The 50,274-nt window shown below is 65.7% G+C and carries 44 protein-coding genes and 1 tRNA gene (1 of these 45 running past the window's edge); 19 read left to right on the top strand and 26 right to left on the bottom strand.

All coding sequences use genetic code 11. The annotated features are described in order from the left end of the window. Positions 1–45: 45 nt before the first annotated feature. From SMA01S_RS08275 to ftsE, 4 genes are read right to left on the bottom strand one after another with little or no spacing between them, the layout of a single operon-like run. On the bottom strand, positions 46–741 hold the full coding sequence (locus SMA01S_RS08275) for a lysophospholipid acyltransferase family protein (RefSeq protein ID WP_066820217.1): 696 nt from the start codon (positions 739–741) through the stop codon (positions 46–48). Between the two features lie 10 nt (positions 742–751). Beyond that, positions 752–1,288 carry a YdcF family protein gene (locus SMA01S_RS08270; protein WP_066820215.1) on the bottom strand — a complete coding sequence of 179 codons (537 nt, stop codon included), beginning with the start codon at positions 1,286–1,288 and terminating at the stop codon, positions 752–754. Next, positions 1,285–2,178, bottom strand: a complete 894-nt coding sequence (locus SMA01S_RS08265; protein WP_066820213.1) for a cell division protein FtsX — start codon at positions 2,176–2,178, stop codon at positions 1,285–1,287. Before SMA01S_RS08265 ends, SMA01S_RS08270 begins: the two co-directional genes overlap by 4 nt. Beyond that, the gene (gene ftsE / locus SMA01S_RS08260; protein ID WP_066820212.1) at positions 2,175–2,885 is read right to left on the bottom strand and encodes a cell division ATP-binding protein FtsE; all 711 of its coding nucleotides are present in this window, start codon (positions 2,883–2,885) and stop codon (positions 2,175–2,177) included. Before ftsE ends, SMA01S_RS08265 begins: the two co-directional genes overlap by 4 nt. A 164-nt stretch (positions 2,886–3,049) precedes the next feature. Here ftsE and SMA01S_RS08255 point away from each other — a divergent pair, with 164 nt between their 5' ends. The 3 genes from SMA01S_RS08255 to SMA01S_RS08245 all read left to right on the top strand — a co-directional run bounded on the left by SMA01S_RS08255 (position 3,050) and on the right by SMA01S_RS08245 (position 5,195). Then, positions 3,050–3,766 carry an MJ0042-type zinc finger domain-containing protein gene (locus tag SMA01S_RS08255; RefSeq protein WP_066820211.1) on the top strand — a complete coding sequence of 239 codons (717 nt, stop codon included), beginning with the start codon at positions 3,050–3,052 and terminating at the stop codon, positions 3,764–3,766. 278 nt (positions 3,767–4,044) lie between these two features. Further along, positions 4,045–4,131: transfer RNA gene (locus tag SMA01S_RS08250), tRNA-Leu, on the top strand. Positions 4,132–4,271: 140 nt separating this feature from the next. Further along, positions 4,272–5,195, top strand: a complete 924-nt coding sequence (locus SMA01S_RS08245; protein WP_066820209.1) for a LysR family transcriptional regulator — start codon at positions 4,272–4,274, stop codon at positions 5,193–5,195. Here SMA01S_RS08245 and SMA01S_RS08240 read toward each other — a convergent pair. The 4 genes from SMA01S_RS08240 to SMA01S_RS08225 all read right to left on the bottom strand — a co-directional run bounded on the left by SMA01S_RS08240 (position 5,192) and on the right by SMA01S_RS08225 (position 10,673). Next, positions 5,192–6,601 carry an efflux transporter outer membrane subunit gene (locus SMA01S_RS08240; protein ID WP_245649203.1) on the bottom strand — a complete coding sequence of 470 codons (1,410 nt, stop codon included), beginning with the start codon at positions 6,599–6,601 and terminating at the stop codon, positions 5,192–5,194. The genes SMA01S_RS08245 and SMA01S_RS08240 overlap by 4 nt on opposite strands. Continuing rightward, positions 6,598–7,794 carry an HlyD family secretion protein gene (locus tag SMA01S_RS08235; protein ID WP_066820208.1) on the bottom strand — a complete coding sequence of 399 codons (1,197 nt, stop codon included), beginning with the start codon at positions 7,792–7,794 and terminating at the stop codon, positions 6,598–6,600. Before SMA01S_RS08235 ends, SMA01S_RS08240 begins: the two co-directional genes overlap by 4 nt. After that, positions 7,791–9,362 (bottom strand): MFS transporter, encoded by a 1,572-nt coding sequence (locus SMA01S_RS08230; RefSeq protein WP_066820206.1) that lies wholly within the window; start codon positions 9,360–9,362, stop codon positions 7,791–7,793. Before SMA01S_RS08230 ends, SMA01S_RS08235 begins: the two co-directional genes overlap by 4 nt. A gap of 225 nt (positions 9,363–9,587) precedes the next feature. Then, on the bottom strand, positions 9,588–10,673 hold the full coding sequence (locus tag SMA01S_RS08225; RefSeq protein ID WP_084250181.1) for an MBL fold metallo-hydrolase: 1,086 nt from the start codon (positions 10,671–10,673) through the stop codon (positions 9,588–9,590). Between the two features lie 268 nt (positions 10,674–10,941). Here SMA01S_RS08225 and SMA01S_RS08220 point away from each other — a divergent pair, with 268 nt between their 5' ends. Further along, the gene (locus tag SMA01S_RS08220; protein WP_245649202.1) at positions 10,942–12,345 is read left to right on the top strand and encodes an epoxide hydrolase family protein; all 1,404 of its coding nucleotides are present in this window, start codon (positions 10,942–10,944) and stop codon (positions 12,343–12,345) included. 218 nt (positions 12,346–12,563) lie between these two features. Here the strand turns inward: SMA01S_RS08220 and SMA01S_RS08215 are convergent, their stop codons facing one another. Genes SMA01S_RS08215 through SMA01S_RS08200 form a run of 4 tightly spaced genes read right to left on the bottom strand, consistent with a single transcriptional unit; the run spans position 12,564 to position 14,956 of the window. After that, positions 12,564–13,052 (bottom strand): DUF3237 domain-containing protein, encoded by a 489-nt coding sequence (locus SMA01S_RS08215; protein ID WP_066820204.1) that lies wholly within the window; start codon positions 13,050–13,052, stop codon positions 12,564–12,566. Between the two features lies 1 nt (position 13,053). Next, positions 13,054–13,944 carry an alpha/beta fold hydrolase gene (locus SMA01S_RS08210; protein ID WP_066820202.1) on the bottom strand — a complete coding sequence of 297 codons (891 nt, stop codon included), beginning with the start codon at positions 13,942–13,944 and terminating at the stop codon, positions 13,054–13,056. A gap of 48 nt (positions 13,945–13,992) precedes the next feature. Beyond that, complete coding sequence (locus SMA01S_RS08205; protein ID WP_066820261.1) at positions 13,993–14,229, bottom strand: tautomerase family protein; 237 nt, start codon at positions 14,227–14,229, stop codon at positions 13,993–13,995. Between the two features lie 16 nt (positions 14,230–14,245). Further along, positions 14,246–14,956 (bottom strand): SDR family NAD(P)-dependent oxidoreductase, encoded by a 711-nt coding sequence (locus SMA01S_RS08200; protein ID WP_066820200.1) that lies wholly within the window; start codon positions 14,954–14,956, stop codon positions 14,246–14,248. 304 nt (positions 14,957–15,260) lie between these two features. On the opposite strand from SMA01S_RS08200, the gene SMA01S_RS08195 reads away from it, so the two are divergent. The 4 genes from SMA01S_RS08195 to SMA01S_RS08180 all read left to right on the top strand — a co-directional run bounded on the left by SMA01S_RS08195 (position 15,261) and on the right by SMA01S_RS08180 (position 18,540). Beyond that, positions 15,261–15,932 carry a sensor histidine kinase gene (locus SMA01S_RS08195; RefSeq protein ID WP_169804212.1) on the top strand — a complete coding sequence of 224 codons (672 nt, stop codon included), beginning with the start codon at positions 15,261–15,263 and terminating at the stop codon, positions 15,930–15,932. 144 nt (positions 15,933–16,076) lie between these two features. After that, positions 16,077–16,835, top strand: coding sequence for a hypothetical protein (locus SMA01S_RS08190; RefSeq protein ID WP_218016856.1), 759 nt, complete (start codon positions 16,077–16,079; stop codon positions 16,833–16,835). 48 nt (positions 16,836–16,883) lie between these two features. Further along, positions 16,884–17,480 (top strand): NADPH-dependent FMN reductase, encoded by a 597-nt coding sequence (locus SMA01S_RS08185; RefSeq protein ID WP_066820257.1) that lies wholly within the window; start codon positions 16,884–16,886, stop codon positions 17,478–17,480. Positions 17,481–17,496: 16 nt separating this feature from the next. Then, positions 17,497–18,540, top strand: coding sequence for an alpha/beta fold hydrolase (locus SMA01S_RS08180; RefSeq protein WP_066820255.1), 1,044 nt, complete (start codon positions 17,497–17,499; stop codon positions 18,538–18,540). A gap of 33 nt (positions 18,541–18,573) precedes the next feature. Here the strand turns inward: SMA01S_RS08180 and SMA01S_RS08175 are convergent, their stop codons facing one another. Next, a complete protein-coding gene (locus SMA01S_RS08175) occupies positions 18,574–21,333 on the bottom strand; it encodes a PAS domain-containing protein (protein ID WP_066820196.1) in 2,760 nt (919 codons plus the stop codon). Between the two features lie 301 nt (positions 21,334–21,634). Between SMA01S_RS08175 and SMA01S_RS08170 the strand changes: the two genes are divergently transcribed. From SMA01S_RS08170 to SMA01S_RS08160, 3 genes are read left to right on the top strand one after another with little or no spacing between them, the layout of a single operon-like run. Further along, positions 21,635–23,956 carry a TonB-dependent receptor gene (locus SMA01S_RS08170; RefSeq protein WP_169804211.1) on the top strand — a complete coding sequence of 774 codons (2,322 nt, stop codon included), beginning with the start codon at positions 21,635–21,637 and terminating at the stop codon, positions 23,954–23,956. 44 nt (positions 23,957–24,000) lie between these two features. Then, positions 24,001–24,573 (top strand): response regulator transcription factor, encoded by a 573-nt coding sequence (locus SMA01S_RS24995; protein ID WP_218016855.1) that lies wholly within the window; start codon positions 24,001–24,003, stop codon positions 24,571–24,573. Positions 24,574–24,577: 4 nt separating this feature from the next. Further along, the gene (locus tag SMA01S_RS08160; RefSeq protein ID WP_245649201.1) at positions 24,578–25,276 is read left to right on the top strand and encodes a response regulator transcription factor; all 699 of its coding nucleotides are present in this window, start codon (positions 24,578–24,580) and stop codon (positions 25,274–25,276) included. Positions 25,277–25,383: 107 nt separating this feature from the next. Here the strand turns inward: SMA01S_RS08160 and SMA01S_RS08155 are convergent, their stop codons facing one another. Together SMA01S_RS08155 and SMA01S_RS08150 are read right to left on the bottom strand one after the other, a co-directional pair. Continuing rightward, positions 25,384–25,782, bottom strand: a complete 399-nt coding sequence (locus SMA01S_RS08155; protein WP_066820251.1) for a GlcG/HbpS family heme-binding protein — start codon at positions 25,780–25,782, stop codon at positions 25,384–25,386. Between the two features lie 41 nt (positions 25,783–25,823). Then, on the bottom strand, positions 25,824–26,663 hold the full coding sequence (locus SMA01S_RS08150; RefSeq protein ID WP_066820249.1) for an enoyl-CoA hydratase/isomerase family protein: 840 nt from the start codon (positions 26,661–26,663) through the stop codon (positions 25,824–25,826). Between the two features lie 187 nt (positions 26,664–26,850). Between SMA01S_RS08150 and SMA01S_RS08145 the strand changes: the two genes are divergently transcribed. Continuing rightward, positions 26,851–27,306: a VOC family protein gene (locus SMA01S_RS08145; protein ID WP_066820191.1), complete on the top strand. Its 456-nt coding sequence runs from the start codon at positions 26,851–26,853 to the stop codon at positions 27,304–27,306. A gap of 453 nt (positions 27,307–27,759) precedes the next feature. Here the strand turns inward: SMA01S_RS08145 and SMA01S_RS08135 are convergent, their stop codons facing one another. The 4 genes from SMA01S_RS08135 to SMA01S_RS08120 all read right to left on the bottom strand — a co-directional run bounded on the left by SMA01S_RS08135 (position 27,760) and on the right by SMA01S_RS08120 (position 32,898). Continuing rightward, positions 27,760–29,082 carry an MFS transporter gene (locus SMA01S_RS08135; protein WP_066820187.1) on the bottom strand — a complete coding sequence of 441 codons (1,323 nt, stop codon included), beginning with the start codon at positions 29,080–29,082 and terminating at the stop codon, positions 27,760–27,762. Positions 29,083–29,110: 28 nt separating this feature from the next. After that, positions 29,111–29,905 (bottom strand): 2-keto-4-pentenoate hydratase, encoded by a 795-nt coding sequence (locus tag SMA01S_RS08130; RefSeq protein WP_066820185.1) that lies wholly within the window; start codon positions 29,903–29,905, stop codon positions 29,111–29,113. Between the two features lie 84 nt (positions 29,906–29,989). Further along, on the bottom strand, positions 29,990–31,423 hold the full coding sequence (locus SMA01S_RS08125) for a mannitol dehydrogenase family protein (protein WP_245649200.1): 1,434 nt from the start codon (positions 31,421–31,423) through the stop codon (positions 29,990–29,992). Next, a complete protein-coding gene (locus SMA01S_RS08120; RefSeq protein ID WP_066820182.1) occupies positions 31,420–32,898 on the bottom strand; it encodes a UxaA family hydrolase in 1,479 nt (492 codons plus the stop codon). Before SMA01S_RS08120 ends, SMA01S_RS08125 begins: the two co-directional genes overlap by 4 nt. 96 nt (positions 32,899–32,994) lie before the next feature. Here SMA01S_RS08120 and SMA01S_RS08115 point away from each other — a divergent pair, with 96 nt between their 5' ends. The 7 genes from SMA01S_RS08115 (at position 32,995) to SMA01S_RS08085 (ending at position 40,989) form a co-directional block, all read left to right on the top strand. Next, positions 32,995–34,029: a LacI family DNA-binding transcriptional regulator gene (locus SMA01S_RS08115; protein ID WP_066820180.1), complete on the top strand. Its 1,035-nt coding sequence runs from the start codon at positions 32,995–32,997 to the stop codon at positions 34,027–34,029. 84 nt (positions 34,030–34,113) lie between these two features. Continuing rightward, on the top strand, positions 34,114–35,556 hold the full coding sequence (uxaC, locus tag SMA01S_RS08110; protein ID WP_066820178.1) for a glucuronate isomerase: 1,443 nt from the start codon (positions 34,114–34,116) through the stop codon (positions 35,554–35,556). Positions 35,557–35,574: 18 nt separating this feature from the next. Further along, positions 35,575–36,417, top strand: coding sequence for a 5-dehydro-4-deoxy-D-glucuronate isomerase (kduI, locus tag SMA01S_RS08105; protein WP_066820176.1), 843 nt, complete (start codon positions 35,575–35,577; stop codon positions 36,415–36,417). Positions 36,418–36,561: 144 nt separating this feature from the next. Continuing rightward, complete coding sequence (gene kduD, locus SMA01S_RS08100) at positions 36,562–37,317, top strand: 2-dehydro-3-deoxy-D-gluconate 5-dehydrogenase KduD (RefSeq protein WP_066820174.1); 756 nt, start codon at positions 36,562–36,564, stop codon at positions 37,315–37,317. Positions 37,318–37,408: 91 nt separating this feature from the next. After that, positions 37,409–38,416, top strand: a complete 1,008-nt coding sequence (locus tag SMA01S_RS08095; protein ID WP_066820172.1) for a sugar kinase — start codon at positions 37,409–37,411, stop codon at positions 38,414–38,416. After that, positions 38,403–39,974 (top strand): carboxylesterase/lipase family protein, encoded by a 1,572-nt coding sequence (locus SMA01S_RS08090; protein WP_066820170.1) that lies wholly within the window; start codon positions 38,403–38,405, stop codon positions 39,972–39,974. Before SMA01S_RS08095 ends, SMA01S_RS08090 begins: the two co-directional genes overlap by 14 nt. 1 nt (position 39,975) lies before the next feature. Continuing rightward, on the top strand, positions 39,976–40,989 hold the full coding sequence (locus tag SMA01S_RS08085) for an alpha/beta hydrolase (protein ID WP_066820168.1): 1,014 nt from the start codon (positions 39,976–39,978) through the stop codon (positions 40,987–40,989). Between the two features lie 72 nt (positions 40,990–41,061). Here SMA01S_RS08085 and SMA01S_RS08080 read toward each other — a convergent pair whose 3' ends face one another. From SMA01S_RS08080 to SMA01S_RS08050, 7 genes are all read right to left on the bottom strand, one after another. Further along, positions 41,062–41,415: a cupin domain-containing protein gene (locus SMA01S_RS08080; protein WP_066820245.1), complete on the bottom strand. Its 354-nt coding sequence runs from the start codon at positions 41,413–41,415 to the stop codon at positions 41,062–41,064. 67 nt (positions 41,416–41,482) lie between these two features. Then, a complete protein-coding gene (locus tag SMA01S_RS08075) occupies positions 41,483–43,069 on the bottom strand; it encodes a pectate lyase (protein WP_066820166.1) in 1,587 nt (528 codons plus the stop codon). Between the two features lie 64 nt (positions 43,070–43,133). Beyond that, positions 43,134–46,073: a TonB-dependent receptor gene (locus SMA01S_RS08070; RefSeq protein ID WP_066820159.1), complete on the bottom strand. Its 2,940-nt coding sequence runs from the start codon at positions 46,071–46,073 to the stop codon at positions 43,134–43,136. A 52-nt stretch (positions 46,074–46,125) separates the two neighbouring features. Continuing rightward, entirely contained in the window at positions 46,126–47,655 is a 1,530-nt protein-coding gene (locus SMA01S_RS08065; RefSeq protein ID WP_066820158.1) for a DUF885 family protein, read from the bottom strand. Continuing rightward, on the bottom strand, positions 47,652–48,776 hold the full coding sequence (locus SMA01S_RS08060; RefSeq protein ID WP_066820157.1) for a lactonase family protein: 1,125 nt from the start codon (positions 48,774–48,776) through the stop codon (positions 47,652–47,654). Before SMA01S_RS08060 ends, SMA01S_RS08065 begins: the two co-directional genes overlap by 4 nt. Further along, positions 48,773–50,056: a C4-dicarboxylate transporter DctA gene (dctA, locus tag SMA01S_RS08055; protein WP_157093866.1), complete on the bottom strand. Its 1,284-nt coding sequence runs from the start codon at positions 50,054–50,056 to the stop codon at positions 48,773–48,775. Before dctA ends, SMA01S_RS08060 begins: the two co-directional genes overlap by 4 nt. A gap of 55 nt (positions 50,057–50,111) precedes the next feature. Continuing rightward, positions 50,112–50,274 carry the 3' end of a mandelate racemase/muconate lactonizing enzyme family protein gene (locus tag SMA01S_RS08050; protein WP_066820156.1) on the bottom strand. 1,031 nt of this gene lie beyond the right edge of the window, so only the last 163 of its 1,194 coding nucleotides appear in the window; its start codon lies off the right edge, out of view; the stop codon is at positions 50,112–50,114.

Below are 50,274 nucleotides of genomic sequence, written 5' to 3'. Positions count from 1 at the left end.
CCGCCCCTCCACCAAGCCGCTGCGCGTCTTGGTCCCCCTCCCCATCTATGATGGGGAGGATTGCTCCAGCGCGTTGATCGCCGCGTGGACGCGCTTCTCGATCTCCGCGCGCGGCAGGCCGGGCGGGATCGCCTCGCCGAACCGAAACGTCACCACGCCCGCGCGCTTCAACCCGCCTTTGGGCCACAATTTCCCGATATCGGTCGCGATCGGCACCACCGGCAGACCGAGCATCTTGTAGAGCCCGGCAAATCCCGACTTCAGCGCCGGTTGCTCGCCTGGCATCACACGCGTGCCTTCGGGAAAGATCATCACCGACCGCCCGCTCGCGCGCGCCGCCTCCGCCTCGCGCATCAGATGCCTCAACGCCTTGGACGAGGCGGCGCGGTCGACCAGGATCACGCCGTAACGCTCCGCCGCCCAGCCCCAGATCGGAATGCGCGCGAATTCGCGCCGCATGATCGGTGCCGGCGCGCCGAGTTCGGCGACCAGTTCGATCGGCTCCATGAGCGACTGGTGCTTGCCGGCATAGAGGACCTGGCCCGACGGTCGCGGCCCTTCGTAACGGACGCGGATGCCCAGCAGCCAGCGCACGCACCAGCGGTGGAATCGCGTCCAGGCCATGGCATAAGCGATCAGCGCGCGCTGCCCGAACAGCGCCGACAACGGCACCAGCAGCACGATCGGCAGCGACACGCCGTAAAAGACGATCGCGAACGCCACATTGCGTAACAGAGTCACCGGCAAACCTTCATTGCCCGAAGCCGAGCCACAAGGCGACGCGGCGCAACAACAGCTTGTTATATTCGACCAGCAACACGCCCAGTTCGGCATCGCCCTGCACGCCGTCGTCGACTACGGTCACGTCGCTGCCCAGCGCCGCGTCCAGCTCCATCCGAGCGCGCGCCATGTGCCAGTCGGAGGTGACCAGCCGCACCGATTTATAGCCGTGATCGCCCACCCATTTGGCGGTTTCCGCGCCGTTCGAGCGCGTGTCGACCGCCTCGTGCCCGAGATCGACGCAACACGCGAATACACTCAGCGGCACCTTGTACTTGATCGACAAATCGATCGGCCGGACGCCGGGCGCGGCGCCGCTGATCAGCAGCCGCTTCGCCTGATGCGCGGCGATCAGCGCCAGCCCGCGATCGATCCGCCCGGGCGCACCGGTCGGCACCACGATGGCATCGGTCTTCATGTCCTCGAGCGGTCGCGGCAAGGTCAGCGTGTAGAGCACGAAGCCGAGCAGATAGACCAGGGCGATAATGGCGATCAGGCGGCGGATCACTGCACTTGCCTCAGCCGCCCGAGCACCGCGATCCGCGCCGCGAGCGTCGCCACCAGCGCAAAGATCAGCGGCAATAGCGCGATCAGCACCCAATCGCCCCGCGTCAGCACGCCGCCCGTCAGCAATTGCGACCCGAGGCCGGCCATCTGCCCCGTCACCGCCCAGATCGCCAGCATCGCCGCCAGCGTCCCGATCACCCCGCCGACCATCGTGTCGAGCGCGATACGCCGCTGGAACAGCCGCGCGACCTGCACGTCGGTCGACCCCAGCATGTGCAGGATGGCGATGGTGTCGCGATGCGTCTCCAGCCCCGCGCGCGCCGCCAGCAGCACCACAGCGGTGGTCGCGGCGGCCATCAGCAGCACGAGCACCGCCGCGGCATAGATCATCGTCCGCATGAAATCGGCGACTGGCGACAGCCAGCGCGACTGGCTGTCGACGCGCGCGCTCGCCGCGGTGGCGCGCACGACTGCGGCGACGCGCGCCGCTGCCTCTTCGCTCGGTAGGCTCAGATCGACGTCGATCAGCGACGGCAGCGGGACGTCGGCATCGGCCGAGGCGTCACCGAGCCAGGGGCGCAGCAATTCGGTCAGTCGTGCAGGATCGACCGGATCCGCACGCGATACCGCCGGCATCCCGCGCAGCGCCGCCAGCACCGCGCTCGTGTCGCGGTCGCGCACCGCCGGATCGGCAGCGACGATCTGCACGGTCAGGCGCCCGGCAAGTTCGCGATCGAGCGCGCCCGCCGCGTTGATCGTGCCCAGCCCCAGCGCCGCCGCCAGCACGGTCAGGAACAGCATGATCGCCATGATCCAGGTCATCGCGCGCGTACCGCGGCGGTCGTCGAGCACGCGGCGATCCGCGGCGGTCGAGAACATCGCCACGCTCATGCGACGGGTGCCTTGGGCGGGTTGCGCAAGGCACCGGTCGGATCGAGCAGCCGCCCGGCCTCGATCCGCATCATGTGCGCGTTCTGGATCCGGCCGAGCAGGTGAAAATCGTGCGTCGCCACCACCACCGTGGTGCCGAGCCGGTTGAGCGATTCGAACAGATGGAGCAGCCGCGCGGCCATGTCGGGGTCGACGTTGCCGGTGGGCTCGTCCGCGACCAGGATTTCCGGCCGCCCGATCACCGCGCGCGCGATCGCGATCCGCTGCTGCTCGCCGCCCGACAAGGTGGGCGGCGGCGCATGGCTGCGTTCCGACAGCCCGACCCAGGCCAGCATCTCGCGCACCGGCGCCTCGACATCGCTCTCGGGCACCCCCGACAACCGCAGCGGCAAGGCGATATTGTCGAACGCCGACAGATGCGGGACCAGCCGGAAATCCTGGAATACGACGCCGATCCGCCGCCTGAAGCCCGGCAGGCGCTTGCGCGGCAAGGCGCCCGCATCCTCGCCGAACAAGCGGATCACGCCATGGGTCGGACGCTGGGCAAGGTAGATCAGCTTGAGCAGGGAGGTCTTGCCCGCTCCCGATTGGCCGGTGAGGAAATAGAAGCCACCCGAGGCAAGGGTGAAGTTGATCGCCGACAGGGTATCGACGTCGCTGGCGGGATAGCGCAGCCCCACATCTTCGAACTGCACGATATTCGCCATGCCGGCGTTTGCTACCCGCTTGTACGCTGCCCCGCCAGCGCCATCGCACGTAACATGTTCCCGCTTCAAGCTGGGGCGTGCGTATCCGCAGGCTTGCCGCACTGTCCTTGCCCGCTTAGGGTTTGCGACAGGGGCATTTATATTGGCCCCGTGCGGACGCCGATATGATCCTCGAATGCAGCGAATGCCATACGCGCTATCTCGTCCCCGACACCGCGATCGGGCCCGACGGCCGCACCGTGCGCTGCGCCAAGTGCAAGCATAGCTGGTTCCAGGAACCCGAGGCGCTCGACCTTTCGGGCGCTGCGGTGGTGGCGCCCGAACCGGCGGCCCCCGCTCCCCAGCCGATCGCCGCGCCGTCGCCCGCCCAGCCGGCTGCGAGCGCCGATATCGCGCCGGACTATGACGCCTTCGCGCACGAGCCGCCGTTCCGGCCGCGCCGCAACCCCGCCCGATTGTGGACGATCGCCGCGGTGACCGCCGGCGTAGTGATGCTGGCCGCCGCCGCGGCGCTATTGTTCCTCAACGTCCCCAGCCTGGCCACCTGGCTGGGCATGCCGGCTGGCGGTGGCCAGACGCCGCTGACCTTCGTCAACGTCAAGCAGCCCGACCGCCGCGATCTGCCGAGCGGCAGCGAATTGTTCGCGGTCGGCGGCCAGATCCACAATCCGACCGCCCAGCGTCAGCCGATCCCCGATATCCGGGTCGAATTGTACGACGCGCCCAAGGACGGGCGGATGGTCTATAGCTGGGTGATCAAGCCCGACCAGCCGACCATCGCGCCGGGCGGAACGATCGACTTCTACAGCGGCAAGCTCGACGTCCCCGCCAATTCCAAGAACATGAAGCTGAGCTTTTCAAGCAGCGCGACCGGCAGCTGAGAGACCGTTTGAAAACTCGCGGTAGAGCGAGTTTTAGGGCGGTGCCGGCCCGCTCCCCCACCCGACCTCCCATAGAATAAACTGATTGGGAGGTCGGGTGGGGGAGCGGGCCGGTACCGCGAAATGCGCCCTCGGCGCATTTCCAAACAGATTCCAAGACACCCGCGGGTCAGGCGCAGGACGCGCCACCGCACAAACTCCGGTTGCGTCGCACAGATCGCTTTGCTAGGGGCGCTCGCCTGCCAGCCAGCGGCGCCGTCCGATGGCATCTTACACGTGCGGTCGTGGCGGAACTGGTAGACGCGCAACGTTGAGGTCGTTGTGTCCGAAAGGACGTGGAAGTTCGAGTCTTCTCGACCGCACCATTCATCCTCGCAAGAGGTTGAAATAAAAGCAGATAAACGGAAGCCCCCGGCGGGACCACCCCTCTGGTCCACCCGAGGAGAGCGCTTCTCATACGTCCCATCGCTTGCCGCGGATGGGGAAAGCCAGTTAGCTGCCGACGATGCCGCATCTGCCTGACCTGGAAGCATGGGCCATCTTCGCCAAGGTGGTCGAGAAAGGGTCATTCAGCTTGGCCGCCGAGGATCTCGGCCTTGCCAAAACAACCGTTTCGAAGGCGATCACGCGGCTCGAACGGCGCCTGGGAAGCCCGTTGCTCCACCGTACGACGCGCAAATTGTCGCTCACCGAAGCCGGGCGATCGTCGCTTGAGCGCGCGCTCCGAATCCTGGCGGACGGGTCGGCGATCGAAGCGGATATTATCGAGGAAGCCGCGACGCCGCGCGGCATCGTGCGATTGGCCTGCACCAGCGGTTTCGGCGTCCATTCGTTGGCGGCCGCACTTCCCGACTTCATGCGCGCCTATCCCGACGTTCTGGTCGACCTCACACTCAGCGAGGATCCGGTCGATGTCGTCGCCGACGGATTCGACGTCGCGATCCGGATCGGACAGGGTGTGGATTCCTCGCTACGGACCAGTCGCCTGTTCTCACTTCGGCGTCCGTTGGTAGCGGCGCCCGCGCTCGTCGAGGCGATGGGCGTGCCGATGCGGCCTGAAGACCTCGCGCAGTTTCCCGCCGTCATACCTACGCACGTGCCCTGGGGCGACGACTGGGAATTCGCCAAGGCCGGTGAGGCGCTGGTCGTGGTGCGAATGAAGGGCGCCTTCCGCGTCAACAATGCCGCCGCAATGGTGCCGGTGGCTGTCGCCGGTATCGGGGTCACCCTGATCCCGGAATATTTCGTCTGGCAGGAATTGCAGGACGGATCGTTGGTCGAACTGTTGCCCGACTGGACCGCGCCATCGGCGCCGATCTATCTGGTCACGCCGCCGGGTCGGGCTAGACCGGCGCGAGTGCGCGTCCTGCTCGATTTCCTGCGCGAGCGGTTCGCCACAGGGCCCTGGGCGCAAGGTATCGAGCATTAGGATCTGGCGTCACCGCCCAGGCTGCGGACCAAGGCGATGTCTAGGATGAAGGCGCGCGACTGCAGCGCGCTGACCACGCGCCGCCGCGCGAGCAGCCGGTCCTCGACGATCAGCACCGACTGATAGTCGGCGGCACCTGCCGTGTACCGCAGTTCCGCCAGTCGATAGGCACGCTCGGTCGCGAGGCGCGCTTCCTCGGCGCCCTTCAGTTCGTCCTCGAGCTGGCGCATGCCGACAGCGACATCGGCAACCTCGCGTATCGCCTGGGTGACGGTCTCGTCATACAGCGCGACTGCCGCGTCATAATCGGCTCGAGCGCCGCGATAATTGGCTCGACGCCTGCCGCCGTCGAAGATCGGCAGACTGATTGCCGGACCAGCGCCGCCGACATCCGAGCCGGCGTTCAGCAGATTGCCGATCCCCAGCGCATCGAAGCCGATGAAGCCGAGCAGGTTGATGTTCGGATAGAATTGCGCCCGCGCGACTTTGATCCGCTTCGCCGCCGCCTCGGCGCGCCACTTGGCCGCGACGATGTCGGGACGCCGGCCGAGCAGTCCGGCCGCGAGGTCGGCCGGCAGGCCGAAGGACTTGAGCGATGCATTTGCCGGCCGGGCAATCGCCAGTCCGCGGTCGGGGCCAGCGCCGAGCAACGCGGCGAGACGATTGCGGGTCAGCCCGATCGCCTCATCGGCTGCGGCGAGATCGGACCTGGCGGCCGGCGGCCCGGCTTCCGCCTGCGCAAGGTCCGCGTCCGAATCGAAGCCGTGCTCGACCCGGGCCTTGACCAGCGCGAGAGTCTTTTCGCGAACCGCCAGCGTATCAGCGAGCACGTCGCGATCGGCATAGAGGCGCGCAAGGTCGGCATAAGTGGCGGCGATCGACACCGAGACGAGCAGGCGCGCGGCGGCGGCATCGGCACGCGCGGCCTCGGCATCGGACGTCGCCGCGGCGATGGCCGCGCGGTTCTTGCCCCAGAAATCGAGCTCCCAGGAAAAGCCCAGCGTGGCGCGGCCATAATCGTGATAGCCTTGGCGCGCCGGCAGCACCGGAATGCCGTCCTCGGTGCTAGGCTTGCTGACCGTCAGCGAGCCGTCGGCGGAGATTGAGGGGAGCGCGGCCGCGTTGGCCGCACCGACGAGCGCCTCGGCCCGGCGAAGCCGCGCCGCAGCTTGCGCCATTGTCGGGGCGTTGCGCAGCCCTTCGTCGATCAGGGCATCGAGCTGCGCGTCGCCATAGGAGGTCCACCAGCGGTCGGCGGGCCATGGCGCGCCGGGTGCGGCGAAGCTCGCACTGGTCGCATAACTGGCGGCCGGCTTCGCCATCGGCGGTGTCCCCAGTCGTGGCGGCGTCACGCAGCCTGAGAGCGTGGCCGACGCGGCGACGAGGCTCAGGATCGCGCGGTTCACGATCGCGTTCCACAGGTGAAGGAGCCGCCAGCGATCCACGACAGCAGCCCGCCATGGGCCTTGCCGTCGACATGCGATCCGATCTCGATGCGCGGCGTGACCGACATACCTGTCGCCAGGCGATCGAGGCCGGGCTGGTCGCGGTCGAGCAGGATACGAACGGTGAAGCGGCGCACGATCTTGGTGAAGTTGCCCGTGGCATTGTCGGGCGGGATCACCGCGAAGTCGGAACCGCTCGCGCCCTGGCTGCCCTCCACCGTGCCGCAGAAGCGCGTGCCGGGGACTGCGTCGACCGTCGCCTGGACGCGATCGCCGGGCCGGATGCGGCCGAGTTGGGTCTCGCGCAGATTCGCCTCGATCCACAGGCCGCGGGTTGGCGTGATGGCGAGAAGCCGGGTTCCCGTGTTGACGAATTCGCCGAGCCGGACGTTGCGGGCCGCGACGCGGCCCTCGCGCGGGGCGACGACCGCGGTGCGATCCAGATCCGCGCGGACTCGCACCAGCCGCGCCTCGGCGCTCGCCAGCTGCGCTTCGGCGGTCAGCCGCTGCGCGTCGAGCACGCCGAGTTGCTTGCGGGCATAGTCCGCCTGCGCCCGGCTTTGCGCGACGGCCGATCCCGCCTTGATATTGTCCGCCTGCGCGCTCTCGAACAGCTGGCGGCTGACTGCGCCTTCGCCCACGAGCGCGTCCGAGCGCGCGAAATCGGCGCGCGTCTTGCCGACTGTCGCCTGGGCCGACACCACGCCGGCATCGGCGACCTGGATCTGCGCCTGCTGGAGCAAGCGTTGTGCGGCGATCTGGCGAAGCGCGGCCTTTGCTTGCGCAACCGCGGCGTCCGCATCGGCGACTGCGGACCGGTAGTCGGTCGGGTCGATCTGCACCAGCACCTGACCCGGTGCGACGCGGCGGTCATTCTCGGTGAGGACGGCGGTCACATAACCCGGGACCTTGGGAGAGACGAACGTGACGTCGCCCTTCACATAGGCGTTGTCGGTGGACACGAACGCCATCGCGTCCGGTCCGATTGCCTGTGCGCCGGCCACGACGGCAACAGCGGCGCTGGCCACCAGAAAAGCGGTCACGACGCGCCGGGCGCCCTGCCATCGTTTCGGGCCGGCCGTAGGCCGCGGCTTGTCGTCTGCCGGATCGGCAGCAGTGGTCGGCGCGCGGGCAATCGACTGGATACTGGTCATGCCATAGTCCTTTCAACGGGATCGAGATCGACTTCCGTCGGTATGCCGGGCAGCGCCCAGACAAGGATCGCGCTCAGCGCGAGCACGATGGCGGAGACGATGAAGGCGTCTGCAAAGGCGAGCGTGAACGCCTGTCCGGCGGCGGCTCGGCCGAGCGCGGTATAGGCACTGTTCTGGGCGGCGCCTGCGTCAGCGCTGAACCGGGCGAAACCGCCCGCCGTGGTCGCCAGGCGCTGCGCGGTGTTCGGATCGGTCGCCGCGATATTCTCGACGAGGATCGCGGAATGGAATTTCTCGCGCTCGACGACCAGGTGCGACAGGATCGCGAGGCCGATGACGAGGCCGATCACGCGGGAGACGTTGAACATCGCGCCGACCGTCGGCCCTTCCTGCAACGTGACGCCGAACGTCGCGAAGCGGAGGACGGCGACCGCGAACAACCCCAACCCCACTCCGGCAACGACCGCGGCCAGCCGCAATTGGTCCGCCGCCCAATCGGGACCGAGGTCGGCGCAGAGCCAGGAGGCGAGCGCGAAGCACCCCAACCCGCCGCTCAGCAGCCAGCGGCTGTCATAATGCCGGGCGAACAGATAGGCGGCGACCAGCGCGACCGCTGTCGCGGGCACCATCCACCCCAGGACGCTGCCGATGTCGGCGGGGCGCAGTCCCTGCACACGGCCGAGATATTGCGGCACGACGAAGATCGCGAACAACGTGCCGAAGCGGAAGAACAGCGACAATATGATCGCCCAACTGAATGTCGGTCGACGAAACAGTCGCAGCAGGAGGAGCGGGCGCTCCGCGATGATCAGCGTGCGGACCGCGGTACCGGTCAGGATTACACCGCCGACCAGCAATGCGGGCACCCACCAGGCCTCCAACCAGAAATGCCGTTCGCCCTCCGACAGCACGAACAGGATCAGGCCGAGCCCGGACGACAGCAGGATGTAACTCGTCCAATCGGCGGTCCGCAGAAGCTCGGGGCGTCCTTTCTCGGTGGTCAGGACGCGCGTCGCGGCGAGACAATAGGGCAGCGCCGCTAGTGCCTGCGCCCAGAATAGCCAGCGCCAGCCGAAATGGTCGACGAGCAGGCCGCCTAGCGAGGCCGCGAGGCCGAAGAACAGGGTGGTCGATGCGGCGAACAACGAGATGCCCTCGAACTGATCGTGACCGCGCCGCAGGCTCGTCATCACCAACAGCATGAACATGAAGGGCAAAGCGCCACCGAACACGCCGTGGAAAAATCGCGCGACGAGCATCCAGCCGAGCGTGGGGGCGAGCGCGCAGCAGGCGGAGGCCAGCATGAAGCCGAAACCAGCGAGCGCCATCGCCCGTCCACGCCCGATCCCGGCGGCAAAAACGGGGAGGACGAGGATGCCGGCAACCGCGCCGACATTCTGCATCGTCACCACGAGTGCGCCGCTGTCGGACGGGACCGACAGCCCGCCCGAAATGTCGGCGCCGGAGATCACCGCCATGACCGGAAAGACCGACCCCAACACCGAGCCATAGCCAGCTATGGCGAGCGCCGCGATCGGCGGTCTGTATTGGCTGGCGGCCGAAGCCATCGTGGTGCTCCCTCTATCCCCAGTTTCGGGTCCGTGACGAACGCGAGATAATCACGCGCCATTGGTGCGATAATGGGCCTGATTGGCATCTGATTGTTGCCAGACAGCGATCAATTCAAACGCCAGGTGCCCGAGCCTGACCGGGGGGGCGCCGTCGGGGATGCGGCAGTCAGGCTCGGACTCGGGCGGGAGCGGTGCGATGGCAGACGGCGCCAGGCTCCGCCCTCAATCGATGCGGATGCTCTGCTCCATCGCGTAACACTGGTCCCAGATGAAGGCGTCGTAACCTCCAAGGCGCGACTGCCATTTGGGCGTGACCGCGTTCATGCATTTCACGACGACGCGGTCGATATAATTGTCATACACGGCCCAGGCATTGGCCTTGTCCTCGGCTGCCATCTCCTCGCCGGGCGGCGTCGATTTGAGCGCTGCCGCGGCCGCCGCCTTGATGTCGTTCATGAACTCGAGTTGCCGGCGCACGTCGGCATGGGTCCCGACGCGGTTGACGTGGCCGCCGACCAGCGTCTCCCAGGGCAGCGTGTCGATATAGGCGACCTGATCGAAATAGCCGGGGACGTCCTTGGCCAGCGCGAAGCGCCGCCAGGGCATCCAGCCTGGAAACACCATATCGACCACCATCAGCACCTTCTGCTCTGGCGCGTAGATGAAGATGTTGCCCGGCTCGTGCGGGCTACCCGGATATGTCAGGTCGAGGCGCTGGCTGCCGACCTTGAGCGAGTAGCTGTCCTTGAAAGTCACGGTCGGCAGCGGGCGCCGCGGGTCCTTCGCTTTCTCGAGCAATCTCTTGGTCTCTTCCTGAGCGATGATGACCGGATGTCCGCCGAGGTCGTTTACGCCGCCGATATGGTCGGTATGGGCGTGGCTGTAGATGACATGGGTGATCGGCCGGTCGGTGACCTCGGCGATGGCCTGGCGGATATGCGCCGAATATCCCAGCGGGGCATCGATCACCACGACGCCCGTCTCGTAGACCATGAACATCGACTGATAGCCGTTATCGGTGACCATGTAGAGGTCGCGGCCCAGCTTCTGGGTCCGATAGCCCTTGGCCGGATCGATCGGCGGCGCTGCGTCCTCCTTGGGAATCGGAAGGTAGCGGTCAGCCCGGACGCCGATCGGTGCCAGCGACGGCATGTCGAGATAAGGGGTGCCCGGCTGTCCGGGCGACGCGTCGGTCTGACTGGAAACCGGCTGCGCCGCGGAAAATCCGAGCAGGGCGACGACGCCGACCATGCCGACAAGGCCGGCGACGGCGACGCGGGAAACGCGGCTACGGAAACGAAGGGGCATGTCGGTCCTCCTGTCGAGCGTTCGACGGGAAGCTGGGGGACCGCGGTGCGCGGGGTTATTGTGCTTAGGTGTCGGCGATACCTTGGTCGCAGCACGCCGCGACCTACACCAAGGTATATAAACACCATCGTGTAATGGCCGCCTCGGCGACCACAGGCGCATATGGTCCGCGGGATGCGGGCGGCGCTCTCCTCCGCCCGCATCCGCAATGCCTGCCCACGCTCCCCGTCGGCCGGCCTCCCTAGTGGTTTCGGAACGGAGCACGACCATGTCCAAGCCCCATTCGCCAATCGGCAGACGAGATTTCCTGATCACATCGGTCGCGGTGGGAGCATTCGGCGCGCTCCTTCCGACGGCCGCGCATGCGGCAGGTCCGCACCTGTCCCCGGTGACCGAGGCGGAGGCATCCCCGCCGCTGGCCACGGCATCGGCCTCGGTCGCGCCGGCGAGCGGTAACCCGCTGATGGCGGCGGCGCTCGACGCACGGTCGGATTCCGACTCCGCGATCCGCCCGTTCAAATTCCACGCTTCCGATGGCGAACTCGCCGATCTGCGGCGGCGCGTCGCGGCAACGCGATGGCCCGACCGCGAAACGGTCACCGACGCCTCGCAAGGAGTGCAGTTGGCGACGATCCGCAAGCTCGCCGATTATTGGGCCAAGGAGCATGATTGGCGCAAGGTCGAGGCGCGGCTCGACGCCTTGCCTCAATTCACCACCCGGATCGACGGCGTCGACATTCACTTCATCCACGTCCGGTCGAAGCATCCCAACGCGCTACCGGTGATCATCACGCACGGCTGGCCCGGTTCGATCATCGAACAATTGAAAGTGATCGGACCGTTGACCGATCCGACTGCTTTCGGCGGCCAGGCGTCGGACGCGTTCGACGTCGTGATCCCGTCGCTGCCGGGCCACGGCTTTTCCGGGAAACCGACCGCCGGCGGCTGGGATCCCGTGCGCATCGCGCGCGCCTGGGTCGTGCTGATGCAGCGGCTCGGCTATTCGCGCTACGTCGCACAAGGTGGCGACTGGGGTAACGCGGTCACCGAGCAGATGGCGTTGCTGACACCGCCGGGCCTGATCGGCATCCATACCAACATGCCCGCGACTCTGCCCGACGCCGTCTCGGCCGCGCTGGCATCGGGCGGCGCGGCGCCTGCGGGTCTGTCCGCCGACGAGCAATATGCGTGGGATCAGCTCGACTTTTTCTGGAAGCACGGCCTCGCCTATGCGCAGGAAATGGGGAATCGCCCGCAGACGCTGTACGCGCTCGAGGATTCACCGGTCGGCCTTGCGGCCTGGATGCTCGACCATGACTCGCGCAGCTATGCGCTGATCGCGCGGGTCTTCGATGGGCAGCCGGAAGGGCTGACGCGGGACGACATTCTCGACAACGTCACACTCTATTGGCTGACCAAAACGGCGGTGTCGTCCGCGCGGCTGTACTGGGAAAGCAAACTGCCATTCTTCGCGCCCAAGCACGTCCCGCTGCCCGTCGCGGTGAGCGCTTTCCCGGACGAGATCTATACCGCGCCGAAAAGCTGGACCGAGCGCGCCTATCCGAAGCTGATCCACTACAACCGGCTGGCCAAGGGTGGGCATTTCGCGGCGTGGGAACAGCCCAAGGTCTTCTCCGAAGAACTGCGCGACAGCTTTCGGTCGCTGCGTTGAACCAAGGCCGGCCCGAGCCGTCCGCGGTGCCGCGTTGGCGACCAGCGGAACGCTCGGGCCGCGTCCTTCTTGAGATGCTCGATGGATTCGGTCGCCGGACTCGACGCGTCACCGCATGGATGTGGCCTTCGTTGCTAAGTGGGTCGGACATGTAGTCGTACCGCCGACACGGGATTCTCGGCGGAGCCGTTGCGCCAGACCGAACCCCGCGCGCGCCCTCACAGAATCTCGAAGACGCTGTACACCGGGCCAGCCGCCAGACGGTGACCAATGCCGACCGCGACAATGCGGTTGAGCCATTCGTAACGCGGTCCTGAGGTCGCAAAAGTCGGCGTGATGCGGAAATAATAGGAGGCAGGGTCGACTTCCTGGCCAAGCGCAATCCGCGAGGCGATTTCGGGAGGTGCGTGGCGCATGCCGGTATAGGTCATGGCGATCAGCGCATCGTCGTCGGTGCGCAGCAGGATCCGCGCGTCGAGCAGGATCGTGTCGTCGCCGCGCATCGTTTGCCAGTCGGTGCCACCGGGCAGGACGATTCCCGACAAGCGCTCACCGGTAAAGCTTCCGCCAGGCAGGTCGCCGACGCGCCGTTCCGCGCCCGCCGGCCCTCCCGCCAGATGGAGCCCGCTCACCTCGACCGACAGGACGAACAGCGGGCGAGTCCTGATGGTGCGCATTGCCGCCGGCAGCTGGTCGATCACGGTCATGTCAGGCTCCCTGGTCTGGAAGACGGCCGAGAAAGTCGCGGATCAACGCCGCGATCTCGTCGAGCTTTTCGTCGAGCGCGAAATGCCCGGCATCGAGAATGTGGATCTCGGCATCGGGCACGTCGCGGGCATAAGCGTGTGCACCGGCGACCGTGAAGGACGGATCGTACCGACCCCAGACCACGAGTAACGGCGGCGAATGGCGCCGCAGCCAAGCCTGCCAATCTGGATAGGCGGCGACGTTGCTCTGATAGTCGTAGAACAGGTCGGCCTGGATGCGTGTCTGGCCCGGCCGCGCCAGCATCGCTGCCTCGTCGATCCAGGTGTCGGGATTGTATCGTTCGGGCCGCGGGCTGCTGCCGATATGGCGTTGGCGGGCACCTTCGAGCGAGGTGAACGCCGAAATCACCTTTTGCTCGTGCGCGGCCCTGTCCGCCCAGAAGGCCTTGCGGGCTTCCCACAACGGCCCGAGTCCCTCCTCGTGCGCAACGGCGTTCTGGACAACGATCGCCCGTACGCGCTCGGGATGACGCACCGCTAACCGCATCCCAATCGGGCCGCCATAATCCTGCTGGAGCAGCACGTAGCGATCGAACCCGAGCGCCTCGACGAAACCCTCGACGACCTGGGCCAGATGATCGAACGTATAGGCGAACACATCGGGCGATGGAGCGCCGCTATGCCCGAAACCTGGATAATCGGGCGCGACGACATGGTAGCGATCGGCGAGCAGCGGCATCAGCGTGTCGTACATCCGCGACGACGAGGGAAAGCCGTGGAGCAACAGGATCGTCGGCGCGTCGCGTGGACCCGCCTCACGATAGAATATCCCCACTCCGCCGACCTCGACCGTGCGATACGTCAGTGTGGCCGATGTCGAGACTGAGGTCATCCGCGCGTGCGCTCCACCAGGACCTGCCCCCGCAATGCCAAGATGCCCTCAACCGCCCTTGGCGGCCAGCAGTTTGCGATAGTCGGCGACGGGCATGCCGCCCCAACCCCAATTCTCCATCTCGACTTCCTCGAACACTACCCAGGTCCAGTCGAGCGGTTTGCCGAGAACGTCGAGCAGCACCTGGCTCATTCCCTTGTAGATCGCCGCCTTCTGTTCGGCGGTGACGCGATCCACGCCGGGCTCGGTGCCTTCGCGGGTAAGTTGAACGGTGACGATGGGCATGATCAAGCTCCCTCTTTCAGTGTCCGGCGCTTTGTCCGCCATCGACGTGGAGCGTCTCTCCCGTCACGAACGGCGCATCCTCAAGGTACAGCACCGCGCCGACGATATCCGACACCTCGCCGAGCCGGCCGACGGGATGGAGCGCGGCCAGCGCTTCGTGGGTTTCGGGTCCGTGCATCGGCGTCCTGATCACGCCGGGCGACACGGCGTTCACGCGGATTCCGTTGCGGGCATATTCGATTGCGAGGCTTCGGGTCGCGGCATCTAGTCCGCCCTTGGTCAGCGAGGCGAGCACCGACGGAACGTTCGAATTGGCCTGGCGCACCAGGCTGGTAGTGATATTGACCACATGGCCGCTGCGCCGTTCCTCCATCGCCTCGATCGCGGCCTGGGTAGTGAAGAAGAATCCGGTCAGGTTGGTCGCGACAACGCGGTCGTACTCCTCTGCCGAATAGCGCGTGAAGCGATTGGCGAGGAAGATGCCGGCATTGTTGATCAGCGTGTCGACCCGTCCGAAATGGGCGAGCGCCTTGGCGACCACGTCGGGTCCGGTCGACGGGTCGCCGATATCGCCGCGGATCGCGAGCAGATTGGCGTCGGCCACCGGCTCGATCGAGCGCGACGTCGCGACGACGCGGTAGTTGCGGCGGCGATAGGCCTCGACCAGCGCCGCGCCGATACCCTGCGACGCGCCGGTAACGATGACGACCTTTTGATTGTCTTGCATGATGCCCTCGCCGATCGGGCGGCAGTCTCCGGAGATCGGACCGCCACCACAGCGGGCGATATGCGGTCGGGTAAAGGCATCGCTATTGTTCGATGGTGTCGGCGATACCTTGGTATTGAGACGCCTAGCCCGGGCGGGGCCGCCCGCTCGTCCGTCCGTCGACTGGAGGTGTGCGCCCTGCTTCCGCCTTAGGTATCGCCGACACCATCGGATAATGGATCGTCTCCTCGGCACTTGCTCTCATCAATCCGGACATCGCCAACCGCTCTTCCGCGGCGAGGTGACGCTTTGGGAGGACCTGGGCATGCCGACTGAATTTGCCGATGCGCTCGCGACGCCGGACCAGCCGCCGCTGGCGCTGCACCTCGTCGAGGAGATCAGCCACCGGGTGATCAACGAATATGGCGAAGCCATCGCCATCCTCTCGATCGCCGCCTCGCGCGCGAGCGAAATGGCTGGCCCCGCGCTGGCGCTTGCCGCCGAACGGCTGCGGGCGATGGCGGAGGCGCATCGGTCGCTATTGGTGCCGGTCGCCGACGAGGAAATGGACCTCGGCCTCCATGTCGGAAAGTTGTGCGCCTGTATGTCGCGCGCCTCGCTTGGCGAGCGCGGCATCCGGTTGACCGTCGCGAGCGACGAAATCCCGCTCAACGCAGCGCGCTGCTGGCGCGTCGGCCTGATCGTCTCAGAGCTCGTCCGCAACGCGGTCCGTCACGGTCTCAAGGGGCGCCAGGGGTCGATCCGCGTTGCGCTCAACCGGAGCGGCGGCCGCATCTGGTGCCTCGTCTGCGATGACGGGAGCGCGTCCGCCGATCCTCCGGAAGGACGCGGGCGGCGGCTGATCCGCGCGCTGACCGCGGAATTGGCCGGGTCGGTCGACTGGAAATTCACCCAGTCGGGCTCGGTCGTCGGGCTGCAATTTCCGCTCGCCACGCCGCGGCTCGCCCGCGCACACCCGATCGGGGATGCGATCTGAGCGCGAGCCCGACCCGACCGCCCCGCGCATCGATACCAAGGTACCGGCGATACGATCGTTCAATGGATTTGCCCGCGTTGCGCTTGTCTCATGCGATCGGGCGCCGGCTCGATGGTCCCGGCGGATCGAGCGACGGAGGACCAGATGTTGCAGACCGATACGGCGCGATCCGAGAACGCCGTCATGCATCCCTTGCTGGCGGAGGCGTTCGAGGCTCATGGCGGGCTCGAACGTTGGCGGGGATTTTCCGCTTTGTCGGCGACCATTGTCACCGGCGGCGAATTCTGGGCGATGAAGGGCCTGGTCCAGGATTCCGACCCGCGCCGCGTCACCGTCGAGCTGCGCCGCGAATGGGGATCGCTGGCACCGTTCGGCAATCCCGACTGGCACACCGACTTCACCCCGGACCGGATCGCGATCCTCGATCGCGCGGGAAACATAATCGCCGAGCGCCGAGCGCCCCGTGCCGCGTTCGCTGGCCACGATCTGACCACGCCGTGGGATCCGCTCCATCGCGCCTATTTCAACGGCTATGCGCTCTGGACCTACCTCAATACGCCTTTCGTGCTGGCCGAGCCGGGGTTTGCGATCTCGGACATCCCGGCGCTGACGGAGGGGGGGGAAGTCTGGCGCGGACTCCGAGCGACATTCCCCGACCGCATCGCGACGCATAGCCGCGAACAGGATTTCTACTTCGGGCCCGACGGCCTGTTGCGTCGCCACGATTATCACGTTGACGTCGCCGGCGGGTTCGCCGCGGTTCATCTGGTTTCCGACTTCGTCAACGTCCGGGGCCTTCGCCTGCCGACACGTCGTCGCGCCTATCAACGCAACGAGGATTTCAGCCCCCGGCTCGACCGGGTGATGGTGTCGATCGACCTCTCCGATTTCTCCATCGAATAGACGCTCGACGCCTTTCGGCGGCGGGTCGGACCAGCAGGAGTGAACACCGTGGAAAAGCCCATGATTGCCGTGGTGATGAGCACGACCCGGACCGGCCGTTACGGCGAGGCCCCGGCCAAATGGATTCACGATATCGCCATTGCGCGCGGAGACATGGCGGTCGAGCTGGTCGACCTGCGCGACTATCCGATGCCCTTTTTCGACGAGCCCTCGACCAATGCCTGGGTGCCGGCGAAAGACGAGGTCGCACTGCGATGGCAGCGCAAGGTCGCCGAGTGCGACGGCTATATCTTCGTCACATCCGAATATAATCGCGGGCTGCCCGGCGTGTTCAAGAATGCACTGGACTACGCCTATGTCGAATGGAACCGGAAGCCCTTCGGCTGTGTCGGCTATGGCAGCGTCGGCGCGGCCCGGTCGATCGCGCAGCTCCAGCTCATTGGCATCGAGCTGCAGCTCGCGCCGATCCGGAATGGGGTGAACATCCAGGGTAGCGACTTCTACGCCGTGCTGGACGGCACCAAGTCCTTGAACGACGTGCCGTATATCGCGAAGAACGCCGCGACGATGCTCGACGAGCTGTATTGGTGGGCGAATGCCCTGTCCGCCGCGCGGTCTGCCGCGCGCGCGGGAACCGCCGGATGATGGATGGGAGGAAACGATGGCTTGGGAAATCGACAATGGCCGCCGTCAGTTGCTTGGGGCGGCGATCCTCGCCGCTACCGCCGCGGAGTTCGGCATGATCGGGTCGGCCGCTGGTGCGACCCAAGGCAAATCGCCTGCCCCGGCTGGCAACGGGGCGAGCGCCACATTCGCTTCGATCAATCAAATCGACGCCGGCGACCTGAACATCGGATATGTCGATGTCGGTCACCGCGACAGCCGGCCCGTCATCCTGTTGCATGGCTGGCCCTACGACATTCACAGCTTCGTCGATGTCGCGCCGTTGCTGGTCGCGAAGGGCTTTCGGGTAATCATCCCTCATTTGCGCGGCTATGGGTCGACGCGGTTCCTGTCGGACCAGACGATCCGCAACGGCCAGCAATCGGTCGTCGCGGTCGACGTCGTCAACCTGATGGACGCGCTCAAGATCGATCGCGCGATCGTCGCCGGCTTCGACTGGGGTGCGCGCACCGCCGACATCGTCGCCGCCTTGTGGCCGCAACGGTGCCAGGCGCTGGTATCGGTCAGCGGTTACCTGATCGGAAATCAACAGGCCGGCAAGGCGCCGCTTCCCCCCGCTGCCGAATTGCAATGGTGGTATCAATATTACTTCGCCACCGAGCGCGGCCGGATCGGTTATGAGAAATACCGTCGCGACTTCGCGCGGCTGATCTGGAAGCTGGCGTCGCCGAAATGGGATTTCGACGATGCCACGTTCGACCGTTCGGCGATGGCGTTCGACAATCCCGATCATGTCGCGATCGTGATCCACAATTACCGCTGGCGGCTGGCGCTCGCGGAGGGCGAGGCACGCTTCGACGCTTTCGAACGGCGGCTGGCGGCTGGCCCGGTCATCGCAGTGCCGACGATCACGATGGAAGGCGATGCCAACGGGGCACCCCACCCCGATAGCAGCGCCTATCGCGCCAAATTCTCCGGCAAATACGCGCATCGCGTGATTACCGGGGGCGTCGGGCACAACCTTCCCCAGGAAGCGCCCGCGGCTTTCGCCAAGGCGGTCTCTGATGTCGCGGCATTCTGAGCGACGGCGATCGGGTGTGCTTCCGACGCTGCCTTAGCCAATCGCCCCGGCGGGTCCGCCGGCGGGGGGAATGCTGAAACCGAAGGTGGCGCCGGGCCCGTCATTGGGTACCGCCCATATCCGTCCACCATGGTTTTCGATGATCGTACGGCTGATCGACAGGCCGACTCCCATGCCCTGGCTCTTGGTCGTGTAGAACGGATCGAACAGCCGGTGGACGATCTGCGGATCGACACCGATACCCGAGTCCCGGACGAGCAGTTTGACATCCCCCTCGGGGCCGACCGCCGTCTCGACCGCGACGATCCTCGGCCGATCCTCGATCTCGGCCATCGCATCGGCCGCATTCAGCAACAGGTTGAGCATCACCTGTTGCAACTGGATGCGGTCGCCTTCGACGATCGGCAGGTTTCCAGCGAATTGGGTCTGCAGAACGACGCGGCCTCGTTGTAGTTCGCTCGACGACAGCGCGATCAGCTCGCGTGCCGCCTCGTTCAGGTCGATCCGCTCCATGGCCGGCGCCTTGTTGGCGAACAACGCGCGCAGACGCTTGATCACCTCGGCGGCACGATTGGCGTCGCGGATCGTCCGCCGGGCGGTTTCACTGGCGCCGACGACGTTGGGTGGATCCGCGGCCAACATCCGCAGGCAGGTATTGGCGTTGGTCAGGATGCCCGACAGCGGCTGGTTGACCTCGTGGCCGATCGACGCGGTCAGGGCACTCAGCGCCGCGGCGCGCGTGACATGTGCCAGCTCGGAACGCGCGCGGTTAAGTGCGTCCTCCGCCAGCTTGCTCGACGTCACGTCCTGTAATGCGCCCATGAAGATCGGTCGGTCGGTGGCCAGTCCGACACGGCGGCCGACGACGCGCGCATGCTTCACTGATCCGCTGCGTGGAACGACGCGGAATTCCAGGTCGAAATCGGTCCCTTCGCTGGCCTGTTGGACCAGCTGCTCGACTTTCTGACGGTCGTCGGGGTGGATGGCCTCGAACATCATCCGCATGTCCACTTTGGTGTCCGGATCGAACTCGAACAGGCGGTAAATCTCTTCGGTCCAGGCATGGTCGTCGGCCAATACGTCCCAGGTGAAGCTGCCCGTCCTGCTCAGGCGGTGCGCGTCGGTCAGTTGCATGTTGATCCGGCGGAGTTCGGCACTGCTCGCCCGCAACGCCTCCTCGGCAAGCTTGCTGTCGGTGATATCCTGGACGGTACCCATGAAGATCGGGCGTCCCGCGACCGTATCGATCAGGTGGGCGACCCCGCGCAGGTATTTCAACCCGGCCGTCGGCGTCACGACGCGAAAGGTGAAGTCGGCACCGTGTCCCTCTATCCCGCGCTGGATCTCGGCGTCGAACAGAGCGAGGTCGTCGGGGTGGACACGGTCACGCACCGCCTGAACCCGAGGCGGCGTGGCGGGATCGATCTCGAAAATGCGATAATATTCATCGGACCATTGGTGCTGGTCGATGGTGAGGTCGGCGGTGAAGCTGCCTGTCTTGTTGAGGCGCTGGCCTTCGGACAATTGAGCGAGCGCTGCGCGAAGCTCGCCCTCGCTGATCTGCAGGGCCGCGTCGGCCTGGGCGCGGTCGATCGCGATGCCGGTGAGCTTGGTGAACCGGTCGATCAGCTCCTGTTCCTCGGCCGTCGGGGCGACCGGCTGGCGCCGATAGATCGCGAAGATCGCGGAGATTTCGCCCGAAATCGAGAGGATCGGCATCGACCAGCACGAGGCATAGCCATAGGTCTTCATCAGCGGCGGCCATATCGACCCTTCCCATCGCGGGTCGTTGGCCAGGTCCGCGGTGATGATCGGGCCCTTTTCGACGACCGCCAGCGAACACGGGCCATAGCCGGCGTCGATCGTCTTGCCGTCCAGGATGCGGTTGTATTCGTCGGGCAGGCTGGGGCCGGCGCCGACCCAGAAATGCTTACGATCCGGCGCGACCACCAGAATGCTGCAATGGCAATCGGTGCAGAGGTCCTCGACGTGGCGGCTGACGGCATCGAGAACGCGGGGCAGCGTCTCGCCGCGTGCCACCATCTCGAGCAAGGCGACTTCGGCGGCGAGCAGGGCCTCCGCCCGCTTCCTGTCGTCGATATCCAGCTGGCAGGTGACATAGCGCACGACATTGTCCTGCGCGTCGCGGAACGGAACGCACAGGCATCGCATCCAGCGATAGGTCCCGTCCTTATAGTGCATCCGAACCTGCGCATCGAACATCTCGCCCGTCGTCATCAGGCGCTCGAGCTGCTCGTGAACGACGGGGTGATCGTCGGGATGGATGGCTCCTGACGTCTGCCACTGAACCAGCTCGTCGAGCGTCATCCCATAGTCGTCGAGCGTCTTGCGATTGCTGTATTCCGATGTGCCCGCCAGATTGAGGAACGCGACCTGGATGGGGAGCCTGTCGAGCAGGCGGCGCATGCGGCCGTCAGTCGAGGGTCCCTCGTCGATGTCGATCGCGAGCCAGCACCAGGATGGATCGCCTTGCGCGCCCGCGGGAAAAGGTGAGGGACGCAGGGCGAACCAGCGATATTCTCCGTCGAAGCGGCGCAACCTGGCGTCGATATCGTCGACTGTGCCTGCCTGCCTGATGACGTCCCAGGCGGCGAGAAAGGAAGGGCGGTCATCTGGGTGGATAACCGTTTGCCAACCGTGATCGCGCGCGTCGTCCAGGCCCAGCCCTGTATAGTCGTGCCAGCCGCGATTGACGAAGTCGCAGCGGCCGTCGGCGCGCGCGGTCCAGACCAGTCCCGCGAGCGCATCCAGTACGCCGCTGGTCTCGACCATTCCCGTTCTCTCGCCACTATGCATGACCGCCGCGCCTCCGACGCCGGGCTCATCGACATTAAATCCAAAATGGACACAAGGCTAACGCATCGTTTTTTCAAGGCGGCGGCTGAAGACCTAGGCGTCCGCGAACAGTGTTCGCCCGCTCGAAATCTGGTTGAAATTTCTTTTTATTCAAAGGGTAATGTTGGATACGATTGTATCGACCCTACTCAACACCGATACCATCGTGCCATTGATTGCCGAGCGACTCCCGCCCACGGTGAGGCGAGCCGGCGCGTACTCGGGTTGGGGCGGCTGCATGATGACAACGGGATCGACACGCTGGTGGGTTTCGCTGGCCATGACGGGATCGGCGAGCCTGCTTTGGCCGACGCTCGCGCGGGCGCAATCGGCGAGCGATCTTCCCGACATCGTCGTCACGGCGTTCAAGCAGGAGCAGGCGACCAATACGGTCGGCATGTCGATCACGGCCGCTACCGGCGATACGCTCGCGGCGCGAGGGATCGACTCGGTCGACGACCTGACCCGCCTCGTCTCCGGCCTCACCATTCAGCACAGCGCCTATAATTCGACGTCGTTCACGCTGCGCGGCGTCGGCTTCTTCAACAGCGACCTCGCCACGCCGGCGGCGGTGACGGTCTATGTCGACGAAGCGCCGTTACCCTATCCGGCGATGACGAAGCTCGCGGCGTTCGATCTGGCGCGGGTCGAAGTGCTCAAGGGGCCGCAAGGGACATTGTTCGGGGAGAACGCCACGGGCGGCGCGGTGAATTACATTGCCGCCAAGCCCAGCCGGACGTTCTCGGCGGGCATGGATGCGAGCTACGGCAATTTCGGGCGCTTGCGAGTGGGCGGTTTCGTCGCCGGCCCGATCACCGATCAGCTGGACTACCGTTTGGCGCTGCAGGGGCGGTTCGGCGGCCCTTGGCAACAAAGCACGACCCGGCCCGGCGACGGCCTGGGACGGATCGCGGAGGTGCAGGGGCGTGCGACGCTCGACTGGCGGCCGAGCGGGACATTCGAGTCACGGCTCACGCTGACGGTGACCCATGACGGGTCCGAGAGCGAGGCCGGCCAGTTCATCGCCCCGCAAATCACGATCCCTGCGCTGTCGCCCGGGGTGGCGACGTTTCCAATCTTCCTCAAACCGAGGGCGGCCGACTGGACGCCGACGGTCCAGGGGGCCAACCGCCCGTTCCCTTACGCCAGCGACACCTCGCTCTATCAATTGAGCTGGCGCAACGACGCGCGGCTCGGCACCGACGTCACGATCACGTCGCTGACATCGATTGCCCAATTTCGCATGAACTATGGGCAGGACCCCGACGGCACGCCTTTTCACATGACCGAAAAGATCGATCGCGGTGGCCGCGTCTCGTCTTATTTCCAGGAGTTGCGCGCGACGGGTAAAGCGGGCCGGCTCGTCTGGCTGGTAGGTGGGAATTTCGAGCACGAGCGGACCAGGGACAGGCCGTTCGATTATACCGCCGACAACAGCGTCAGCCGCCTGTTCGAGAGCGTGGATCCCGCGGCGATCGCGGACTCGACCATGTTCACCAGCAAGGTGCGCGCGACGACGTACGCCGTTTTCGGTCGGCTCCAGTATAGTTTGAGCGATCGGCTGACGATCGAGGGCGGGGTTCGGTACAACCGCGACGAACAGGCATTCGACAGTTGTTCGATCGCCTATACCGACGCCTTCACCCGTTTCTGGAACTTGTTCCGCGGCGGCGCGCAGCCACCGACCCGGATCGGCGATTGCCTGGTGATCGATCCGGCGAACGGCGGGCTGCCGGTCAGCAATGTGCACGACGCCTTGAACCAGGACAGCGTGTCGTGGCGGGTCGGTCTCAACTGGACCGCGCGGCCCGGGCTGTTGCTCTACGCCAATGTCAGCAAGGGCTATAAGGCGGGTGCCGCTCCCGTCCTCGGCGCCGCGACCGTCCTGCAATACACGCCCGTCCCGCAGGAATCGCTGCTGGCGTACGAGGCCGGGGTCAAGGCCAGCCTGTTCGATCGCCGCCTGCAGCTGAACGCGGCCGGCTTCTATTACGATTATCGGGGCAAACAATTGCGCGGCGCCGAACTCGATCCGGCGTTCGGGCCGCTCGAAGCGCTGGTATCGATCCCGCGATCGCATGTCGTCGGTGCCGAGGTGCAACTGGTCGCCAGACCAATAGCGGGCCTGACGCTCGACGCATCGACCACCTATGTCCATACCAATATCGACCGGTTTCTGGGTTTCGACTCCCTCGCCCATTTCGGCGATCAAGCGGGCACGCCCTTCCCGTTTTCGCCGACATGGCAATCGGTCGCCAGCCTCGACTATGACTTCCCCGTGGTGCGGAACTGGCGAGGGTTCGCGGGCGGCTCGCTTACCTATAACAGCAGTACCAACGGCGGGATCGGCGCGGTCGATATCTTGAAGATCGATTCCAACGCGCTCCTCGATCTGCGTGCCGGTATCAGGTCCGCGGACGGCCGATACCGGGTCTGGCTGTGGGGCAAGAACGTGACCAACAGCTATTACTGGACCAGCGTCTTCGCGATCGGCGATGCCGTCTCGCGGTTCGTGGGGCAGCCCGCGACCTATGGTGTGACCTTTTCCACACGATTCTAACCATTTCGGTCCTAAAAGTCGGCCATCGATACCAAGGTGCAATTGTGGCTGTCGTGCCATTGCTGGACCCTCAGCCCCGGCCTGCAACGATCGGGGAGGGGCGGCAATGGGCGCTGGACCCGCAACATCCGGGAGATTGCCCCTGCCGTTACCGTTTTTCCGGGCGATCCAATTGGCATCGCACGGCCAAGACGGAAACCTTGCTGTCGGTCCGTTTGGTCGGGTTGGCGTCGCAAGGAACGATAATGACAAAAAATAAGCTCGTGTCGATCGTGGACGATGATGAATCGATACGGGAATCGCTGCCCGACCTGCTGCGATTGTTCGATTACGAGGTTGAGCCCTATTCTTCGGCGGAAGAATTCCTGGCTGCGGGCGGGCCGGAGCGGACCGGGTGCCTCGTCCTCGATATCTCGATGCCGGGCATGTCGGGGCTGGAATTGCAACTCGAACTCGCCCGGCTAGGGCGGACGGTGCCGATTGTGTTCATCACCTCGCATCCGGATGAAACGATAGCGTCGCTGGTGGTGAAGCGCGGCGCCGTCGCGTGCCTGTTCAAGCCGTTCAGCCAGGCGGCAATATTGGAGGCGGTGGCTGCGGCGCTCGCCCAATCGTGAGGAGATGATCATGTTTTCCCTCTCTTGCCAAGCTATCCTACAACGAGGTCGACCAATGGGGACGTCCGTCATGCCGGAATGCGCAGGCACCGTTTTTATCGTCGATGATGACGTGTCGGTACGCGAGTCGCTCGAAGGCCTTATTCAGCATGAAGGCTGGGAGGCGCGTGTCTTTGCCTCGGCGCGGGATTTTCTGGACGCGCCGCCCGCGCCCGGGCCGTCTTGCCTGATCCTCGACGTGAGCCTTCCCGACCTCAATGGCCTTGACCTGCAGAATCTGATCGCGACGGATCGCGCCGACATGCCGATCATCTTCATCACGGGCTATGGCGACGTCCCCATGTCGGTCCGGGCGATGAAGGCCGGTGCGGTCGAGTTCCTGACCAAGCCGCTTGGCGAGGACGCCTTGCTCGACGCGGTTGCCGGCGCGATCGAACGCAGTTCCAGGCTGGTGGACCAGGTCGCCGAACTTCGGATCGTGAAAGCGTGCTATGAATCGCTCAGCCGACGCGAGCGCCAAGTGATGGCGCTGATCGTTTCCGGCCTTCTCAACAAGCAGGTCGGTGGCGAACTCGGCATCAGCGAGATAACCGTGAAGGCCCATCGCGGGCGCGTTATGGAAAAGATGAAAGCCCGGTCGTTCGCGCAGCTCGTGATGATGAACTCCCTGCTCCGAGAGGCGCATTCGGCCGCCGAGGCGTAGTCGCGCCGACCTGTCACTTCGCTCTATGTAGCCAGGGGACCGGGACTATGACGAAGCCGTGTCCTGGCTGCCTTCCTGACGGCGTGGCCTCGAAAGATTATCGCTCTTCAAGTAGCAGCCTTGAGAGCAGCCTCGACGATCGCGACATCTTGCTCGGCGGTCCCGCCGCTGACGCCGACACCGGCAAAGACGCTGCCGTTATCGACGAGCGGAACGCCGCCCCCCATCGGGCAGAAGCGCCCGCCGCCGACGGTGGGGAGCGCGTAGAGCGCCTGGCCGGGCTGCACCAACGCGAGCAGGTCGGCCGTCCGCGCGCCGACCAGGGCGGAGGTGTAGGCCTTGCGCTCGGATATCTCGAGCGAGAAGAGCGGCGCACCGTTCATGCGATGCTGCAGCACCAAATTGCCATGAACGTCGACGATGCACACGGCGACCGGCACCTTTGCCTTCGTCGCTTCGGTTTCCACGCGTTCGGCCAGGGTCTTGGCTGCGGTGAGCAGGTCCATCGTGTTCATCCTTTGTGGAAGGCGATCGTTCCGGATCGGGGCTACCGGCGGTGGAGTTTGCCGAGGTGGAAACCAAGCCGGTCCTCGACATCGCCCGGCGATTGGAAACCCTTGGCGGTGAGGGCCTTGATCCCTTGCTGGGCAGCGGGTCGCCCGAGCGAGGCGATACAGGCGTCCCAGCCGGCGCCGAGTTCCACATCCGGTGGCAGGCTGGTGTTGACCAGCCTTTTGGTCTGGGAAATCGCCCATTTGTCGAAGCCGGCAATCCGGGTGGCGAGCGCATCCACGAAGGCGTCGAGTTCGGAACCGGGCAGCGCGCGGTTCACGTAACCATAGGCTTCGGCCTGCTCGCCGCTAATGTCATCCGATCCCAGCAGAACTTCCAGCGCGCGGTTCCTGCCGATAAGGTGGGGCAATCGGGCCATCGGGCCACCTCCGGCGACCATGCCCACACCGACTTCCCATTGAGAGATGATCGCTCGCTCCTTGCTGGCGAACGCCATGTCGCACGCCAGCGTGATCTCGCTGCCGTTGCCCGTCGCCCGGCCTCTGATCAGCGCTATCGACGCCACCGGGGCTCTGGTCAGGCGCACGAGGAAGTCGGGCCAGGGCGGCAGGCCGATGGGCCCAGCCGGCATTGACGTCAGATCCTCGATCCGCGCCTTGAAATCGGAATGGTTGAGGAAGAAGCCATCGACCGCGCTGTCGAATACCACGACCTTGACCTCGTCGTCGGCTTCGATGCTCTCGATCAGCCCCTGGAACTCGCGGACCATTTCGGGGCCCATGACATTGAGCGGCGGATTATCGAACGTGACGCGCCAATAAGCGGGCGTGCGCCGCGTCAGGCGTATCTGTACCGGGGGTGTTTCGGCGTCCACGGGAGGTTCCTTTGCCGAGGGGGTGACGGACCGCTCGCAGGTGATACGTCGATCGCTCGATCGCGATTGGACGAACGTATCGCCAATACGATGGTGTCGGCCGCGCCGACCGATACCATCGTCCAATTTATGCGGGCGGCCGCAGCGCCATCTCGGGTCCGATGGCGGATCTCGGATGGAGGCACGCATGGACGAAGTACGGGTCGGGCAGGAAAGCTATGAGATGCCGCCACGGGAGGGGTTTACCGTGGCTCACTTCCTCACGGTTGCCGACATCGAGCGATCGGCGCGGTTCTACGAAAGGGTTTTCGGAGGGCAGATCTTGAGCAGCGGCGATAGCGACGGCGCGCCGGGATATATTCGGATCGCCAACACCTGGCTCATCGTCAATGTCGGGGGTGGCCCGACTCCGGACAAGCCGTCGACGGTGCTGAGCACACCCACTGACCCCGACCTGGTCAGCAGCTTCATGAACATTCGCGTCGCGGACATCCAGAAGAGTTATGAATTGTGGCGTGGCCGCGGTGCCGAATTCATTACCGAGCCAAAGGACAAATATGGCGAGACCCGCTGCTATATCCGCGACCCGGATGGCTACATCATCGAGGTCGGGCAAAGTAAGCCGGAGTTCGCCTACGGTTAGATATCCGGGAGCGAGCGGCAAACGCGCCTCGCAGGAGGTGCCGGACGCAACCGTAGTCCCGCGACATCTCTTGGAGCACCGCCATCATAGGTCAGGTTGGTCGGTAGCCTGATAGTAGATCGGATTGCGCAGCCCAGCGTTGATCGCTGACTCGCGCCAGCCGGCGTCGCGGGTGCTGATCTGAACGTTCTTCGGGAGCGGCCACCCTGCCTCTTCCTGCACCTCCTCTTTCCGGAAGGTCGTGAGACTTGGTTGGGAAGCCACTTAGTCGCAGCGGGAGAGGGTAAGCCGCAGGCGAAACACTGAAGCCGCACCCCTCAACCCCGGCTAGGCGGCAAGCCGCCAGTGACCCACCGCTCCTATGCTGCCGCCGTCTCCGTGCCGCCGATGCGGCCGATCCTGATTCCCGAGGGAAAACTACGTCGCCGCCGGAGCGTGCCGGCGGTGGCGAGATCAGACCGGCACGTCGACCCGCGCCAGCCGCGGGCTGAGCAGATGGACCACGCCGATCGCGATTAGATAAACGCTGCCGGCGACCGCGAAGATCAGGGTGTAGCTATGCGTGGTCTGCAGGATATAGCCGGTGAACTTCGCCATCCCCATGCCGCCGATCGCGCCGACCGTGCCGCCGATGCCGATCACCGACCCCACCGCGGCCCGCGGGAACATGTCCGACGGGATGGTGTAGAGATTGGCCGAGAACGCCTGGTGCGCCGCCGTCGCCAGCCCGACGATCCCGACCGCCAGCCACACGCTGGCGGCATATTGCGCGAAGAAGATCGGCATCACCAGGAAGGCGCAGACCAGCATGGTGAGCTTGCGCGCCGCGTTCGCGCTATAGCCGCGCTTCATCAGGGTCGATGACGACCAGCCGCCGGCGACGCTGCCGATGTCGGAGATCAGATAGATCGCGACCAGCGGCGGACCGAAGTTCTTGAGATCGAGATGGTAGGTCTTGGCGAGGAAATCGGGCGTCCAGAACAGGAACAGCCACCAGATCGGGTCGATCAGGAACTTGCCCAGCGCATAGGCCCAGGTCTCGCGATAGCCGAGCAGCTTGAACCAGCCGATCTTTTGCGGCGGGTCGGCGGGATCGCTCTCGATATAAGCAAGCTCGGCTGCCGACACGCGGGGCTGCTCGCGTGGCCGGCGATAGATGGCGATCCAGGCGACCAGCCAGACCAGGCTGAACACGCCGGTCGAGATGAACGCCATCCGCCAGCCATAAGCCAGCGTGATCGCGGGCACGATCAGCGGCGTGATGATCGCGCCGACATTCGACCCCGCATTGAACAGTCCGGTAGCGAAGGCGCGTTCCTTGGCGGGAAACCATTCGCTGACCGCCTTGAGGCCGGCAGGAAAATTGCCCGATTCGCCGACGCCGAGCACGAACCGCGCGCCGTTGAATTGCATCGCCGGAGAAATCATCGTGCCGAACAATTTGAACGGCCCGGTGATGAGACCGCACAAGGTGTGGCCGGCGGTCCAGATCACGAACGCGATCGAGTAGCCGATCCGCGCGCCGACCATATCGACGATCTTGCCGAAGCTCAGATAACCGATCGCATAAGCGACCTGGAACCAGAAGACGATGTCGGCATAAGTGGTCTCGTTCCAGCCGAGTTCGGCCGAAATCGTCGGCTTGAGCACGCCGATCATCTGGCGATCGACATAGTTGATCGCGGTCGCCGCGAAGAGCAGCCCGCAAATCACCCAGCGATAGCGGCCGACCCGCATATCCACCCGTCCGGCGTCCGGCATCCCGGTCGTCGCCATCGTCTCTCTCTCCCTCGAAAGCGACCTCTTAACGGGCCTTGATCGTGCACTCGACCGTCAAGCGGTCATCGAATTTCGCCTCGACCCGGTCGCCGATGCGAACCGGGTGTACCCCAGTTACGGCACCGGTCGATATCCATTGTCCGGCCGCCAGCGCGATACCGCGCGCGGCCATCAGGTCGAACAGGAAACGCGCCGCGCCGAAGGGCCCGTCGAGCATCGTCGCGGTGGTGGCGGCGCCGGCACGTTCGCCCTCGATCCACAATTCGACCGGCCAGGTGTCGACGTCGACGTCGCGCCAGCCGTCGACCGCCGCGCCGACGATCAGACCATTATTGTTGCCGAAATCGGAAATGGTGACCGGCGCGCCGTGATCGTTGATCCCGGGGAATGGCGAACTGGCGATCTCGATCCCGACATGGACGGCATCGATCAGCGTCCGCGCCTCATCGATCGTATAGTGGCGTTTGGCCGGATCCGGCGCGGTCCCGATGCGCAGCAGGAATTCGGCCTCGGCAGCGGCGAAGCCGTCGGCGAACACCGGCATCGCGATCGGCGACCCGTCCGCGATGACGACCTGATCCGTGAAGATCGGGCCGGCCAGACGGTCGACGGTGCCGATCGGCGGATTGATCCGCCCGACTTTCCATCCGGCGACCTTGCCCTCGGTCAGCGCCAGCGCTGCGTCCTGAACAGCATAGCCATCGTCGAGCGCGGCCGGCATGTCGCCGGGATAATCGGGCAGCGCGTGGCCGTCGCGGCGCGCACCGACGAACGAGCGCGCAATACGCGTGATATTGTCGACGTTATCGTCTGGCTGCACCGCCGAACCCCTCCTCGCCCTGATGGCATCTTCGTTGTCGGATGCGTATGGGAAACCGGTGTCAATGACAAGCCCGTCAAACTATCAGGCGAGCATCTCGCGTGGGTTTTCGCCCCGAAAAGCGGCTTCCGCGGCCGTTTTCAGCCGCGCGACAAGCTCTGCATCGCCTGCGATCGCCGGCGGAAAGCCCAGCCCCTCGGCGATCAGGCCATCGACCACATTTGCCGGCGTGTCGGCCAAGGCCAAAGCGGACAGCCGGTCGCCTGCCGGATCGACGATACGGGTGCCCGCTCGCGCCCGCCGCATGAGGAACGCGACCCAGCCGCCCAACGCCGCGATGACGTGGCCCGGCATCCGCCCGGCCGCGCGATTGGCGAGCAAGGTATCGCCGAGCCGGTACGGGAGCTTCTGCGATCCGTCCTGCGCGATCTGATCGAGCCGGTGGACGATCGCCGGGTTGGCGAAGCGCCGCAGCACCGCATGGGCATAGGTCTGGAGATCCAGCCCCGGCACCGGCGGCAGCATCGGAATGATATCCTCGCGGATCATCGCATCGACGAAGGTCGCCAACAGAGGATCGCCGATCGCCTCGGCAACGCTCATATGTCCGCGCAGCAACCCGGCATAAGCGAGCGTCGAATGCGCGCCGTTGAGGATTCTGAGCTTGGCGCGCTCATAGCCGCCGACATCGGCGGTCAGGGTCGCGCCGACCGCGCCAAGATCGGGCAGCGCGCCGATATCCTCGATCACCCATTGTGCGAACGCCTCACGCTGCACCGCGGCGCGGTCCTCGACGCCCAACGCCGCCGCGACATCGGCATAGAGTGCGTCGTCGGACGCCGGCGTGATCGAATCGACCATGGTCGACGGCACGGACACTTCGCCCGCCACCCAATCGCCCAGCGCCGGGTCGAGCCGACCGGCAAACGCCACCAATGCGGCATGGAGCTTGGCACCGTTCGAGGCGAGATTGTCGCACGGCATCGGCACGAAGGGAGCGATGCCGCTGGCATGCCGCGCCGCCAGCCCGGCGACGATCCAGCCGATCACGCTGGTCGGGACGGCCGGCCGCGCCAGATCGTGGACGATGTCGGGATGGGCGAAATCGAGCGTTCCATCCGCTCCCAGGCAATAGCCCTTTTCGGTCACCGTGGTGGTGACCAGCTGGGTATGGGGCGCGGCGAGCAATGCCAGCGTCCGCGCCGCATCCTCCGGCCCCAGGAATTCGGTATGCGCGCCGATCACGCGCATGCTCGACTCGAGGTCGCGAATGGCGAGCGTATAAAATCCGTCCTGTTCCGCCAGCGCTTCGATCGTGCCGCGGCTGCGCAACGACACCGCGGCGATTCCCCAGCGCGGATCCTGGTCGAGCAACCGGTCGACATAAGCGGCCTGGTGCGCGCGATGAAAAGCACCGGGACCGAAATGGACGATTCCCGTCGCGACCGGACCACGCGTGCGCGGCGCGGATATCCCCATCGGCAGTCCGGCCAAGGCCGCGCGCGACAGCCGGGTCACAGGGTCACCCCACGCTTCCAGATCGCGATTTCGCGCTCGCCATTGCGTTCGGCCGCGGTCGGTTCGCCCGAGGCGATCGCGCACAGTCGTTCGGTCAGCGCCGCCTCCATCGTCTCGAACCCCTGATCGAGCACCATTCCCGCGTCGAAGTCGATCCAGCCCGGCTTGCGCGCGGCGAGATCGCTGTTCGACGATATCTTGATTGTCGGCACCGGGAAGCCGAGCGGCGTGCCGCGCCCGGTGGTGAACAGGATCGCGGTCGCGCCCGCCGCGGCCAGTGCCGTCGACGACACCGCGTCATTGCCCGGCGCTTCAAGCAAGGTGAGGCCATCCTTGGCGACGCGCTCGCCATAATGAATGACGTCGGCGATCGGCGCGCGGCCCGCTTTCTGCACCGCGCCGAGCGATTTCTCCTCCAGCGTGGTGATGCCGCCGGCGATGTTTCCGGGCGAGGGATTTTCCGACACCGGCTCGCCGTGATCGATGAAATATTGCTTGAAGTCGTTCACCACGCCGACGACCTGGCCGAACACGCCTTCATCGGCGGCGCGGTTCATCAGCATCTGCTCGGCACCGAATATCTCGGGGATTTCGGTCAGCACGACGCGCCCGCCGGATGCCGTGACGCGGTCGCTCATCCTGCCGACCAGCGGGTTCGCGGTGAGCCCCGACAAGCCGTCCGACCCGCCGCATTTGACCCCGAGCACGAGGTCGGCGAGCGTCGCTTCCGACCGTTCGCATCGCGCTTGCGTGGCGAGTTCCTCAACCAGCGCGACGCCTTCCGCGACTTCGTCGCCGGCCAGTTGCGTCGCCAGGGTGCGGATCGCGGGACGGCGCCATTCGGGGATGGTTTCGACCAGCCTGGCGATCTGGTTGTTCTCGCAGCCCAGGCCGAGGATCAGCACGCCGCCGGCATTGGGATGGCAGGCGAGCGACGCCAGGATCGCCCGCGTCCCGTCGAGATCCTCGCCGAGCTGCGAACAGCCGAACGGGTGCATGAAGGCGTGGACGCCATCGACTGTTCCGGCCAGCGCCACCCCCGCCTGCGCGGCGATCCGCTCGGCAGTCCGCGCGACGCAGCCGACCGTCGGCAGCACCCAGATCTCGTTGCGTGTGCCGACCCGTCCGTCGCCGCGGCGATAGCCCTGGAACGTGGCGTCGCCCGGTGCGAGATTGGCGCGCGGCGCCGGCGCATAGGCATAGGCTTGTTGTCCGGCCAATGCCGTCGCGACATTGTCCGAATGGACATGTTCGCCCGCCGCGATCGACGCCGTCGCGCGGCCGATCGGGAAGCCATATTTGACCACCGCCTCGCCCGGCGCGATCGGCGCCAGCGCGATCTTGTGCCCGCGCGGGATCGCCATCGCGGCGGTTACCGGCGCGCCGTCGGCGACCACCACGTCACCCGCTGCCGCATCGGCCAGCAAGGTCGCCACATTGTCGCTCGGATCGATCCGAACCGCGTTCGCCGTCATTTTTCGCTTTCTTGAGTAACCGGTGTCAGCTTTGCCCGCCAGGCGGTCAGGAAGCAAGGCTAGCCCAGTAGCGCGCCGCTCGCTATGCCTGTGACGATGGAAAAGACCGGTCAGCCGACGATCAACGATGTCGCCCGTATCGCGGGCGTGTCGAAGAAGACCGTCAGCCGCGTCATCAACCGATCCCCGCTGCTCAACGACGATACGCGCAAGAAGGTCGAGGACGTCATCGGCCAGCTTGGCTACGTCCCCAACCCGCAGGCGCGCGCGCTGGCGCTGCGGCGCAATTTCCTGGTCGGGCTGGTCCACGACAATCCCAATGCGCAGACGGTGATGAACGTCCAGCAGGGCATGCTGGAAGCGATCCACGACAGCGAATTCGAGATGGTCGTGCGCCCGGTCGATCGCGGGTCACCGACGATGCTCGAGGATCTGCGCCTCTTTCTCGAGCGCCAGAGGTTGTTCGGCGTGCTGCTGATGCCGCCGATCAGCGAGAATGACGCGGTCGCCAAATTGTGCAGCAATCTCGGCTGCCGCTACGTCCGAATGGGCTCGGCCGAACTCGACACGCCCGAACATATGGTCGCCTCCAACGATCGCGAGGCGGTGCGCGAGGCGACCCAATATCTGATCGCGCAGGGGCATCGCCGCATCGGGCTGATCGCCGGCCCGCATGGCTTCCGCTCGGCGCACGAACGCCGGCTGGGATTCGAGGAAGCGATGCGCGACGCCGGCATCTCGCTCCCGCGCAGCATGATCGCCGAGGGCAATTATACCTTCGAATCGGGGCTGATCGCGGCCGAGCGGCTGCTCGACGTGGTGCCGCGCCCGACCGCGATCTTCTCGAGCAACGACGAAATGGCGGCGGGCGTGATCCACGCGGCGTGCCAGCGCGGGTTGGTCGTGCCGCGCGATTTGTCGGTGATCGGGTTCGACGACACGCCGATCGCCGCGCATATGTGGCCGCCCCTGACCACCGTGCGCTGGCCGATCGCCTCGATGGCGCGCTCCGCCGCGCTCAAGCTGATCACCGGAATTGCCGACAATGATGATGAATCGGCTGTCCCGGAACCATCGATGTTCCTGTCGACCCTGATCCGCCGCGGATCGGTTTCGACTCCGGTCGATTGAACTCGTTCGCAGCCGGTTGTACTATTTGCTGACACCGGTTACCAGAGCCGCGCTCGAGAGAAGCGGGGAGGATGGAGAAGGCTGATGGCTGGCACGCTGGAATTGCACCCCGATCGTCTGTTTCCCGCCGACCCGGGGACGCGGTCGATCGCCCGTGACCTATATGCCGCCATCGCCGAGTCGCCGATCGTCAGCCCGCACGGCCATACCGACCCGGCCTGGTTCGCGAATAACGACAAGTGGAGCGACGCGACCAGCCTGTTGCTGTCCCCCGATCATTATCTCTACCGCATGCTCTACAGCCAGGGCGTCGACCTCGACGCGCTGGCGATCCCGTCGCGCGCCGGCGTTCCCGCGACCGATCCGCGCGCGGCCTGGCGCCTGTTCGCATCGCATTACCATCTGTTCCGCGGCACGCCGTCGCGGCTGTGGCTCGACCATGTCTTTTCGGTAGTGTTCGGGATCGAGCGGGAACTCGACGCCGCGACCGCCGACACTTATTTCGACGCGATCGGCGAGAGGCTCGCGAGCGACGCCTTCCGGCCCCGCGCACTGTTCGACCGCTTCCGGATCGACTTCCTGGCGACGACCGAGGGTGCGCAGGACGATCTGTCGCACCATCACGCCATCCGCCGCTCGGGCTGGGGCGGGCGCGTCGTCACGACGTATCGCCCCGACGGCGTGATCGACGTCGAGCATGAGGCCTTCAAGCCGGCAATGGCGCGCTTCGCCGAGCTGACCGGCGAAGATGTCTATGACTGGCAAGGCTATCTCGCCGCGCATCGCAAGCGCCGCGCCGATTTCCGCGCGGCGGGGGCCACCGCGACCGACCATGGCCACCCCACCGCGGCGACGGCCAATTTGTCGGCGAGCGACGCCGAACGCCTGTTCCGCACCATCGTCACCGGCACCTGGACCCCGGCCGATGCCGAGCTGTTCCGCGCGCAGATGCTGACCGAGATGGCGGCGATGTCGGTCGAGGACGGGATGGTGATGCAGATCCACCCCGGCTCGTGCCGCAATCACAATGCCGGGCTGTTCGCCAGCCATGGGCGCGACAAGGGTGCCGACATCCCGACGCGGACCGATTACGTCCATGCGCTGAAACCGTTGCTCGATCGCTTCGGCAATGAGCGCGACCTGTCGATCATCCTCTTCACGCTCGACGAATCGACCTATGCCCGCGAACTGGCGCCGCTGGCCGGCCATTATCCGTGCCTCAAGCTCGGCCCCAGCTGGTGGTTCCACGACAGTCCCGAAGGGATGCGCCGGTTCCGCGAGATGACCACCGAGACCGCCGGTTTCTACAATACAGTCGGATTCAACGACGACACCCGCGCTTTCCTGTCGATCCCGGCGCGCCACGATGTCGCGCGCCGCGTCGATTGCGCCTTCCTCGCGCGACTGGTCGCCGAGCATCGCCTCCACGATTGGGAAGCGGCCGAGCTGATCCAGGACCTGACCACCGGCCTGGTGCGCCGCGCCTACAAGATCGATGATCCCCAATTTGCCGCGCGTGCGGCCTGATCCCTGACGGAGACCCCGATGTTCGACCGTACCTATTACGCCACCCATCCCGACATGATGGAGTGCGTCTCCAATGAGGAACTGCGCGACCGCTATCTGATCCAGGGCCTGTTCCGCGAGGGCGAGTGCGTGCTCAACTACACCCATGCCGACCGCTTCGTGATCGGCGGGGTCGCGGTCGGCGGCGCGCCGGTCACGCTGCCCGCGCAGACCGAGCCGCCCTCGGCCGTCGGTCACCCGTTCCTCGAGCGGCGTGAGCTCGCGATCGTCAATGTCGGCACGGTCGACGGCAAGGTCATGGTCGACGGCGAGGAATTCACGCTCGGCAACAAGGATTGCCTGTACGTCACGATGGGCGCCAAGCATGTCGAATTCTCCGGCCAGGGCGCGCGTTTCTATCTCGCCTCGTGCCCGGCGCATAAAGCCTTCCAGACGCGCAAGCTCGGGATCGCCGACGCCAATGCGCTCGAGCGCGGCAGCCTGCAGGAATCGAACGAGCGGACGATCTTTCAGCTCGTCATCCCGGGCGTGTGCGACAGTGCGCAGCTGGTGATGGGCCTGACCGTGCTCAAGCCGGGCAGCGTGTGGAACACGATGCCGCCGCACATCCATGAGCGCCGCAGCGAGATTTATTTCTATTTCGAACTCGACAATCTCGACACCGACCGCGTGATGCACTTCATGGGCGAAGGCGAGGCGACGCGGCACATCGTGATGCAGAACGAGGAAGCGGTGATCAGCCCGCCCTGGTCGATCCATATGGGCGCGGGCACCAAAGCCTATGCCTTCATCTGGGCGATGGCCGGCGAGAACCAGGATTATACCGACATGAACGTGCTGGATATCTGCCAGCTGGCGTGACTTGGCTCCCCTCCCTGCAAGGGAGGGGCTGGGGGTGGGTGCCGAGCCGCAAGGCTCGGCGTCATCGCCAGCGAACCGCGCGACGCTTCGCGCCGCGCACCCACCCCTAACCCCTCCCTTGCAGGGAGGGGAATGGAAGTAGCAATGACCAACCCCTTCGATCTTTCCGGCAAAGTCGCCGTCGTCACCGGCGCCAATACCGGCATCGGCCAGGCGATCGCGCTGGCGCTGGCCGAAGCCGGTGCCGACATCGCCGCGGTCGGCCGTACTCCTGCTCAGGAAACGGTCGAGAAAGCCCGCGCGCTCGGCCGCCGCGCCGAGATCGTCTCGGCCGATCTGTCGACCATCGAGCCTGTGCAAAGGATTGTGGACGAAACGGTGGACAAGCTCGGCGGGCTGGACATCCTGGTCAACAATGCCGGGATCATTCGCCGAGCCGACGCGGTCGACTTCACCGAGGAGGATTGGGATGCGGTGGTCGACACCAACCTCAAATCGGTGTTCTTCCTGTGCCAGGCGGCAGGGCGGCACATGATTGGCAATGGCGGCGGCAAGATCATCAACATCGCGTCGATGCTGACCTTTCAGGGCGGCATCCGCGTGCCGAGCTATACCGCGTCGAAGAGCGGCATCGGCGGGCTGACCAAATTGCTGGCCAACGAATGGGCGTCGAAAGGCGTCAACGTCAACGCGATCGCGCCCGGCTATATCGCGACCAACAACACCGCGGCGCTGCAGGCCGACGAGGTGCGCAACAAGTCGATCCTCGACCGCATCCCGGCGGGACGCTGGGGCGATGCGAGCGACCTGGGCGGCGCGGCAGTGTTCCTGGCGAGCCGCGCGGCGAATTATGTCCAGGGTCATATCCTGGCGGTCGACGGCGGGTGGCTGGCGCGGTGAGTTCTATTTCACCCGTTCGTGCTGAGCTTGTCGAAGCACTTGTCCAGACCACGCCCTTCGACAGGCTCAGGGCGAACGGGGGAAGGAAGTAATGGGCAAATTCCTCGCCTTCGGCGAAATCATGCTGCGGCTCTCGCCACCAGGCCGAGAGCTTATCCTGCAGACCCCCAAATTCGACGTTTGGGTCGCCGGCGCCGAAGCGAATGTCGCGACCGCGCTTGCCCGGCTCGGCCACGATGTCGGCTTCGTCAGCGCCGTTCCGGCCAACGACCTCGGCGATGCCGCCATCGCCACGCTGCGCGGCCACGGCATCGACACCAGCACCATCCAACGCCGCGGCGACCGGATGGGCCTCTATTTCGTCACCTCGGGCGCCGGCATGCGCGCGACCGAAGTGATCTACGACCGTGCCCATTCGAGCTTCGCCGAGGCGCCGGCCGATGCCTGGGATTGGGACACGCTGCTGAACGGCGTCGACCGCCTGCATCTGTCGGGCATCACCCCCGCGCTCGGTCCCGTGCCGGCCCAGGCCGCGATCGCCGCTGCCGACGCCGCCGCCGCACGCGACATCCCGGTATCGTTCGACGGCAATTGGCGCGGCAAGCTCTGGGAGCGCTGGGACGGCAAGCCGCGCGAGATCCTGTCGCGGCTGGTGGCGCAGGCCGATCTGATGTTCGGCAATCATCGCGATATCGCCCTGCTGCTCGACAAGCCCTTTTCGGGCGATGGCGAGGACCGCCGGCGCGAAGCCGCCGACGCCGCCTTCGCCGCTTTCCCCAAGCTCCAGACGATCGCCTCGACCGCGCGGCACACTGAGGATGTCGATCGCCACTTGTTGTCGGCGCGGATCGACACGCGCGATGCGCATGCGCAATCGGCCGAGATCACGCTGGCGGGAATCGTCGACCGGATCGGCGGGGGCGATGCGTTCGCGGCGGGTGTTCTCCATGCGTTGCGCGGTGGCGGGACCATCGACGATGCCGCGCGCACCGGCCTGGCGCTCACCGCGCTCAAACATTCGCTGCCCGGCGACGCCAGCCTGTTCCGCCAGGCCGATATCGACGCGTTTCTCGAGGGGGGTCTGGATGTCCGACGCTGAGGGCTGGAACCGTCGCACCCTGATCGGCGCCGGCGCAAGTGCGGGCGCGGCGATGTTGCTGTCGGGCGCGGCGCGCGCGGTTCCACCGCTTTATGTGCGGGCGCCGTCAGGCGATTTCGTCGGCGAAAGCGACCGCGGCGTCATCGCCTATCGCGGCATCCGCTACGGCGTCGCGCAACGCTTCCGTGCGCCAGTGCCTTACACCGCGCGCGGCCAAATGCGGCAGGTGCAGAAGTTCGGGCCGGTCTGTCCGCAATCGGGCAAATATCAGCCGCAGTCGGAGGATTGCCTTTACCTCAACGTCTGGACCGCCGAGCCCAATCCGGCGGCGAAGAAGCCGGTGATGCTCTACATCCATGGCGGCGCCTATTCGAACGGCAGCGTCACCGATCCGCTCAACGACGGGCACGATCTGGCGGCGCGCGGCGACGTCGTGGTGGTGACGGTCAATCACCGGCTCAACGCATTTGGCTATCTCTATCTCGCCCGGCTCGACCCGCGCTTCGCCGATAGCGGCAATTGCGGTCAGCTCGACCTGATCCTCGCGCTCAAATGGGTGCGCGACAATATCGCGGCGTTCGGCGGCGACCCCAATCGCGTGATGTTGTTCGGTCAGTCGGGCGGCGGCGCCAAGATCGCCACGCTGACCGGGATGCCGGCGGCCCGGGGACTGTTCCACCGCGGCGTGACGATGTCGGGCCAGCAGGTCACCGCGTCGGGGCCGCTCCACGCCACCGACCGCGCGCGCGCCTATCTGCGCAAGCTCGGCGTGAGCGAGCGCGATCTCGGCCCGTTGCTGTCAGCACCGACCGAGAAACTGGTCGAGGCGCTCTCGGCCGAGGATCCGTTCCTGGGCGGCGGGGTCTATTTCGGGCCGGTGCTCGACATGAAATGGCTCACCCGCCATCCCTTCTGGCCTGACGCCAACCCCCTGGGCCTGTCGATCCCATTGATCCTGGGCAATGTGCATGACGAAGCGCGCGCGTTCATCTCGCCCGATTCGGACAAGGTGAAGGGGCTGACCTGGGACAATATGGCCGACCGCCTCGCGCCCGAATTGCGCATCGACGCGCTCCCCGAATGGGTTGTCGCCGAATATCGCAGGCAATTCCCGACCTGGTCGCCAAGCGACGTGTTCTACGCCGCGGTCACTGCCGGGCGGAGTTGGCGCGGCCAAGTGATCGAGGCGGAGGAGCGCGCCCGTGCCGGCGCCCCGGCCTGGGTCTATCAGGTAAACTTCGGCTCGCGCACCGACCCGCGCCGCGGCGCCTTCCACACGATGGATATCCCGCTGGCGTTCGGCACGCTCGGCGCGGCAGGATCGCAGACCGGTACCGGGCTCGACGCACGCGCGGCGTCGAAAGCGGTGCAGGACAGTTTCGTCGCCTTCGCCAAGACCGGCAATCCCAACCATCCCGGCCTGCCCGTCTGGCCCAAATACGATTTGGCGCGCCGCGCGACGATGGTGTTCGACGTCAACAGCCATATCGAGAACGATCCGCGCAAATGGCAGCGCGAGCTGTTCGCGCGCATTCCTTATATCCAGCCGGGCACCTGATATGACCGATGTCGACCGCCGCACCGCCTTGTTCGCGACTTTGGGCGCGGCGGTGGCGGCCAGCGGCGCAGGAGCGCAGACCGCGCTGCCGGCCGCTCCAGGCAATGCCCCGTTGGTGCTGTCGCAGCCCGACGAGACGATCGACCTGTGGCCCAAAGGCGCGCCCGGCATGCCCGCCAAACCGCCGGTCGAGGTCACCACCGAGCGCAGCAAGGACACCGCCAAGCTCAACGACCGCGCGGTCGCCGGCGTGTCGACGCCGCGCATGGCGGTATTCCGTCCCGCCAAGCCCAACGGCGCGTCGCTGCTGGTCTTTCCGGGCGGCGGCTATGTCCGGATGGCGATGGACAAGGAAGGCTATGAGATCGGCCGCCTGCTGGCCGCGCGCGGCATTACCGTGTTCGTGCTGTTCTACCGCTTGCCCGGCGAGGGTTGGGCAAACCGCGCCGACGTGCCGCTGCAGGACGCGCAGCGAGCGATGCGGCTGATCCGGTCGCGGGCCGCCAAATACCGGCTCGACCCCGAGCGCGTCGGCGCGATGGGTTTTTCGGCGGGTGGGCATCTCTGCGCCGATCTCGTCGCGCGGTTCGCAGCGAAGACCTACGATCCCGTCGACGCCGCCGACACGCTGTCGGCGCGGCCGATGATCGCGGCACCGATCTATCCCGTCGTGTCGATGGACTTGTCGGTCGCGCACGCGGGGTCGCGTCAGGCGCTGCTCGGTCCCGATCCCTCGCCCGCGCTGATCGCGGCGCATTCGCCGGATCGCAACATCACGTCCGCCAGCCCTCCCTGCTTCCTGTGCGCCGCGGAAGACGACGCGACCGTGCCGGTCGAGAACAGCCTGTTGCTCCACGCCGCCTTGCGCGCGGCCAAGGTGCCGGTCGAACTTCATTTGTTCGGCGAAGGCGGACATGGTTTCGGCTTGCGGGGTATCGTCGGCAAGCCGGCTGCCGCCTGGCCGGACCTGTTCCTGGCGTGGGCGACGAGCCGCGGATGGCTGGCTGCCGCTTAAGCCTGATTCGATGGAATTGAAATGCGCTTCCCCGGCGAAGGCCGGGGAGATGTCTGGCAACCAGGCTGAATCTCAGTTCTTCGCCCGTGTCGCCAGCGGATAGCTGATGATCAGCGCCAGCGGCTGCGCGCCCTTCTGTCTTATGCCCATCGTCTCGCCGGCGAAGAAATAGATCGCCTGGCCTGCTTTCACCGACTCGGTGCGGTCGCCGGAGAACGCCTCGCCCTCACCCGACAGCACGTAATAGACTTCGTCATGCGCCAGCTTGTGCGCGCCGATCGCCGCGCCGACATGGAGCACGCGCTTGCGGAATTCCATCGCGCGGCCGGGCACCGCGTCGCTGTAGCGATAGGCAGTGCTCATCCCGATATTGCCGTGCGGCGGCGGCTCGTCGCGTTTGACCGATTCGCCGTCGATCACCGTCATCTTCCCCGCCGGCGCATCCTGCGCGAGCGCGGGGGTGGCGAACGCCAAGAGGGCGAAGGGGATCAGCTTATTTCGCATCGCCTAGCGCCGCGATCAGGGTTTCCATATGCGCGATATAGGTGCCGGTCGAAATCCCCACGACCGGCTTGGGATCGAGATAAGGCGATGTGTCGGTCTCGTCACCGACCCGTGTCGTCGAATAGTCGCCCGATACCACCTTCTTCGACCCGTCATGCGTATAAAGATGGCTGGTCATCTTGAGTTCGGTCGGCCACCAGCCGGCGGCGTTGAGCGTCTCCACCAGCGCATCCGGACTGTTCGCCGCCAGGTCGGCATTGCGATCCGACCCGGCGCCCATGTCCGTCAGATAGTAGCGATCGAGCGGCCGGCGGCCGGTCGCCTTGAGCGGGGAGTCCTTGCTCGCCACCTCGGGCGGCGTCGCCTTCAACTCCTCATATTCGCGGCGCAGCTTTGGCACGTCGAGATGCCGGAACGAGCTATAATGTCCCAGGGTGTTGGCCGGGTTGCCGTCGACATAATATTCGCCGTTGACCACGTTCGACCCGCGGCGGTGCACGTACATCGGCTTGTTGGTGCCGATTTCCAGGAAGGTGGGATAGGTCTTGCCGTCCTTGTCGAGCTCGGGCGGCGACTTGACCGAGTCGAGCCAGTCGAGCGCGGCGGGGACGCCGGCGAGAAACTTGGGATCGCCGGTCAGGCGATAGAAGCTCAATAGCTGCTCGATATTGGCATAAGTGGTGTGCGTGACGATCGCGGTCGGCTCGTAGGTGCGCGCGCCGCTCGGCTTGAGGTCGACCGTATATTGCAACCCCCAGCCGGCCTGCGGCGCGGGTTGCTGCGTCTTCACGTAAATGTCCATCGCGCGACGGATCGGGTCGAGCACGCGAGTGTCGCCGGTCACCTGATAATATTGGATCAGGAAGCGGATATTCTCGCCGGCGACATCGTCGTTGAAGGTGATGAACGACGTGTAATCGGGCTTGCCGTGATCGATATAGGGGAATTTCGTCGCCGGATAACGTTGCGGCCAGCCACCGTTCGGATATTGGCTCTTGAGGACGAAGTTCAGCGCCTTCTGCAACGGCGGCAGATATTTCGCGTCATGCTTCTCGACATAGAGCCGCAGCAGGAACTGCATCGCTTCCGACGTGCCGGCATCGTCGAACGTGGCATTACCCCAATAATGCTGGAATTCCTCCAGCCGCCAGGCGTTCTTGCCGATCGTCGCATACCATTTGGCGGTCGACGCCGGCCCGCCGAAATCGATGAAATAATGCCAGCCGCCGCTCGGCAACTGCCCCTCGGCCAGCGCATCAGCCGCTTTGGTCGCGGCCTGGTAATAATAATCGTCGCCGGTCGCGTGATAGGCATCGAGGAACAGATGCCCCATCGTCCCCGTGCCCGGCGGCTGCACCCAGATCATCGTCGGATAGGCTTCCATCTCGCCCCAGCGGCGCGACATGTCGGGCAGCATCGACCAGACATAGCCGCCATGGATCGATGCCTTGTCGACCATGAATTCGGAAGCGCGCTTCATCGTCGTCAGGATCTGCGCGCGGGTCGCCGCCACTGCCGGCGTGGTCATCACCACCGCGATCGCCGCCCCCGCCCTGACCAAAGCCTTCAGACGCAACTGCCCTCTCCCTGGACAAAGAAAGGCCGGTGCGGGGGGTTATCCGCACCGGCAGTAGGTTCGATCAATAGTTGAACCGGAACCCTGCCAGGAATTCGCGGCCGGTATGGTGATAGACCGACAACAGGTCGCGGCTGTCGTTATACTGATCCTGGTATTGGTCGGTCAGGTTGATGCCCTCGAAGGTCAGCTTGAGCTGCTTGGTAAGGGTGATCTGCACCGAAGTGTCGATATTGAGGGTCTTGTTATAGCCCTGGCTGTCGATCCCCTGGGTACCGACCGCGTCAGACAGATACCCCGAACGATAGGCCGCCGACACGCGGGCGCTGACCACCTTGTCTTCGTAATAGAGCGTGGCGTTGGCGCTGTTGCGCGACAGACCGGTCAAATCATCGACCTTCACCACTGCTCCAGCCGAATTCAGATATTTGATGTTCGATTCGACATGAGTGTAGTTCAGCAGCACACCGAAATTGCCCAGGAACCCCGGCAGGAACTTGAACGGCTGCTGGAAATTGACTTCGATGCCGCGCAGGCGGCCGCCCGGCGTGTTGCGCGGCGCCGAGAACGTCCAGTTGGCCGCGGCCGGATTGCAGGTCGCCGGATATTGATTGCCGCACGCCGCGATCGCCAGGCTCTCCGGCAAACCAAACGGATTGTCCGAGAAGGTGCCCGACGACTGCACGGTTTGAACGAAGCTGTCGATATTCTTCTGGAAGAAGGCGACCGAGAGCAAGGCGCCCGGCATATAATACCATTCCGCCGCCGCATCGAGCGTCGTGGCACGATACGGATCGAGGCCGGGATTACCCACCGACACCGATCGGTTCGCGCCCGATACCGAGACGGTGGCCGACGGGGCGATGCTGGTCAAATCGGGCCGAGCCATCATCTTCGCCGCCGCCAGACGGATCTGGAACTTGGGCGAGAATTCGAACACCGCGTTCATCGACGGCAGCCAGTCGTCATAAGTCCGGGTAGCAACGAGCGGGACCGCCGCGCCGCTGGAGTAGGAATAGCCCTGCGAGCGCTGGAAGGTCTGCACGTAGCGCACGCCGGCATTGCCGCGCAGCGTGAACGGACCCATGTCGCGGTTAAAATTGAACTGCAAATAACCGCTCTTGTCGTGCTCCTGGACGCCGACATTACCGGCCAGACCCGGCTCGATGCCGAGCCGGAAGGTGCCCCCGCGCGCGTTGGGATCTTCCAACCCGAAATAGGCCGCCGCCTTTTGATAGTCGGAGTCGAAGAAGGTCTGTCCTTCGATCGTGACCATCTGGCCAAACTGGTTGAGGTCGCGATCGGCTGGCAAGGTGCAGCAGGTGAGATTGGTATCCTGCGCCGCGGTGGTGCCATTGCTGCGCCGGAGGTCGGTCGCCTTGAAGCCGTAGCCCTTGTAGGAAGCGCCACCCTCGATCGAGAAGCCGTCGGTCACGTCCCAGGTGAAGTTGAGCTGCCCGGTTTCGTAGGTATTCTTGGCCGAGGCGGAGCGCAGGCGCAGCTGGCTCAGTACCCAGCCGGTCCCGTTGGCCAGATTGGCATTACCGAAGTTGAACACCGGGTGCTGGCGATCGGTATAATCATAGCTGTAACCGTCGACATTATACTGGTCGAACGTGACGGTATTCTGGATCGGGTTTTGGTGATCCGATTGCGAATGACCCAGGATCAGGTTGAGCTTCAGCTTCTCGCCGATATTCTGATCGACGTTGAACGTCAGCTGCTTGAACTTCGTATCTAGCCGGTCGAAGCGGTTTTCTACGCGCAGGTCGACGTCGTTGAACGTGCCCTTGAGCATCGATCCATTAGTGATCGTCTCGGCGATCACGTCGGTGTCGGGAACGCCGCAATTGGCCGGAACGGGCGCTTTGGTGCAGGTTACCGAGAAGCCGTTCGCTTCGAGATAGCGTTCCTCGCGCGTTGCTTTGAAGTCGGCATACAGGCCGTCGATGCTGATCGTCGTGCTGTCGGTCGGCTTCCACTGGATCGACCCGGTCAGGCCGATGCGCTGCTGGTCGTCGACATAATAATCGTAGCGCGGGAAACGCGGATGGAAAGCCGCATTGGCCGTTTTGCAGACATCCGGGGCAGGCGTGATCTTGACCAGGTTCGAAGCGCCATCGGTGGTAAGGCAAGGCGTGCCGAGCACGCTCTGAAAACCGGGCGCGGCACCAGCATCGTTGGTGGTCCAACGCACCGTCGAATAGCCGCTCTCGACCAGCTTGCGCTTGGTATAGGCGGCCGAAATCAACGCGCCGAAGGTCTTGTCTTCGTTCGACCAGGAGATCATCGCCGCGGCCCGCGGTGACGCTTTCTCGGCGAGATCGTTGTAGCTGCCCTGACCCGACACCGCGATGGTGAAGCCCGATTTATAGTCGAACGGTCGCGCGGTGCGCAGATCGACCGTAGCGCCCAGCGAGCCTTCCTCGGTCGCCGCCTCGGCGGTCTTCTGCACGGTGATGGCGTTGAACAGGTCGGCGGCGAAGACGTTGAAATCGAAGCCGCGGCCACGATTGGTGCCGCCCGACGCGTCCGAGCCGCCGGCGGTGGCGATCGCTTCCATGCCATTGATGCGGACGCGGGTGAATTGCGGCCCCAGGCCGCGGACCGAGATCGAGCGACCTTCGCCGCCGTCACGCGACAAGGCGACGCCCGGGATACGCTGGATCGATTCGGACAGATTGAGGTCGGGGAACTTGCCGATATCCTCAGCCAGGATCGAATCGATCGCGGTCGCCGACGCCTTCTTCTGGTCGAGCGCCTTGGCCAGGCTGCCGCGGAAGCCGGTGATCACGATATCCTTGCTGGTATCCTGAACATCCTGCGGCGCATCGGCGGCGGGCGCCGTCTGCGGCGCGTCGGCCACCGGAGCAGCCGCCGTTGCGTCGCTAGGCCCAGCCGGCGCGGTCTGCGCCTGCGCCGTTCCGGCGCTGACGGCGATCGCCAGCACGGCGAGCGAGGCGCCGCCCCGCAACAATGTTTCGAACCGAGAACCCTTTTGCATCTTCTACCTCCCTGGGATCGGCCAGAGGTTTTTCCCCTTGGCCGCCTTTTGCCTACCTGATTGACTTTCCTCTTGAATTCCGGAGCATTCGGCGATCGAGCGATGTCAGGCGCAGCCGTCCGTCGGCGATCGCCGCACGATGCCGCCGCGACAGGTCAGCTGTCGCGCCGTGCCCGCAGCGATCCGCCAGCGCTAACCACGCCAGCGCCTCACCCACGCGTGCGCCCGGCTCCAGGCACACCCGCTGGATGTCCTGATCGAACGTCGCGAAAAAGGCTGGTTCGCCTTGCATCCTCTCGAGCGTCTCCCGCGCTTCCCGAACAGACCATCGCTCACCATGGACACCGGTGTCAATGACCGATCTGCACAGCCGGAACATTAGCCAGTGCAGGAAGCCGAGCCGCGCGCGATCATTACCGGCGAACGCGCCCTGCCGCGCCATCAATTCTTCGGCGTAGATCGCCCAGCCTTCCTGGAATCCGGTGGTATATTCGGCTCGAATCGCATGGGAATTTGCCCGAACGTCCAAGGGCATCTGCACCATATGGCCCGGCAGCAACTCGTGATGGACCACGCTGGCCAGGCTCCAATCGGGCCGACGGCGAATGTCGGACAGATCGACGAAATAGCTGCCGGGAGTGCCATCGGACGACGGCAGGACGCGATAACCGCCTTTTTTCGCGGCCTCTTCCACCGGTGTCATCCGCCGTACAGCGACATGGGCGCATTCGGGTGGGAGCGAGTCGAACAGGCGCGGCAATCGCGCTCGCGCGCGGCCGAGCCAGCGATTCATGTCGGCGACCGCGCGGTCGCGGCCCTCCTCGCTGTCGGGGTAAAGGAAACGCGGATCGCGAAACGCGGCGCGGAAGCGCTCGCCAGTGGTCTTGCCGGCATAGCCCGATCGCGCGAGCAATTCGTCGGCTTCCGCCGCCACGTCCTGCGCTTTGGCCAGGACGCGGCGGTGGATCGCCGACGCGTCACGCCCGCCGAACTGGCGGTCGATCAGCAGGTTGAAATAGTTGGCGCCGCGCGGCAGCCGGCCGACTCCCGGTTCGCCGGCGCGCGGCGCCAGGGACGATAGCAGCCGTCCCTGCTCGGCGAGCGCGGCGGCGACACTGCCGGTGGCGCCGGCCGACGCCTTGGCGATTCCGGCCACGGTGCGATCGAGCGCATCGCGCGGCAGGATGATCCCCGCGGCCGCCTCCGCCCTGATCGCCGCGGTATCTGCGGCGATCCGATCGGCGGCGTCTGCCGCGCCCGGTTCGCGCCAGGCGCCGACGGTTGGCGTTACCGAATACGGCGAACGGCCGAGGTGCCCAAACGGCATGATCTGGGCGATCCGTGCATCGATCGCCAGCCCTTCGCGCGCGGCTTCGAGATCGAGCAGCGCACCGGGTGAAAGCCCCTGCGAGTTGATTCCGCGGAGTTCTTTCAGCCTGGCGGCTGGGCTGTCGAGCTTGGCCAGTCCGTCGAGCGTCGCCCGCAGCGCTGCATCGGCCTTCCCTACGCCGTACGCCGGCGACAAGGCGGTCATCGCAGTGGCAGCCGTCGCCCCGGTGAGAAAAGTACGTCGCCCGATCATTCGATCCCCGCAATCGCCGCCGGCCCCGCCGGCAAGGTCAGCACGTCCCCACGCCGCAGATGCGCGCCGTCGAAGGAAAAACTTTCGATGCGGTTGCCCAGCATCGCCTGCGCCAGGATTTGACGACCATCGCGCGACCAGACCATGCCTTGTCCCCAGCCGCCCATTGCTGCCTCGGCGACCTTGACCAGCCGCCCGCGATCGATCCGCCAGATTTGCAACAGGCCATGATCGGACCAGCCGCGCGCGCCACGCGCCGAATTGGATCCATTGTTGACCGTCACCGCGACGAAGCGACCGTCGGGCGACATCTTCACGCCCTCCGGGGTCAGCCCGACCGCGACCGTATCCACCGCGACCGGCGCGACACCCGACAGATCGATCAGGCTGATCGTGTCGACGTCGCGCCCGCCACCTCCAATATTGCCGACCACGGCGAAATGGCGATCGCCGGTGGCGTCGATCGCATAGGGACGCAAGCCTGCCATGGTCGTGGGCTCGGCCAGCGCCAAGCTGTCGTCGCCGACCGTCACCAGGCTGATGCGATGGTCGCCATCGCGCGTCACCAAGGCCTTCGTGCCGTTGGCAAAGAAAATCGGCTGCGCGGGTGAGGAGGTCGGCGGCCCAACCGCGATGCTGGCGACCGGCGCCAGTCTTCCGTCGGCAAAGGCGAACAGCGACAGCGTGCCGGCCGCGCGATTGGCGATCAGCACACGCCGCCCGTTCGAATCGATCGCCACGCCCGAGGCGCCAGCGCCCGCTCGAATGGTCGACACGACTTTCGCGGTTTTCAGGTCGATCACCGACACGCGATCGTCTGGCTCGATATCCTTACCGTCGGCGCGGACGCGGCGGGCGCAGGTGACGATGGCAAAGGCCCCGTCAGGCGTGATCGCGACGCTGCGCGGCGGACCGATCACGCTGGCGGGCGCAGCGACCGTAGCGACCACGCGGACCTTCCCGCCGCCGAAATCGAGGATCGAGACGCTGTCGGGAACGAGCGGCGTCGGCACGATCTGCTTGCCGTCGGCGAGCACCTGCTTGCCGTCATTGGCCGACACCGCGATGTCGGCCTGCGCCGGGAGCGCCAGGGTCGCGAGCAGGAGCAAGGCGCGCTTCATGCCGGCACCTCGACCAACGGCGGTACGGCCTCGCCACGCAATACCGCCCGGGCGCGCTCCAGATCGAGTGCGCCGTCCCAGCGCGCCACCGCGACCGTGGCGACGCTGTTACCGATCAGATTGACCACCGCGCGCGCCTGATTGAGGAAGCGATCGACTCCAAGCAGCAGCACCAGCCCGGCAACCGGCAGCGCGGGCATCGCCGACAAGGTTGCAGCGAGTGCGACGAACCCGGCCCCTGCTACTCCCGCCGAGCCCTTCGAGGTCAGCAGCAGCACCGCCATGATCGTCAGCTGATCGCCGACCGACAAAGCCGTGTTGGTCGCCTGGGCGATGAACACCACCGCCATCGCGAGGTAGATCGAGGTGCCGTCGGTGTTGAAGGTATAGCCCGCCGGCAGCACGAGCCCGACCACTGGCCGCGCCACGCCCAATTGCTCGAGCCGCGCCATCAATTGCGGCAGCACCGCTTCGGTCGAGCACGTCCCGAACACGATCAATATCTCGTCACCGATATAGCGCAGCAAGGCGATCAGCGAGATGCCGGCCACCCGCGCGACCAGCCCCAGCACGACGACAACGAACAGCAACGCCGTCACATACAGCGCGAGGATCAGGTAACCGAGCGGCAGCAAGGTCGCGATGCCGTATTTGCCGATGGTGAACGCCATGCCGGCGCCGGCACCGAGTGGCGCCAACCGCATCACCATGCCGACGATGCGGAACATCGCCTTGGTGATATCCTCGAACAGGGTTGTCAGCCGCGCACCGCTCTCGCCCATCGCACCCAAGGCCACACCCATCAGCAGCGCGATCAGGATGACCTGGAGCATCGTCCCGCCGACAAACGCCGAACCGACGCTGTCGGGGATGATGCCGAGCAGGAAGTCGGCGACGCCGCCTTCGCCCTTCGCCGTCGTCGCGTACCCCGCCACTGCGCTGGCATCGAGCGTCCGCGCGTCGATGTTCATGCCGGCGCCGGGCCGCACGACATTGGCGACGATCAGCCCGGCGGCGAGCGCGATCGTCGACAGGATTTCGAAATAGACCAGCGCCTTCAGCCCGAGCCGCCCGACGTCGCGCAGATTGCCCATCTGGGCGATGCCGACCGCGACGGTGCCGAAGATGATCGGCGCGAGCAGCATCTTGACCAGTTTGACGAAGCCGTCGGCGACCGGCTTGAGCGCGACTCCCCAGCTTGGCGCGAGCACGCCGAGGAGGATACCGATCGCCATGCCGATCAGCACCTGAACCCATAATTGGCGCAATGCGCGCGTCACCCGATCCTCTTCCTCCTGTCCGCCGCCCGGTCTTTTGCCGGGTCGACGGCGTTGGTTAGGCCATCACCCGCGCAGGGGCGACGTCCTCGGTCATCTTGCTCATCAATGCGTACAGCTTGCTCTTGGCCTCGAAGCCAACACCCGGCACCTGCGGCAGCGCGACATAGCCATCCTCGACCGCGATCCCGTCGGCGAATCCGCCGAACGGCTGGAATACG

Origin of the sequence: Sphingomonas mali NBRC 15500, assembly GCF_001598415.1 — a bacterium.
GTDB classification, from domain to species: domain Bacteria; phylum Pseudomonadota; class Alphaproteobacteria; order Sphingomonadales; family Sphingomonadaceae; genus Sphingomonas; species Sphingomonas mali.
This window is presented reverse-complemented; position numbering and strand designations above follow the sequence as displayed.

Coding starts and splice junctions, on each gene's coding strand:
- SMA01S_RS08265 (WP_066820213.1), bottom strand. CDS start 2,178: ATGAGCGTGGCGATGTTCTCGACCGCCGCGGATCGCCGCGTGCTCGAC.
- ftsE (WP_066820212.1), bottom strand. CDS start 2,885: ATGGCGAATATCGTGCAGTTCGAAGATGTGGGGCTGCGCTATCCCGCC.
- SMA01S_RS08255 (WP_066820211.1), top strand. CDS start 3,050: ATGATCCTCGAATGCAGCGAATGCCATACGCGCTATCTCGTCCCCGAC.
- SMA01S_RS08245 (WP_066820209.1), top strand. CDS start 4,272: ATGCCGCATCTGCCTGACCTGGAAGCATGGGCCATCTTCGCCAAGGTG.
- SMA01S_RS08235 (WP_066820208.1), bottom strand. CDS start 7,794: ATGACCAGTATCCAGTCGATTGCCCGCGCGCCGACCACTGCTGCCGAT.
- SMA01S_RS08230 (WP_066820206.1), bottom strand. CDS start 9,362: ATGGCTTCGGCCGCCAGCCAATACAGACCGCCGATCGCGGCGCTCGCC.
- SMA01S_RS08225 (WP_084250181.1), bottom strand. CDS start 10,673: ATGCCCCTTCGTTTCCGTAGCCGCGTTTCCCGCGTCGCCGTCGCCGGC.
- SMA01S_RS08220 (WP_245649202.1), top strand. CDS start 10,942: ATGTCCAAGCCCCATTCGCCAATCGGCAGACGAGATTTCCTGATCACA.
- SMA01S_RS08215 (WP_066820204.1), bottom strand. CDS start 13,052: ATGACCGTGATCGACCAGCTGCCGGCGGCAATGCGCACCATCAGGACT.
- SMA01S_RS08210 (WP_066820202.1), bottom strand. CDS start 13,944: ATGACCTCAGTCTCGACATCGGCCACACTGACGTATCGCACGGTCGAG.
- SMA01S_RS08205 (WP_066820261.1), bottom strand. CDS start 14,229: ATGCCCATCGTCACCGTTCAACTTACCCGCGAAGGCACCGAGCCCGGC.
- SMA01S_RS08200 (WP_066820200.1), bottom strand. CDS start 14,956: ATGCAAGACAATCAAAAGGTCGTCATCGTTACCGGCGCGTCGCAGGGT.
- SMA01S_RS08195 (WP_169804212.1), top strand. CDS start 15,261: ATGCCGACTGAATTTGCCGATGCGCTCGCGACGCCGGACCAGCCGCCG.
- SMA01S_RS08190 (WP_218016856.1), top strand. CDS start 16,077: ATGTTGCAGACCGATACGGCGCGATCCGAGAACGCCGTCATGCATCCC.
- SMA01S_RS08180 (WP_066820255.1), top strand. CDS start 17,497: ATGGCTTGGGAAATCGACAATGGCCGCCGTCAGTTGCTTGGGGCGGCG.
- SMA01S_RS08175 (WP_066820196.1), bottom strand. CDS start 21,333: ATGGTCGAGACCAGCGGCGTACTGGATGCGCTCGCGGGACTGGTCTGG.
- SMA01S_RS08170 (WP_169804211.1), top strand. CDS start 21,635: ATGATGACAACGGGATCGACACGCTGGTGGGTTTCGCTGGCCATGACG.
- SMA01S_RS08160 (WP_245649201.1), top strand. CDS start 24,578: ATGATCATGTTTTCCCTCTCTTGCCAAGCTATCCTACAACGAGGTCGA.
- SMA01S_RS08155 (WP_066820251.1), bottom strand. CDS start 25,782: ATGGACCTGCTCACCGCAGCCAAGACCCTGGCCGAACGCGTGGAAACC.
- SMA01S_RS08145 (WP_066820191.1), top strand. CDS start 26,851: ATGGACGAAGTACGGGTCGGGCAGGAAAGCTATGAGATGCCGCCACGG.
- SMA01S_RS08135 (WP_066820187.1), bottom strand. CDS start 29,082: ATGGCGACGACCGGGATGCCGGACGCCGGACGGGTGGATATGCGGGTC.
- SMA01S_RS08120 (WP_066820182.1), bottom strand. CDS start 32,898: ATGACGGCGAACGCGGTTCGGATCGATCCGAGCGACAATGTGGCGACC.
- SMA01S_RS08115 (WP_066820180.1), top strand. CDS start 32,995: ATGGAAAAGACCGGTCAGCCGACGATCAACGATGTCGCCCGTATCGCG.
- uxaC (WP_066820178.1), top strand. CDS start 34,114: ATGGCTGGCACGCTGGAATTGCACCCCGATCGTCTGTTTCCCGCCGAC.
- kduI (WP_066820176.1), top strand. CDS start 35,575: ATGTTCGACCGTACCTATTACGCCACCCATCCCGACATGATGGAGTGC.
- kduD (WP_066820174.1), top strand. CDS start 36,562: ATGACCAACCCCTTCGATCTTTCCGGCAAAGTCGCCGTCGTCACCGGC.
- SMA01S_RS08095 (WP_066820172.1), top strand. CDS start 37,409: ATGGGCAAATTCCTCGCCTTCGGCGAAATCATGCTGCGGCTCTCGCCA.
- SMA01S_RS08090 (WP_066820170.1), top strand. CDS start 38,403: ATGTCCGACGCTGAGGGCTGGAACCGTCGCACCCTGATCGGCGCCGGC.
- SMA01S_RS08085 (WP_066820168.1), top strand. CDS start 39,976: ATGACCGATGTCGACCGCCGCACCGCCTTGTTCGCGACTTTGGGCGCG.
- SMA01S_RS08080 (WP_066820245.1), bottom strand. CDS start 41,415: ATGACGGTGATCGACGGCGAATCGGTCAAACGCGACGAGCCGCCGCCG.
- SMA01S_RS08070 (WP_066820159.1), bottom strand. CDS start 46,073: ATGCAAAAGGGTTCTCGGTTCGAAACATTGTTGCGGGGCGGCGCCTCG.
- SMA01S_RS08065 (WP_066820158.1), bottom strand. CDS start 47,655: ATGATCGGGCGACGTACTTTTCTCACCGGGGCGACGGCTGCCACTGCG.
- SMA01S_RS08060 (WP_066820157.1), bottom strand. CDS start 48,776: ATGAAGCGCGCCTTGCTCCTGCTCGCGACCCTGGCGCTCCCGGCGCAG.